This window comes from Agromyces sp. NPDC057865 (genome assembly GCF_042796995.1).
In the GTDB taxonomy this organism is placed as follows: Bacteria; Actinomycetota; Actinomycetes; order Actinomycetales; family Microbacteriaceae; genus Agromyces.
Genome location: NZ_JBHVMJ010000001.1, coordinates 891687 through 947038 on the forward strand (window position 1 = coordinate 891687; position 55352 = coordinate 947038).

Genomic DNA, 55352 nt, shown 5'->3' on the forward strand with positions numbered 1-55352 from the left:
GACGCCCCGATCTCGGCGGCCGGCCGCTTGTGCCCCTTCACCTCGAACGAGTGGTTCGCGTCCTCGATCCACTCGAGCGTCGCGGCCGGTCCGATGCGGGCGACGACCTCGTCGAGCTGCTCGTTGGGGATGGCGAACGGGTCGTTGCGCCCCTGCAGGAACAGCATCGGCGCCGTGATGCCGGGCAGGTGCTCGTCGCGCGCCTTCTCGGGACGGCCGGGCGGGTGCAACGGATAGCCGAGGTAGATGAGCCCGGCGGCCGGCATGCCGTCGGCGACGGCCATCGACGCCATGCGCCCGCCGAACGACTTTCCCGACGCCCAGATCGGCTCGTTCGCGCCCCCGGCGCTCCCGGCTCCGCCGGCCCGCTCCGCAGCGGCGGCGAGGGCCGCGCGCCACGTCGCGATCGCGACGGGCGGCCGGTCGGGGAACCGCCGCTTCGCCTCGCGGTACGGGAAGTTGAAGCGGAGCGTCGCGTAGCCCAGGTCGTGCATCGCCCGGGTGAAGCCCGACATGAACGGATGCTCCATGCCCGCGCCGGCGCCGTGCGCCACGACGATCGTGGCCGCGGCATCCGCCGGGCGCGAGTAGACCCCCGACACGGGCGTGCCGTCGACGTCGATCGTGAGGGCGGTCTCTGGCGAGGTCGACGCGGTCATGCCCCCATGCTGCCGCATCGCACGGGCGTCAGGGCATGCCCTTCCCGGCGCGACGGGCCGCCCGCCGCCGCTCGATCGCGGCATACCAGCGGAACATCTGCGGCATGAGCCAGTACGCCGCGATCGGGACGACGATGAGCGTCACGACGAAGGCCCGCAAGACGGGATGCCACTCGGCGATCACCGGGGCGAGCACGGTGCCCACGATGGCGACGAGCGGGAAGATCGTGAGCCACACGATGAGGGCGCTGACGTGGATGTTCGGCGGCTTCGGCCGCGGGGGCGTCGGCGCCGGATCCACCGGCGTCTCGGAGTTCGGCACGGACGACCCGTGCTCGGGAGGTGTCACGGTCATGTGTTCGGCTCCGCGACGAGGGCGAGGCCTTTGGGATGCGGTCGAGCCGCCGGAGGCGACCAACCGCCTCCATTGTCCCTCCGACGTCACTGCTCCGCTAGGACTCGGCGGGTCCGCTCAGACTCCGCGGCTCCGCTAGGAGCTGAAGACCTCGAAGATGCCGCCCACCCCGTCGAGCACCGCACCCGTGCCGTCGACGAGGTCGCCGACGGCGGCCGTGAGCTGCACGGCGCCGCCCGCGGCATCCAGGGCCACCGCGACGTCGCTGAGCACGTCGACCGCGCCGAGGACGTCGAGATCGGAGGTCGCGAGCTCGTCGTGCTGGAGCTTGAGCTGCCGGATCCACTCGCGCTCGAGCCCGAACAGCACGGCGTAGGGGAGCAGGCGCTCGTGCAGGTGGTACCGCGAGAGCGCCGGATCCTCGCCGTCGGTCGCGACGAGGTCGGCCCCCGTCGGCGACTGCAGCACCCGCAACCGGTCGGCCTCGGCGAGCTCGAGGTACTGCCGCAGGCCGTCGAGGTGCTCGCGCCGCGGGCGCGCGGGCGGCAGGAACCGGCGCCAGGACGGGGGTGTGACCACGATCGTGGCGATCGTGGCCGCGAGCGCGACGACCGTCAGGCCGAGTGACGCCCCGTCGCCGTCGATGAGCGCGAAGACGATCAGCAGCGCCTCGACGAGCATGCCGAGGTACGCGAGGCTGCGCAGGGTGACCCCCGGCCAGGTCGTGCGGCGCGGGGCGATGAGCCCTTCCCGGGCGAGCGCGTGCTCGGCGTGCTGCACGAGGATGCGGAGCCGCCCGGCGAGCGCACGCCGGTCGGCGGAGAATCGCCGCACCCGTCCGGGCGTGTGGTCGGCGCCGAACAGGGCCTCGAGCAGCGTGAGCTCGTCGGCCGTGAACACGACGTTCGGCAGGACCTCCACGCCGACCGGCTCGCGCTTCGAACCGGCGAGCAGCCGCACCTTGCGCTTCACCGCGAGGTCGATGAGCATCGCGGATGCCGCGCGCCGATCGGCGTCCACGAGCAGCGCGTCGTGCAGCACCGTCGACCCGCGCTGCGGCGCGTACTGCACGATGAGCCCCTTCACCCGCTGCGCGGCGATCCCACGGGCGACGAAGCCGAGCCCGAGGATGAGGAACGCAGGAGCGATCGCAAGAGCGATGACGGCGGGGAGCACGCGCCCAGTCTAGGGATGCGGTCGCAACCGGTGTCATGGCGTTGACATCGGCGGCATCCGTTCGGCCCGCGCGCGGCCGGCGCCCGCGCTACCAGCCCTCGGCGAGCACCCGGTCGAGCGTGTCGACGAAGAAGTCGGCCGAAGTCCGGTCGATGCACAGCGGCGGCTTCGTCTTCAGCACGTTCTGGTGGTCGCCCGTGGGCTGCATGACGATGCCGAGCTCGAGCAGCCGGTCGCAGATCGCGCGGGTCTCCTCGGCGGCGGGTTCGAGCGTCACGCGGTCGCGCACGAACTCGACGCCGAGGTACAGGCCGAGGCCGTGCACGGCGCCGATGAGCGGATGCCGCGTGGCGAGCTGCTGGAGCCGGCCCTTCAGGTGCGCGCCGACCTCGGCCGCGTTGCGCTGCAGCCCCTCGTCGCGGAACGCGTCGAGCACCGCGAGGCCGGCTACGCTCGAGGCCGGGCTGCCGCCCGTCGACGAGAAGAAGTAGCCCTGCGTGCGGAAGCGCGCGGCGATCTCGCGCGTCGTGATGACGGCGCCGAGCGGGTAGCCGTTGCCGGCGGCCTTCGCCACGGCGACGATGTCGGGCACGACGCCCTGCTGCTCGAAGCCCCAGAACCACTCGCCGAGGCGCCCGTAGCCGGCCTGCACTTCGTCGGCGATCGCCAGCCCGCCGGTCTCGCGCACGGCCGCGTACACCTCTTCGAGGTAGCCGTCGGGCAGCGGGATGCCGCCGGCGTTGCCGTAGAACGTCTCCGCGATGAATGCTGCGGGCAGCCGACCGGATGCCGCGAGCTCCCGGATGCTGCGAGCCGCCTCGGGCGCGTAGCGCGCGGCATCCGTGCCCCGGTGCAGCCCGCGGAACGGGTTCGGCGCGTCGAGGACGTGCACCCAGTCGGGACGGGTCGCGAGCGCGTTCGGGTTGTCGGCGACCGAGGTGGACACGGCGTCGGAGCCGTACGTCCAGCCGTGGTAGGCCTCGAGGATCGACACGACGTCGCGTCGTCCGGTGGCGGCGAGTGCGACGCGGATGGCGAGGTCGGTCGCCTCGGAGCCCGAGTTCACGAGGAAGACGGTGTCGAGCGGATCGGGCAGCAGGGCCGCGAGCCGCTCGGAGAACTCGACGACGGCGCCGTAGTTGAAGCGCGAGTTCGTGTTCAGCGTGCGCAGCTGCCTCGCTACCGCTGCCGCGAGCTTCGGGTGCCCGTGGCCCAGTGGCGTCACGTTGTTGACCATGTCGAGGTACACGCGTCCATCGGTGCCGACGAGGTGCTCGCGCCACCCGCGTTCGATGCGCGGCGGCGCCTCGTAGTAGTGCCCCTGCACCTCGGCGAACGCGCGGTCGCGGCGTTCGATGAGCGCCGCGGCGTCCCTTTCCGCGTTCGCATCCGGTGGTTGAGGAGCGCCCGGCGGAGCCGGACGCGTATCGAGACCCTTCCCGAGACCCAACAGCTCCGCGGGATCCCCCGACACCCCGAGCCACCCCGCCGCATACTCCGGCCGCACGAGGTGCGGAACCCTGGGCCCCTCTGCCCGCTCGAGCCGGATCCGGTGACGCGTTCGCGCCAGCATGTGCCCGTCGACGATGCGCACGCCGTCGGCGGCCTCAATCACGAGCCGAACTCCCTCAGGCGCGACGAGGTGTTGCGGCTCCGCGAACCACACGTCGATCCCGGTCGGGATCGTCGCCGACGAGGTCGTCGAGTGCGTCCGGCTCGCCGTGAGGCGCGGCGTGCCGCGGTCGAGCCATGCGACGGATGCCCCGGCGTCGAGCGCCGCGAGCGCGAGCCGATCCTCGAGCTCGGTGTCGAGCCACGCGCCCGCGTCGACGTCATCGGAAGTGATCGAGACGTCGAGGAGCGCCGCCCTCCGGTCGTCGAGTAGCGCCGCCGGAGGCGACGCGTATCGAGACGCCTCGTGTTCCGGTCTCGATACGGGTCCGGCTCCGCCGGGCCCTACTCGACCACCGGACATGCCCAGCGCGTCGGCGATCACGGCCGTCATGACCTCCGTCGGCAACGAGACGGCCTCCTCGAAGATGCGCCATTCGCGGTCGATGCCGCTGGCGGCATATGCGTTCTCGCCGCCGTCGAGCTGCACCTGGTGCTCGCCGCTCACGACGAGCACGGCGCCGCGCAGCACGACGATCGGCCAGATCGCGGCGACCTCCTCGGTCGAGAGCGGCCGCAGCTCATGGAACGCCCGGATCGCGGGTAGCACGGCCACGGGCTCGGCACCCGCGTGGTGCAGCAACGACGAGATGGTGATCGCCAGTTCGGCGACCGCCCAGCTGCGGGTCACGTCGCCGAAGTCGATGATCCCGTCGGGCAGGCGGATCCCGCGCTCGGTCGTGCACACGACGTTGTCGTCGGTGAGGTCGAGGTGCACGGCCTGGAGCGGAAGGGCGGATGCCACGACGACGAGGTCGGCCCAGGCGGCGGCCGCGGCATCCGTCACCTGTCGTCGCTTCGTGGGGTCGGGGTGGTGCGGCGACAACAGGTCGACGACGCGGTCGGCGTGCCGCGGATCCCACTGGAGCACGCGGTCGAGCCCGTCGTGGTCGAAGTCCGCGAGGGCGAGGCTCGTGCGGGCGGCGAGCTCGCCCATGCGCGCGACGGTCGTCGGCGAGAGGTACGCGCCGCCCGTGAGCGTGCCGCCGTCGAGGTGCTCGATGATTCGGATGCTGAGCGGGCCCTCGCTCGTCTCGGCGACGGCCGAGCGAGATGAGCCCACGGCATCCGTCGTGGTGGTCGCGATGCGCACGGCGGGTGCGCTCACGGCGATGCAGTCGGCGGCCGCCTCTTGCGCGGCGAGCTCGGTCGCCGTGAACGCCGGGTTCGTGATCTTCACGACGCCGACCGGCTCGCCGTCGACGCGCGCGAGGAAGTTCTGGTCCTGCTGGCTGCCGAGCGGCGAGAGCTCGGCATCGATCCCCCAGCGCTCGCGCACGATCGACGCGACCTCGTCGGCGGGGAGGTTCGGAGCCGGCAGCTCGCCCGCCCCGAAGAAGTCGAACCCTCGCACGCCCGCGCTCTCCTGCGACATCCGCGCCCCTTTCCGCTCTCGACGATAGCCAGCCCGGCCGCTCGCCATCGATCGCCGCCATGGCGAGCGGACGGCCCGTCGATCGACGCCCCGGCCCGCGGCCGACAGGCGTGGCGGGGTGGTCGATGCTCGATGGCCCTCCCGCTACAGCATGACGGCCGTGCGCTCGAGCGTCGCAAGCCGATCCCGCCCGAAGAGCCGCAGCCCGGTCGCATCGGTGAACTCGACTGGAGCATCGAGCAGGCGCTGCAGCTCCACCGTCGCATCGAGGTGGCGCCACGCCGCGCCCACGAGGTCGCTCGTGACGAGCAGCTCGACGACCTGCGATGCGCGACCTTCGGCGAGTTCGCCGATCAACCGAACGTCGCTCGCGCCGGATCGCTCCACCACGGCGACGATCTCCCGCCGCATGACGAGAACGCGCTCACGCAGGTCGAGCGCCAGGAGGTCTCCGCCGACCTCGGCGAGCCGTCGCCCATCCTCCAACGCCCCCGAGGCGGCCGAGGATCGTCGGCTCGATGCCTCCACGCCGCGGGCGAGCGTCTGCGCGTGCAGGTCGGCGAACACGAGGACGGCATCGCGCAGCACTCGCTTCCTCGTTCGCCCGAGCGCGTGTGCCAGGTCGCCGACGAGCCTCCCGATCTCGTCGTCGACACGGACCGTGCGGTCGCTCATCCGCTCCTCCGTCTCATCCGCTCCGAACGTACGTCCGGTGTATTGGGAGACCGGCCGGCTCCGAGGAGAGGCCTGGGACTCTCGGCCGAGGGCGACCTGTGGAGGAGAGGTGGGAGACGGTGGGGCTCGGTCGGAGACCAGGCGATCCACCCGGGTCGGCCGTGCGTCGCATCGGAGCGACCGTTTCCGTGCGGAGCGCCGCGTGGCGTTGTGGCGTTGTGGCGTTGTGGCGGGGCATTCCGGAAGACGAACTGATTCGACGCGGCCCAGCCGTCAGCGACGGTCGGGTCACTCCTCGGCGCCGAGCTCCTCGCGGATGCGGCGGAGGTCCTCCATGAGGGAGCCGACGAGGATCCAGTGGGCGGTCTTCGGCGCCGCGATGACGAGGGCCGAGGTGAGGGCCGGGGTCTCGGAGGTCAGCGGCTCGGGCTCGGGCTCGGCGACGCGAGCGGCGAGGCGGACGTCGTGGGCGACGCGGCGCAGCTGCTCGGCGATGGCGCGCACGGTCGGCTCATCGTGGAGGCTGGCGTCGTAGTGGTCGGCGAAGGCGCGGGTCATGCCGATGAGCTGCGTGACGATCGGGCTGAGCTGCTCGAGCAGTTCGCGCAGCTGGGCGAGCTCCTCGCGGTGGGCGGAGCGCCGCGGGTTGAGGGTGAGCGACTCCTGACCGTCGTCGATCGCGGCGTCCGCGGCATCCCGCATCGGGCGCAGCAGCCGCGCCTCGATCATGAGCGACTCGAGCTCGGCCGGGGTGCGACGAGTCTCGAGGGCGTGGGCGAGTCGGTCGACGGATGCCGCGAGCTCGCCGCCGAGGCGGGCGAGGGCGTCGCGCGCCGGCGCGACCGTGACCGGCGGCACGATGAGCGCGTTGATGATGATGCCGATCGCCGCGCCGATCAGCGTCTCGAGCACGCGATCGAGCGCGTACTCGGGCGAGGAGGCGCCCAGGGCGAGCACGAGCATCGCGCTGATCGCGACCTGGTTCGAGGTGCCCGGGGTCATCTTCAGCGCCCAGGCGACGAGCATCGCGATGACGATGGCGACGAGGATGACCCACGTGTTCTGCCCGAAGACGAGCGCGATGCCCGTGGCGATGATCACGCCGAGGATGACGCCGATCGAGCGTTCGACCGCCTTGCCGAGCGACTGGTTCACGCTCGGCTGCACGACGAGGAGGGCCGCGATCGCCGCGAACACCGGGAGCGGTCCCGGGATGAGCCAGCCGGCGACGAGCCAGGCGGCGATCGTGGCGACCGCCGACTTCAGGACCTGCAGGATCGGGACGCGCTTGGTTGCCCGGAACGTCGCCGTGATGCCCATGCCCTCAGGCTAGCCCGGTGGTCGAGGAGCGCCCGGCGGACGGCCGCCGGTGGTCGAGGAGCGCCCGGCGGAGTCGGACGGCCGCCGGTGGTCGAGTAGCGCCCGGCGGATCCGGACGCGTATCGAGACCCTCGTGCCGCGTCTCGATACGCGTCGCGCTCCGCGCGGCGCTACTCGACGACCGGTTCGTCGGCCTCCGCCCGGCGCTACTCGACGACCGGTTCGTCGCGCTCCGCGCGGCGCTACTCGACGACCGGTCAGGCGAGACCAGCGAGCGCGTCGGCGATCGAGTCCTCGCCCGACACCACCTCGAACTGCGTGCGCGAGGCCGCGCCGGTCTCGAGCAGCGATGCGATGATCGCCGCGACGTCGGCGCGGGGGATCCGTCCGCCGCCGGGCACGACGTCGGAGGCGTGGATGCGCCCGACGCCGGGATCGTTCGTGAGGGAGCCCGGCCGGACGATGGTCCAGTCGAGGTCGCGCGAGCGGATCGAGGCATCCGCTTCGCTCTTCGCCCGCAGGTAGAGCTGGAAGATGTCCTGCGAGTCGGGGTCGAACCGGTCGGTGGCGATGGCCGAGATCACGATGAGCCGCGGGACACCGGCTGCTTCGGCGGCGTCGGCGAGCAGGATCGCGGCGTCGCGGTCGACGGTGAACTTGCGTTCGGCGGTCGAGCCGGGTCCAGCGCCGGCGGCGAACACCGCGGCATCCGCGTTCTTCAGCACCTGGCCGACCTCGTCGACGGATGCGTCCTCGAGGTCGAGCACGACGGCGGCCGCGCCGGTGGCGTCGACGTCGTCGCGGTGGTCGGGATTGCGGATGATGGCGATCGGTTCGTGCCCGGCTTCGACGAGCAGGCGTTCGAGGATGAGGGCGATCTTGCCGTGGCCTCCGGCGATGACGACGCGCATCCCCCGAGTATCCCACCGGTGGTCGAGGGGCGCCCGACGAAGTCGGACCCCGGTGGTCGAGTAGCGCCCGACGAAGTCGGACGCGTATCGAGACCCGTGTCCGACCTCGATACGCGTCGTCGCTTCGCGCCGGCGCTACTCGATCACCGGGTTCGGCGTCGGAGGCCCCCGATAGCGTTGGCGCATGACGTCGCTCGCAGCCGATATCGCCCGCCTCGGCGTGGAGTTCTGGGAGTGGCGGGACGCCACGTCCTTCCGCACGTCCGACGACATCCCACGCGTCGACCGGCCCGACGGCTGGCTGCCGCGGTTCGATCCGGCGGCGATCGACGAGTTCCGCCTCGAGCTCGAGGGCTTCGCCGCGCGCTGGCGGGCGATCGACGACGAGGGCGTCGGCGCGCTGCAGATCTCCGACCAGGTCGACCACCGGTTGCTCGGCGCCGCGCTCGCGCGCGTGCGCTGGGAGCTCGACGTGCTGCGCAACCAGGAGCGCGACGCCGTGTTCCTCTCCTCCCAGGTGCTCGGCCCGTGGTTCGACCTGCTGCTCGCGCCGCCGCCGTTCGACGCGCGGCGGCAGTCCGACCTCGTGCGCGTGCTCGAGGCGATCCCAGCGGGCGTCGACCAGGCGATCGCGAACCTCGAGCGCGCCGGCGTCGCGACGCTCGCCCGTGTCGCGGCTGCCGAGCTCGACGACATCGGCGCCCGGCTCGCTCGCTCGGTCGAGGCGGTCCGCCCGCTGACGGATGCCGCGACCGCCGCCGCGCTCGCCGCAGCCCAGCCCGCCGCGAGCGACGCGCTCGAGCGCTACCGCGAATGGCTCGTGGCCTCCGCCGGCCGGCTCGGACCCGACGTGATCGTCGGACGCGACGCGTTCACGTGGTACCTGCGGCACGTGGCGCTCGTGACCGCCGAGCCCGAGGAGCTCGTGCGCGCGGCCATGCAGGACTACCGGCGCAGCCTCGTGGCGGAGCTCGTGACGCGCACGCGCTTCCGCGGGTTGCCCGAGGCCGAGCTCCCCGCGTCCGCGGAGGCCCAATCGGCCGACCAGGCCGACCTCGAGCTGGAGGTCCGCGCCTTCACCGAGGCGGCGGGCCTGCTCAGCCAGCCCGAGTCGCTGCGCCGATACCTCTACGCGCCGACGCCCGACTACCTCGAGCCGCTCGCGTTCCTCGGAGTCAATGACGACCTCACGAGCATCCGCCGGGTCGACGAGCACGCGACCTCGTTCGTGCCCGAGCCGTCGCCCGACCTGCCGTACTTCGCCGCCGCGAGCGCGCGCGACCCGCGGCTCGGCATCATCCACGAGGGCGCCCACAGCCAGCAGCTCGCGCTCTCGTGGGTGCAGCCGAACCCGATGCGGCGTCACTTCATCGACTCGGTCGCCAACGAGGGCATCGCGCACTACAACGAGGAGCTGATGCTCACGGCGGGCCTCTTCGCCGACGCGCCGCACTCGCAGGCGATCGTGCACAACTTCGTCCGGCTGCGCGCGCTGCGCGTCGTCGTCGACGTGAACCTCGCGACGGGCGCGTTCAGCCTCCCCGAGGCCATCGACTTCTTCGTGCGCGAGGTGCCCATGGACGTCGGCACCGCGACCGAGGAGACCTCGTACTACGTGGCGACGCCCGGCCTCGCGATGGCGTACCACGTCGGCAAGCAGGAGGTGCTGCGACTCGTGACGGATGCCGCGGTCGCGGCCGTCGCCGACGGGCGCGAGCTCTCCGTGCGCGACGTGCACGACTTCGTGTGGCGCAACGGCAACGTGCCGCTGTCGCTGCAGCGCTGGGAGCTGCTCGGCGATCGCAGCGACGTCGACCTCCTCGACGCCGCGGGTCGCTGGGATGAGACGATCTAGTCCCGCACCAGCCCCTGCCGCACCAGGCTCTCGGCCGAGGCGAGGATCGATTCCTTGTTCGAGCGCGGATGCCAGTCGAGCATCCGCTCGGCCTTCGCGTGCGAGGTGTACGGCCGGCGGCCGAGCTGCGGCAGGATCGCGCGCAGGTCGGGGTTGAAGCGGGCGGCCACCCGCACGACCCAACTCGGCACCGTGCGCGTCGGCACGTGTCGTGCCGCGTCCCCGAGGTTCTCATGCAACATGGCCGCGAGTTCCCGGAACGGCACCGGATCGCCCGCGACCGCGAGGAACCGCTCGCCCGCGGCATCGGGGTGCGTCATGGCGGCGAGGTGCAGCGCGGCGACGTCGCGCACGTCGACGGCGTTCGTCGCGGCATCCGGGATGCCGCGCACCTCGCCGTTGAGGAAGGTGAGCATGAGCTGCAGCGACGCCGAGAGGTCGCGGCCGAGCGTCGGACCGAAGACGGCGACCGGGTTGACGACGGCGAGCTCGAGGTCGGGCGCCTCGCGGTCGATGAAGTCCCAGGCGGCGCGCTCGGCCACGGCCTTCGATCGCACGTACGGCGTGAGGCGCTCGTCGCTCGGGTCGGTCCAGTCGTCCTCGGTGTACGGCCGGTCGGGACGCGGCGCGCCGTAGCCGACGGCGGCGAACGACGAGGTGAGGACGACGCGTCGCACCCGCGCGTCGCGGGCCGCCCGCAACGCGCGCACGGCGCCGTCGCGGGCCGGCACGATGAGCTCGTCGGGATCCTTCGGCTGTGTCGGCGGGAACGGCGAAGCGACGTGGAGCACGTACGTCGCACCCGCCGCCGCCTCGAGCCAGCCGTCGTCGCGCTGCAGGTCGAGCTCGACGAACTCGACGCCCGCGGCATCCGCGCCGCCTTCGGCCACCATGGCGCGCACCTCGTCGGCCCGCGCGAGCGACCGCAGGCTGGTGCGGACGCGGTACCCCGCTTCGAGGAGCTGCACGATGCAATGCACGCCGATGAAGCCGGAACCGCCGGTCACGAGCACGAATTCGTCGCTCATACGGACATCTTGCTCCCGTCGCGGCATCCGTGTCACAGTTCGGGAGGCCGCCCGGTCGGAGCTTCTGAACGGGGTGGCGGATGCCCCGACGGAAGGGATCATCGTGAAGATCGTCATCATCGGCGGAACCGGGCTCATCGGGTCGAAGGTCGCGCAGCGGCTCACCGCGCAGGGACACGAGGTCGTGGCGGCCTCGCCGAACACCGGGGTGAACACGCTCACGGGCGAGGGGGTCGCCGAGGCGCTCGAGGGCGCACAGGTGGTGATCGACGTGTCGAACTCGCCGTCGTTCGCGCCCGACGACGTGCTCGCGTTCTTCGTGACCTCGACGAACACGCTCCTCGCGGCCGAGCAGGCGGCGGGCGTCGCGCACCACGTCGCGCTGTCGATCGTCGGCTCGGTCGGCCTGCCCGACAGCGGCTACATGCGCGCGAAGGTCGCGCAGGAGCGGCTCATCCGCGACGGCGGCGTGCCGTACTCGATCGTGCACGCCACCCAGTTCTTCGAGTTCGGCAAGGCCATCGCCGACGGCGCGACCGAGGGCGACACGGTGCGCATCGCGCCCGTGAAGTTCCGGCCGATCGCGTCCGACGACGTGGCCGACGCCGTGGCCGCGGTCGCGACGGGCGAGCCCGTGAACGGCGACGTCGAGATCGCCGGGCCCGAGGAGTTCCGCTTCGACGAGTTCATCGCCGGTGCACTCGCGGCGCGCGGCGACGAGCGCACCGTGGTCGCCGACCCCGAGGCCGAGTACTTCGGCACGAAGCTCGACGACGGTTCCCTGGTGCCGGCGGATGCCTCGACGGCGCGCCTCGGCTCGACCACGTTCGAGCAGTGGGCGGCGGCGCAGGCCTCGGCTCCCACTCGCTGACGTCGAGCGGGCGCCGGCGCACCTCGCGAGCGTCGCCGGCGCCCGGATGCCGCGGCTAGACTCCGCGCATGCCAGAGCAGGCCGACCCGACCCTCGTGACCGACGCCGACCTCGAGTGGCTGCGCCGGTGCACCGCCCTCGCGGGCGACGCGCGCACGCGCACCGACCACCCCTTCGGGTCGGTCGTGGTCGCCGCCGACGGCCGTGCGGTGGAGGCCATGAACACCGTGGTCACGACGGGCGACCCGACCGGTCACGCCGAGACGAACGCGGTGCGCGCGGCGTCGCAGGTGCTCACGTCCGAGGAGCTCGCCACGGCGACGCTCTACACGAGCACCGAGCCCTGCGCGATGTGCGCCGGCGCGATCTACTGGAGCGGCATCGCCCGCGTCGTCTACGCCCTCTCGGAGTCGGGGCTGCGCGACCTCGTCGCCGCGCAGGAGGGCGTGCCGACCCTGGAGCTGCCGTGCCGCGAGGTCTTCGCGCGGGGTGGTCGCCCGATCGCGGTGGCCGGTCCGGCCGAGCTGCCCGAGGCGACCGACGTGCACGTGGGGTTCTGGGTCTGAGCGATCGCGTACGCTCTCGTCGTGGTCGATTTCCGAGACGAGGCGGCGCCGGTCGCGCCCGTGGCGCCCGACGCGCCGCCCGCCGCGCCCGACGCGAACGTCGCGCCCCCGGCATCCGCCGCCCGTGAGCGCACCGGGGGTCGCGTCGCGCGCGCGATCTTCGTCGGCGTCTACCTCGCCTCGTTCTTCGTCGGCGCGGTGGTGTTCGCGGTCACCGGCGGGATCGACCCGGTCGTCGCCACCTGGGCCAACCTCACGATCGTGGTCGTCTTCGCGGCCGTCGGCAGCTGGGTGTACCGCGACACCTGGGTCCGCAGCTTCCGGCTGACGCGGGAACGCCCGTGGGTGACGTTCGCATTGTTCGTGGCGGGCCTCGTGTCGATCTTCGTGCTGCCGACCATCGTCAGCCTCGTGGTGCTCCTGCTCGGCGGAAGCCCGACCGGGGTGAACCAGGCGCAGCTCGTGGCCGCCCTCGGCGGCGCGGACACCTGGTGGGTCATCGCGCTCGCCGCGGTCGTGTTCGGGCCGATCGTGGAGGAGCTCGTGTTCCGGGAGGCCCTCGCCTGGCGCCCGCGGCACCGCCTCCCGGCGTGGCTGCTCATCGTCGGCTCGAGCCTGCTCTTCGGCCTCTGGCATCTGAAGGACGTCGCCGACCTCGTCTCGGTGCTCGTCTACGCGAGCATGGGGCTCGTGCTCGCCGGCACGATGTGGCTGACGCGCGGCAGCCTCCTCGTCGCCGTGCTCGTGCACTCGCTGCGCAACCTCGCGAGCGTCGTGCTGCTGCTCGCGCTCGCCGCCTGACGCGACCGCGAGCGCGCTCAGCGCCGCGGGATCGTCGACCCGCGGATCACCAGCCGCACCGGCAGGTGGTCGACGACGGCGTCGGGGGCCTCGCCGTCGATCGCCTCGAAGATGCGCATGGCGGCGGCCCGGCCGAGCTGCTGCAGGTTCGCGTCGATGCTCGTCAGCTCGGGGCGCGAGTTCGTGGCGAGCACCTCCCAGTTGTCGTAGCCGATGACCGCGATGTCCTCGGGCACCCGCTTGCCGAGGTCGCGCAGCGTGTCGAGCGCGCCGCGGGCGATCTGGTCGGACGCGCAGAAGATCCCGTCGATGTCGGGATGCTGCGAGAGCAGCAGCGCCGACGCGTCGCGACCCCAGTGCTCCGACCACTCGGAGAACAGCACGTCGCCCACGAGCTCGAGCCCGGCGTCGGCGAGGGCCGCCCGGACGCCCACGGCGCGGTCCTGCGCCGCCGCGTAGGTCGGGTCGCCGCTGATGTGGGCGATGCGCCGCCGCCCGGTCGCGATGAGGTGCTCGACGGCGAGGCGGCCGCCGGCGACGTTGTCGGGCGTGACGGAGACGTCCGTCGGGTCGTCCGACGGCGCGTAGGCGTAGACGACGGGGACCGGGATGTCGTGCCCGAGCGAGGGGCGCGGGTCGGTCTGCCGCCCCACGACGATGATGCCGTCGACGCGGCGGTTGAGCAGCGCCCGGAGGTGGTGCTGCTCGCGGATCGCGTCGCCGCGGGCGTCGCAGAGGAACACGTTCACCTGCCCGGCGCCGAACGCGTCCTCTGCGCCCATGAGGATCGGGATCACGAAGCGGCCCTCGAGGTCGCTCGTGAGGAGGCCGACGGTGCCGGTGCGGCCGGCGATGAGGCTGCGCGCGAGCTCGTTCGGCGTGAACGACAGTTCCTCGGCGGCGGCGATGACGCGCTTGCGCGTGGCGGGCGCCACCTGGTCGCGCCCGTTGATGGCCTTCGAGGCGGTGGCGAGCGACACCCCCGCGAGGCGCGCGACGTCGCTCAGCGTGGCCGCCCGGCCGCCGGGGGAGTCTGTTCGAGCCATCCGTGTCGCCCTTCCGACTGAAACGCTACCGGAAGTCGTGCTTGACGCCGGTGACATCGCCAGAGTAGCGTGCCGAAAGGCATTTCGGTGAGTTTCGGAACCGAAGCCGAGCAATCACATTCCGGGCTTCCCCCGAGCCCGCTCGATGATGAGCTAGGAGATCTCAGATGACACGCATCACTCGCCGGATGACGCGGGCCACGGCCCTGCTCGCCGCCGGCGCCCTCACGGTGGGACTCGCCGCCTGCGCGCAGGGCGCCGAGCCGGCCAGCACCCCCCTTGCGGACGCGGGCGCCGAAGGCGTCGACGACGGCTCGACCCTCACCCTCTGGACCCGCGCACCCCTCGAGAAGCAGGCCAACCTCCTCGTCGACGCCTACAACGCGTCGCACGAGAACCAGGTCGAGCTCACGGTCGTGCCGAACGACGACTACGTGGCCAAGGTGGGCGCCGCCGCCGGTTCGGGCGGCCTGCCCGACCTGTTCGCGGCCGACATCGTCTACGTGCCGAACTGGGTGAAGCAGGGCCTGTTCCAGGACATCACGGCCAACATCGACGGCTTCGACTTCAAGGACAGCATCAACCAGGGCCATCTCTCGGCCGGCACGCTCGACGGTGAGGAGTACGTGCTCCCGTTCGTGCTCGACCTCTCGATGATGTTCTGGAACAAGGAGCTCGCGACCGAGGCCGGCCTCGACGCCGAGGCAGGCCCCGCGAACCTCGAGGAGTACGCCGAGTGGGCCAAGGCCATCCAGGCCCTGAACAAGCCCGACACGTACGGCACAGCCACGGGCCTCAACTGCGGCGGATGCCTCGTCTTCACGTGGTTCCCGAGCGTCTGGGCCGACGGCGAGGAGGTGCTCTCCGACGACGGCACCGAGTCGCTGCTGAACAGCGACACCGCGAAGGACGTCTACTCGACGTGGAAGGACCTGTGGGACTCGGGCGCCGTGCTCCCGTCGTCGCAGGACGAGGCGGGCCCGACCTGGACCGCCGGCTTCACCGAGGGCAAGGTCGGCCTCCAGTTCTACCCGGCCACGCTGCTCTCCTCGACGCCGTTCGACGTGGGCGTCGCGGGCATCCCCGGCCCGAAGGGCGGCGGCTCGACGTTCGTCGGCGGTGACGGCATCGGCATCTCGAAGGACTCGAAGAAGGCCGCGCAGGCGTGGAACTTCCTCAACTGGCTGATGTCGGAGGACGCGCAGGTGCAGGTGCTCGCGAAGGACAACGACGTGGTGTCCCGTTCCGACCTCGCCGACAACGAGTACTCGCAGAAGGACCCGCGCCTGATCACGATCAACGAGGTGGCCGGCCACGGCGACACCCCGGTCGCGATCAACTTCCAGCAGGCGTTCAACGCGCCGTCGAGCCCGTGGCTCACGCTTGTTCGGAACGCGGTGCTGGGCGACGGGGACTCCGTCGACGCCGACAACGACGAGATCACGGCGGTGCTCTCGCAGTAGTCGCACCACGACCGGCCGGCGCGCGGACGTCCATGCCGCGCGCCGGCCGACCGGCCCCATCGAAAGGCTCCACCATGACCGCCACCCTCCCCGCCGACGCGGCCGAAGCTGCCGCGGCATCCGCCCGGCGTCGCCACCCCGGCCGGCGCGGCGCGATCACCGGCTGGCTCTACGCCCTGCCGACCGCGCTCTTCGTGCTCTTCCTCTTCGCCCTGCCGCTGCTGCTCGTGCTGCAGATGTCGGGCTCCGACTGGCCGCTGCTCGGCGGCAACCAGGGCTGGAACTTCCCCGAGAACTACCAGGACGCGGTGTCGAACCGGTTCTTCTGGGACTCGGTGCTCTTCACCCTGAAGTACACGATCCTCACCACGATCATCCTGCTCGCGCTGAGTCTCGGCCTCGCCCTGCTGGTGCAGGAGTCGACGCGCTGGAAGGGCCTACTGCGCACGTCGTTCCTCGTGCCGAGCGCCCTCGGCCTGGCATCCGCGTCGCTGCTCTTCTACGTGCTCTACTCGCCGATCGCCGGACCGTTCGCCGGGCTGATGAAGGCGTGGGGCTTCACGTTCCTCGGCACGCCCGACGGCGCGCTGTGGTCGACCATCTTCCTCATCGTCTGGCGCTACGCGGGCTTCTACATGCTGCTCATGCTCGTGGGCCTGCAGGGCATCCCCGACGACGTGTACGAGGCGGCGCGCATCGACGGCGCCTCGCGCTGGCAGACGTTCCGCAGCGTGACCCTCCCGCTCCTGCGGCCGACGCTCGCGCTCACGACCGTGCTGTGCGTCACCGGCTCGCTGCTCGCGTTCGAGCAGTTCTACATCCTCACGAAGGGCGGCCCCGACAACTCGACCATCACGATCGTGCAACTCATCTACGGCGTCGCGTTCCAGGGCCAGAACGACCTCGGCGTCGCCGGCGCCCTCTCGGTGATCGTGCTGCTCGCGCTCATCGTGATCAACATCGCGCAGATCCGCGCGTTCAACCGGAAGGCCGAGGACTGATGAGCACGACCACCACGCGCCGGCCCTCCGACGAGTCGGATCCGCGCTCCGACAGCACGATCGCGATCGTCGCGCCTGAGTACCGCGGTTCCCGCGACGGCAGGGGCCGCTTCGGCGGCGGCGCCGGCAAGCGGCCCGCGCCGACCTCGTTCGCCGGCATCGCCATGCGCACGCCGTACTGGGTCGTGACCGGGGCGCTCGCGCTCCTCTTCCTCTACCCGCTCATCTGGACGGCGATCTCGTCGGTCTCGCCGCTGCCCGGCACGAACCAGGTCGACGGGTGGGGCTTCGGCAACTACGCGACGCTCGCGAACTACCAGGCGGGCATCTGGGTCTACCTGTTCAACTCGACCTTCGTCTCGCTGCTGACGGTGCTGCTGACCCTCGTGATCTCGCTGCTCGGCGGCTACGCGTTCGCGCGGTTCCGGTTCCCGGGCAAGGACCTCCTGTTCCTGTCCACGCTCGCGATCCTGATGGTGCCGTACACGACGCTGCTCATCCCGCTCTACGTGCTGTTGAACGCGGTGGGGCTGTCGAACTCGCTCGTCGGCGTCGCGCTCGTGCTCACGATGTTCCAGTTGCCGTTCTCGATGTTCATGATGCGCATCTCGTTCGAGTCGGTGCCGCGTGAGCTCGACGAGGCCGCGATGGTCGACGGATGCTCGAGCTGGCGCGTCCTGTGGCAGGTGCTCGTGCCGGCGGTGAAGCCGGGCCTCATCACCGTGGGGCTGTTCGCCTTCCTCGCCGCCTGGAACGACTTCATGGCCCCGTTGATCCTCATCAGCGACACCAACCGGATGACCCTGCCCCTCGCGATCTCGAACCTGCGCGGTCAGGTGCAGGGCGTCGTCGACTACGGGGCCACGGAGGCGGGCGTCGTCGTGCTCGCCCTGCCGTGCATCCTCCTCTTCCTGATCCTCCAACGTCACTACGTGCGCGGCTTCATGTCGGGCGCCTTCAAGGGATGAACATGACCCGCACCGCAACCATCACCACCGCCCACCTCGTGCCCGTCGCACCGAGCTGGGGAGCCCTGCGCCCGCTCGGCCTCGACGAGGTGACCATCACGGGCGGGTTCTGGCACCACCGCCAGGAGGTGAACGGCACCAACACGCTCGCGCACATCGAGGGATGGCTCGAGCGCGAGGGCTGGCTCCCGAACTTCGACCTCGCGGCATCCGGCCGGCTGCCCGAGGGGCGCCGCGGACGCGAGTTCTCGGACTCCGAGGTCTACAAGTACCTCGAGGCCGTGTCGTGGGAGATCGGCCGCCGTGGCGGCGATGAGGACCTCGAGGCGCGCCTGCACCGCATCGTCGCCCGGGTCGCCGCGGCGCAGGACGCGGACGGCTACCTCAACACGCAGTTCGGCCGGCCCGGGCAGGGTCCGCGCTGGTCCGACCTCGAGTGGGGGCACGAGCTGTACTGCCTCGGGCACCTGTTCCAGGCGGCGGTCGCCCGGGTGCGCACGCGTCCCGCCGCGGACGACGGGCTCATCGACGTCGCCCGGCGTGCCGCCGACCTCGTCTGCGAGGTGTTCGGCGAGGGCGGCGACGAGCGCATCTGCGGTCACGCCGAGGTCGAGGTCGGGCTGGCCGAACTCGGCCGGGCGCTCGGCGAGCCGCGCTACGTCGAGCAGGCCCGACTGTTCGTCGAGCGTCACGGCCGCGGCACGCTGCGCGACATCGAGTGGGGCCGTTCGTACTACCAGGACGACCTCGCCGTTCGCGAGGCCGACGTGCTGCGCGGCCACGCCGTGCGGGCGAACTACCTCGCCTCGGGCGCCACGGATGTCGCGGTCGAGACCGGCGACGACGAGCTGCTGCGCGCGCTCGACCGGCAGTGGGACGCGACCGTCGCCCGCCGCACGTACGTGACGGGCGGGCAGGGCTCGCACCACCAGGACGAGGCGTTCGGCGACGACTGGGAGCTGCCCGCCGACCGGGCCTACTCCGAGACGTGCGCGGGCGTGGCATCCGTGATGTTCAGCTGGCGGCTGCTGCTCGCCCAGGGCGACCCGCGGCATGCCGACCAGATCGAGCGCACGCTCTTCAACGTGATCGAGACGTCGCCGTCGGCGCAGGGCACCGCGTTCTACTACGCGAACACGTTGCACCAGCGGCAGCCGGGCTCCGAGGCGGAGGCCGACGTCGTCTCGCCGCGCGCCCACTCGTCGCTGCGCGCGCCGTGGTTCGACGTCTCATGCTGCCCGCCGAACACGGCGCGCACCTTCGCGAGTCTCGCGGCCTACGTCGCGACGGCGGATGCCTCGGGCATCCAGCTGCACCAGTACGCGCCCGCGTCGATCCGCACCACGCTCGCCGACGGGCAGGAGGTCGCCATCGAGGTGTCGACCGAGTACCCGGCGTCCGGGGTCGTGCGCGTGCGGGTGCTGACGGATGCCACGGCGCCGTGGACGCTGTCGCTGCGCGTTCCGGCGTGGGCTTCGGGGGCCTCGCTCGCGGTCGTGCCGGCGGACGGTTCGGCCGCCGCGCCGGCGCCCGCGCCCGTCGCCGCCGCGCCCGGCGTCGCCCGTGTCGAGCGGGCGTTCGCGGCCGGCGACGAGGTCGTGCTCGAGCTGCCGGTCGCGCCGCGGTTCACGCGTCCCGACTCCCGGGTCGATGCGGTGCGCGGATGCCTCGTGGTGGAGCGCGGGCCCGAGGTGTTCGCGCTCGAGTCGGTCGACCTCGCGGGCACGGCGCTCGCGGCATCCGACTTCGCCGACCTGCGCGTGGATGCCGCGGCCGAACCGCGGGATGCCGCCGATGGCGCGGTGATCGTGACGGTCGCCGACGAGCGCACCGGCGCGCGGGCCGAGGTGCCGCTCGTGCGGTACCACGAGTGGGCCGAGCGCGGCCCGTCGCGCATGCGCGTCTGGGTGCCGGAACTGGTGTCCGCGGGTTGAGGAGCGGAGAAGCCGCGTCTCGAACCCCGCCCGCTGCGTCCGCGGGTTGAGGAGCGGCGGAGCCGCGTCTCGAAACCTGCCTGAGGAACGTTCCCGCTCCGCTCATGTCGAATCCGCCTCACATGAGGCGGATTCGACACGCGGCTGACGGCAAGCACTGTTGAGCCGGCACGGCGCCGGACATGGGTGACGTCCGGGACGGTGGCCGCACCACCGCCCCGGACGTCGGTCCGTCGCGCCTGAGGCGCGTCAGTCGATCAGCCGCGGCCGTTCGCCGATGCCGCCGGCATCGTGATGTTCAGCTGCAGGCTGTCGGTGAGCCGGATGTCCCGCGACGAGGAGCCGACCGCGAGGTCGTAGCGGCCCTTCGGGGAGACCCACTTGTCCGCGTCCACGTCCCAGATGGAGAACGGGTGGCTGCTCGCCGCCGAGTCGACCACGAGCTCGACGCGCGTGCTCTCGCCCGCGGCCAGCTGGATGCGGTCGAACGCGACCAGGCGCTTCCCGGGCTCGTTCGCGGCATCCGGCAGCGTGAGGTACACCTGCGGCACCTCGGCGCCGTCGCGCTCGCCCGTGTTCGTGACCGTGAACGACACCGTGGCGGTCGCGCGCTCGTTGGTGCGGCGGTCGCGGTCGACCTTCACCTTGAGGTCCGAGTACTCGAACGACGTGTAGGAGAGGCCGTGGCCGAACTCGAACAGCGGGTCGATGCCCTGCTCGTCGTACCACTTGTAGCCGACCTGCAGGCCCTCGGTGTAGTTCACCTGGCGGATCTCATTGGTGCCCGCGGGGCGGGTCGTCGTGCCGTCGGAGAAGATGCCCGGGTAGCGGGCGGGGTCGGAGCCCGTTGGCGTGTCGGCGAGCTTCTCGGGCAGCGTCATCGGGAGCTTGCCCGACGGGTTCACGTCGCCCCAGAGCAGGCTCGCGAGCGCCGGGCCCATCTGCTCACCCGGGTACCACGCGTGGAAGACGGCCTTCACGTCGTCGATCCACGGCATCTCGACCGCACTGCCCGCCTGGATCACGACGATCGTGTTCGGGTTCGCGGCCGCGACGGCCGAGATGAGCGCGTCGCCGTTGCCGTCGAGCGCGAGGCTCGTCGGGTCGGCGAACTCGCCCATGCGCTTGTAGCCGAAGACGACCGCGACGTCCGCCTGGGCGGCGGCGGCCGCGGCGGCCGCGACATCCGTGCCCGCGTTGAACGTCACCGCAGCGCCGTCTTGGCCGGCACGCGTGGTGATCGCCGCCTGCGGCGACACGAGCGCCTCGCAGATCGAGGTGTTCGAGTTGCGGTTGAACATGCTGCAGACCGACGTCGCGCTGATGCCGTTGGTGGGCGTGGCCGATGCCGTCGGACCGAACAGCGCGACCGTGTCGCCCGCCGCGGGAGCGAGCGGCAGTGCGCCGTCGTTCTTCAGCAGCACCGTGCCCTCCTCGGCGAGCTCGCGGGCGATGGCCTTGTGCTCGGGGGTCGAGGAGTTCGGGTTGACCGCCGTGGGCAGCGGGTGGTCGAACAGACCGCCGCGGATGTACGAACGCACGACGCGGAACGCCGCCGTCTCGATGTCGGCCTGCGTGATCTCCTTCGCGGCGAGTGAGGCGTCGAGGCGGGCGGGCGTGTACCAGATCGGCCGGTTGAGCTCCTGGTCCATGCCCGCCTTGAGCGAGCCGGCGGTCGTGTGCACCGAGCCGAAGTCGCTCATCACGTAGCCGTCGAACCCGATCTTCCGCTTCAGCGTGTCGCCGATGACGTACGGGTTCTCGCACGCGTAGACGCCGTTGATCTGGTTGTACGAGCACATCGTGCTCTCGGGACCGGCCTCATCGGCGATCTCGTAGGGGAGGGCGTAGACCTGGTGGAACGTACGCTCGTCGATGTTCGACGAGCTGGTCTGCCGGTCGAGCTCCTGCTCGTTCGCGACGTAGTGCTTCGGCGTCGCCAGCACCGCGACCTGGTCGTCGTCGAACTGGTAGCCGCGGATCGCGGCCGCGCCGAGCGCGCCCGACAGCAGCGGGTCCTCGCCGAGGTACTCGGAGTTGCGGCCCGAGAGCGGCGTGCGGCCGCTCGCGATGCCCGGGCCGAGGATCACGTTCTTGCGGTTCTGGAACGACTCGACCGCCTGCGCGACGCTCTTCGCCTCGACGAGGTCGGGGTCGAACGTCGCCGCCATCGCGATCGGAGCCGGGAATGCGGTGGTGCCGGCCGTGCGCCGCACGGCGTCGGCGCCGTCGGTGTACACCACCGTCGGCGTGCAGGGAACCTGCACGGGGTAGACGACGCCCGAGAACGTCGTCTGCAGCGGGCTGTTCGCCGGCTGCTCGACCAGCCAGCGGTACTTCTGATTCTGCGTGCTCGCGGCGAGCAGCGCGTGCGCCCGCTGGTCGGCCGTCTTCGACGTGTCCATCCACGGATACGCCGAACAGTCCTCGGCCGTCGCGGGTGCGGCGGCGGTGGCGACGACGCCGCCGGCGGCGATCGTCACCCCGATCGCCACGGCCGCGAGCCGCCGCCACCGGCTGCGCGCCGGTCGTGCGGTGATCGAATCCATCGATCTCTCCCTCTTCCTTGAAGGTGTCCCCTGACGGGCGTGCCCCGCCAAGCCCTGCCTGCACAGCGTGGAGACCGATCTATGTAGACCGATCTACACTCTGAACCGTTTCACAGCCTAGCCATGGGGCCGTGACGGATGGAAGGGGTAGCGCGGATTTCGTGACGGATGTCGCGTGGCGGCTCCGGACTTTCGTCCGGCTCATGTCGAATCCGCCTCACATGAGGCGGAGCGGACACGACGCATGCGGATGCCCCGAAACCGGGGTCTTCCGCCGCAGCGCCCGGGCGTGCCATCCTGACCGGGTCACGGACGACATCGGGCTGGGCCCGCCCGCGGGCCTTCGGGAGGCCGCCATGCGCACGTCGAACCACACCGCCTCGTACCCCGCGCGCGAGCGCCGAGGCATCCGTCGACTCGGAACCGTCGTCGGCGCGCTCGTCGTGGCCGCGGCGACCGCCACCCTCACGGGCTGCATCTCGTTCCTCCCGCCGGGTACGCACGGGGGCGCCTCGACGCCGCCCGCCGACGAGACGGCGGCCGGCGGTCCGCTCGTCGGCGATCCCGACCTGCTGCCCGGCGAGCGCGCATGCACGCTGACGGAGGGGAACGCCCCGTGGTATCCCGGCATGGCCGCGTTCGAGGTGCACGACTCCGATCGCACGCACCTGTACGGCTGTGCGAGCTTCCTCGGAGACACCGGCGGCGACGACAACCAGGTCTTCGCGTACCAGTCCGACGAGATCTACATCACGCCCTACAACATCGTCGATCGTGGCCCCGACGAGCTCTACGTGTACGGCGGGGGCTACGGCGACAACCCGGATGCGTCGGGCTCGTTCGTCTCGCGTGTCGAGCCGAGCACCTTCAACGAGGTGTGGCGGCGCGTGCTCATCAACACGCACGTCACCGGGGAGTGGAACTACCCCGGCGTGCTGAACTCACTCGCGACCGACGACCTCATCGTGATCTACGGCTACCGCATCGCGAAGCTCGACCCCGACACCGGCGAGGTGCTCGCCTCGACGACGCTCCCGACGGGCGACTCCGATCCCGGTGACACGGCGTACAACGGCTACGACGCGTTCCCCGACGGCACGCTCATCGCCAAGACCGTGAACCGACAGCCCGGATGCACCGAGCAGGGCTTCTCGGCGTTCCTCGACTGCCCCGACCCGTCCTCGGCGCCGGCGTCGGTGCTCGTCGCGATCGATCCCAATACGCTCGAGATCCTCGACCAGGTGACGCTCCCCGAGATGATGGGCGGGCGCGTCACGACCACCGTGTTCCAGGGCGAGGACGTGATCTACCTGCCCGGCGCGACGAAGCTCTACCGGTACACCTGGTCGAACGGCGAGCTGGCACCGGATGCCGGGTGGGGCCCGGTCGACTACCTGCTCGACGGGCAGACCGCGGCATCCGCCATGGCCGTCATCGGCGACCAGGTCGTGGGCATGACCAACGGTGGCGCGCCGACCTCGACGCCTATGAGCGTCTTCGCGGTGAGCCAGGCGGATTCGAGCCAGGTGGCGAACCTGCAGCCGTTCGCGGACTCGGGCGCAAAGAACAGCTTCATCCCGTCGATGGTGTCCGTCGACCCCGAGAACGAGCGCGTCTACGTCATGGACGCGGGCGCCGCGATGCTCGGCGGTGTCGACGTCGGCGATTCGGAGCTGACGCTCGCGTGGTCGGCCGATCAGCGCACGCTGAGCTTCACGACGCTCATCGGGCCCGCCGACGACCGGGTCCTCATCGGCACGCACATCCCCGTGAAGACGTTCCAGGGCCTGCAGGACTACACCACCGAGGAGGTCGTCTGGCGCGACGCGGACTCGGGCGACGAGCTCGCGCGCTCGAGCGTGCTGCCGAAGATGACGACCGGCATCCTCGTGACGCCGGGCTTCGGCGGGCTGCAGTACTTCCTCACCGCGGACGGTCACATCATCGGGCTGCAGGTGGTGCCGGCGCCTCCGACGGCATCCCCGACGCCCACCCCGTAATTCGCCGAAGAGCACGAGGTCGTACCGCGTGCCGTCAACGCTCGTCTCGTAGTTCACCTCGGTCCCGTCGGGCGGCCCGGCGATGGCGAGCGACCCGGATTCGTGACGGATGTCGCGCGCTGGGGGTCGTTTCCCGCGTGCGGCCCGTCAGAATGGTTGGAGTGCCGCTCGGCACGTCTCACTCGACGACGAACCGCGGGTACTCCCATGCAGCGATCCGTGTCGGCCCAGATCACCGTGACCGTCGCCGACGCCGCCCGTCTCGCGTTCATGGTCGCTGTCGCGGGCGGGGCCGACGACGAGCGGCTCGAGCTCGCGTCGAACGGTGCGCCGATCGATCCGGTCGAGGTGACGGATGCCGCGGGCAGCCGCATCCACGTCGTCGACACGGAGCCCGGCACCGTGTCGCTCTCGTACGCCGCGACCGTCGACGGACGTCACCCGTCGGTTGCGCCTGCCTCGGAGCTCGAACTGCTCGAGTACCTGCGACCGAGCCGCTACTCCGAGGCCGACCGGCTCGGCCCGACCGCTGCTGCAGAGTTCGCGGGCCTCGGCGGAGCGGCGCTGCTCGACGCTGTCTCGTCCTGGGTCGGCACCCGGCTGGCCTACGTGCCCGGATCGAGCCAGCCGACGGACGGCGCGGTGCAGACCCTGCTCGCCCGCAAGGGCGTGTGCCGTGACTACGCCCACCTCGTCGTCGCGCTGCTCCGTGGGCTCGATGTGCCGGCGCGGCTCGCCGCGGTGTACGCGCCCGGTCTCGATCCGATGGACTTCCACGCCGTCGCCGAGGCGCACGTCGATGGCGCCTGGCACGTCGTCGACGCGACGGCGCTGGCACCGCGGTCGACGCTGCTGCGCATCGCGACGGGTCGGGATGCCGCCGACACGGCCTTCCTCAGCTCCTACGGCGGCAGCGTGTCGCTCGAGCGGCTCGAGGTGACCGCCGTCGTCGACGACCTGCCGCGCGACGACGTGACCGAGCTGGTCGAGCTGCGCTGAGGCTCGCGATCAGCGGGCGCGTCCGGCGTCAGCTCGGCGCGTCCTCGTCCCTGTTCGCGGCCGCCTCTGGATCCTCTTCGGGCTCGAACGTGGTCGGTTCGCCGGCGCCGACGCCCACGCTGCCGGGCTCGTCCGGAATCGTGCCCTCCGACCCGAGGCCGTGGTCGCGCGTGACGTCGTCGCGGTCCGGCTGGTCGGGATCGCGTTCGGCGTCCCGATCCTCGTGCCCGCCCGTGGTGTCGCTCATGATGGCTCCTCGTCGTTCGGCTTGCGCCCACCTTCGCATTGGGTCGCGGCATCCGGACCCGGCTTGACATCGTGTGCCTGCCTGGGCTCGACGTGGTCGTCGCGATGCGGTCGGACGGCGTGGTCGATGACGTGACAGGCGTCAGCCCTCGGTGGGCCCCGGCGTCGAGCTCACGATGCCCTGCTCGGAGTTGAGCGCCACGCGCCCGCCGTACTGGCCGAAGAGCACGAGGTCGTACCGCGTGCCGTCGATGCTCGTCTCGTAGTTCACCTCGGTGCCGTCGGGCAGTCCGGCGATGACGAGCCCGTCGGGCGTCATCAGGCGGTCGCCGTCGGTCGTGACCGCGAGCGTGGTGGGGTACATGCCGGTCGTCTGCTGCGCGACGCCCATCATCTGCTCGGCCGAGCGGGCGGATGCCTCGAGCTGCCGCAGCTCGTCGTCGACGGGTCGCACGACGGCCGGTGGTGCCGCCGGCGGCTCGTCGAAGCGCTCGGCGAGCACCGACATGAACAGGTACGGGATGAACGAGATCGCGAGGAGTGCGAGCGCGACGACCGACAGGATGATGCCGATGAACGCGTTCGTCGCGCGCTGGCCGGCGCGCACCGCGCGCACCCGCACGACGATGCCGAGCACCAGGGCGAGCACGGCGAGCGCGGCGAGGCCGCCCGTCGCGATCGGATCGCGGAATGGCGTGACCATCGTGAGCAGCGCAGCGCAGATGCCGACGACGAGCGAGACCGTTCCGAGCGTGTCGAGCCACCCGGTGACGGCGGGCGGGCGCTGGGGCACGACGGTGACCGGCATGGAGTCGACGTCGCCCGTCGGCGTCGCGGGAACGCGCGCCGCCCGGGACGCCGGCGCCGGAGGTGCGGGCGGGGTGCTGCTCGGAGGTGCTGCCGACATCGTGGGGCCTTCCACTCGACCGACGGGTGCGCGGCGGTGCTGTGGGACCATCATCCGACCGGGCGGGATGCGCGAACCTCTCGATCCGGTCACGACGGTATCGATCCGGTCACGACGATCACGAACGGGTCACGTGCCGGTCTCGAACGGGTCACGAAAGCCGTCGGGCCGACTGAAATGCATGAGATTCCGGTGGATGCCCCGCTGGGAAGCCGCATCCAACGGAATCTCATGCATTCGCGAGATGCGGCGCGGCGCGCGCGAATCGCCGAGGCGAGCAGTGGCGGCATCCTTGCGCACCGTGGGAGTCTGGCCGGATGCAGCGGTGGAACCATCGGGTCGCCGTGCTCGTGCTCGACGGCGCGAAGCCGCTCGACGTCGGCATTCCGGCGCAGATCTTCTCGACCCGGCAGAGCATGCCCTACGAGGTGCGCGTGTGCGGCGCGCGTCCCGGCATGGTGACCGGCGGCGACGGGCTCTCGTACCACGTGGCCGACGGGCTGGAGGCGTTCGAGTGGGCCGAGACGATCTTCATCCCGGGCTACCGGCGTCCCGACCGGGAGGATCCACCGGCCGAGGTCGTCGACGCCCTGCGCGCGGCGCACGCCCGCGGCGCCCGGCTCGCGGCGATCTCCACGGGCGCGTTCGCGCTCGCCGCGACGGGCCTGCTCGACGGGCGGCGCGCCACGACGCACTGGCACTACACGCACGCGCTGCAGGCGCGGCATCCGTCGATCAGGGTCGACGAGAACGTGCTGTTCGTCGACGAGGGGAGCGTGCTCACGTCGGCGGGCGCGGCATCCGGGATCGACCTGTGCCTGCACCTCGTGCGACGCGACCACGGCGTCGGACTGTCGAACCACGTCGCCCGTCGGCTCGTCGCCGCGCCGTACCGCAGCGGCGGGCAGGCGCAGTACGTGCCGCGTGCGCTGCCCGAGCCGCTCGGCGAGCTGTTCGCGGCCACGCGGCAGTGGGCGGTGGAGCGCCTCGAGCGGCCGCTCACCCTCGGCGACCTCGCGCGCAACGCGAACGTGTCGCCGCGCACGTTCTCACGCCGCTTCGTCGAGGACACCGGCTACACGCCGATGCAGTGGATCCTGCGCGCGCGCATCGACCTCGCGCGCGAGCTCCTCGAGCGCACCGACCTCGGCGTCGAGCAGATCGCGGACCGGGTCGGCCTCGGCACGGGCGCGAATCTGCGGCTGCACTTCCACCGCATCCTCGGCACGTCGCCGAGCGAGTACCGGCACACCTTCGCGGAGCCGGCTGCGTAGCGTCCCGGTGCTCGAGGAGGCCGCGAAGCAGCAACCCGGTGGTCGAGTAGGCCGCGAAGCAGCCCCCGGTGGTCGAGTAGGCCGCGAAGCAGCCCCCGGCGGTCGAGTAGGCCGCGAAGCAGCCGTATCGAGACCCGGCGGATGCCCCGAACCCGGGCTCCGGCCCTCAGGCCAGCGCGGCCTGCCGCTCCGACAGCACCGCCGCATGCTCGGTGCGCGCGAGGAAGTCGCGGATCGTGTCGCGGCTCCGGCTCAGGCACGCGATGCGCTCTTCGATCCCGGTGAGCTCGTGCGCGAGCATGTCGGCGACGGTGCGCGGGCAGCTCGGGCGCTCGTCGGCCGCCGCGTCCTCGAGCTCGAGCACCTCCTTCACGAGGCGCGTCGTGAGTCCCGCCTGCACCAGGCCGGCGACCCGGATGACGCGGTCGACGTGCTCCTCGTCGTAGTCGCGATATCCGTTGGGCCGCCGGTCGGGGGCGAGCAGCTCCTGCTGTTCGTAGTACCGCACCAGCCGCGGAGAGACCCCCGCGCGGCTCGCGAGCTCGCCGATCTTCATGGGCTCGCCTCCTCATTCGATGCGATCTGCGAGACAGACCTTGACATTGACATCAATGTCAAAGTTTAGCGTCGAAGCATGGACCGCACCAGTACCCGGATCACCCCCGCCGTCGCCGCACTCCCCGCCCGCCCGGCGCGGCAGCCCCGCCTGCCGTGGCCGTCGCTGCTCGTGCTCGGCGGCACGGCGTTCGTGATGGTCACGGCTGAGATGCTGCCGACCGCCGTGCTCCCCGAGATGAGCGCGGGGCTCGGCGTGACCGAGGCGCAGACCGGCTTCCTCGTCTCGCTGTGGGCCGCGGTCGTGGTCGTCGGCAGCCTGCCGCTCGTGCGCCTCACGCGACGGCTCGACCGGCGCGGCGTCGTCGTGTGGAGCCTCGTGGGGCTCGCGGCATCCGTCGCGGTGACGGCGCTCGCGCCGACATACCCGATCGCCGTCGGCGGACGACTCGCGGGCGCCCTCGCCGTCGGCCTGCTCTGGGCGACGACGAACGCATACACCGCCGACCTCGTCGCCGACCGCGACCTGGCCCGCGCGGTCGCCGTGGTGCTCGGCGGGGCGACGCTCGGCACCGTCCTGGGCACGCCGATCGGGAGCCTCGTCGCGCAGGGCGTCGGTTGGCGGGCGGCATTCGTCGGGCTCGCCGTGGCGGCGGTCGTGGCGGCAGTGCTCGTGCGCACAGTCATCCGGCGTCCGGCCACCGTGGCACCGGGATCGATCCCGATCACGCCGACGGATGCCGCGTCCGAGCTCGCGCCGATCGCGGTCACGCCGACGGATGCCCCGGCGGCGGATTCCCCGACCACCCCGGCATCGCGCGGGGCATCCGGAACCCTGCGCCCGATGCTCGCGATCGTGGGACTCGTCGCGCTGCTGCTCGTCGGGCACTACGGCGCCTACACGTTCATCACGCGACTCGTCGAGGCGCCCGCGCGGGCGATGCCCGGTGGCGTCGGCGGCATGCTACTCGCGTTCGGCGTCGCGTCCTGGCTCGGGATCGTGCTCGCAGGACGGTCCGGCGCGCGCACGGCGCGGGTGCTCGTCGCCGGCGCGGTCGTCACGGCGGTCGCCGTCGCGGCACTCGAGTTCGTCGGCGTGCACCCGATCGTCGGTATCGCGGTGGTCGCAGTCTGGGGCGTGGCATCCGGGGCGCTGCCGGCGCTGGCGCAGACGATGATCCTGCGTCTCGGCGGCACCGAGCGACGCGCGCTCGCGGGCGCGCTCATCCCGGTCGTGTTCAACCTCGGTATCGCGATCGGCGCCGCACTGGCCGCACTCGTGGTGGACGCGTCGGGCGTGGCGGCGCTGCCGCCGCTGGGAGCCGTGGTCGTCGCCGTCGCCGCAGTCGGGCTGTTCGTCGTGCTGCGCCGATCGCGCGAGGAATCGGCGTGAGCTACACGTCGACGCCCGGCACGATCCCGACGCCGGGGTTCGAGATGCCGGCGATCCAGTTCGGCGCCATCGGCAGCAGCACGCCGTAGTAGATCGCCATGATGAGCGCGAACATCGCGTACGCCATGACCACCATCGTGAGGATGCCGAGGACCGTCCCGAGCACGGCCGCCCATGACACCGGGTGGTCGATCGCGCGGAACCGGCTCCGCGCCATGAGCCCGAACCAGATCGCGAAGCCGCCGAAGAACGCGACCACGGCGACGCGTCCGATCTCGGCCGCGAGCGGCACGAGGAACGCCACGGCGAGGGATGCCGCGCCGAGCCCGAGCGCGGCCCATGCGAAGAAGCGCGCCCAGCCGACGCCGGCGGTGTGCTCGTAGGGGATCATCCGAACGATTCTGCCCGGTCCGGGCGTCGCGGCGCGAGGATGGACCCATGCCCACCCGGCTCCTGCTCATCTCCGACACGCACGTCCCGGCGCGGGCCAAGCGCCTGCCCGACCAGGTGTGGCGCGCCGTTGACGAGGCCGACCTGGTCGTGCACGCCGGCGACTGGGTGGACGTCGCGACGCTCAACGCCCTCGAGGCCCGAGCCGCCCGTTTGGTCGGGGTCTTCGGGAACAACGACGGCCCGGCGCTGCAATCCCGGCTGCCCGAGGTCGCACGGTTCGAGCTCGAGGGCCTGCGGTTCGGCGTCGTGCACGAGACCGGCCCGACGAGCGGGCGCGAGCTCCGAGCGGATGCCGCGTACGCCGGTCCGGGCGACGGGCGCCCCGAGCTCGACGTGCTCGTCTTCGGGCACAGCCACATCCCGTGGGACACGGTCACGCCTCGCGGCATCCGCCTGCTCAACCCCGGATCGCCGACCGATCGGCGGCGCCAGCCCGTCTGCACGATGATGACTGCGGTCGCGGATGCGGGGGAGCTGCGCGAGGTCGAGCTCGTGGCCGTCGAGCGCTGAGTCGCGGCATCCATCGCCCTCGAATGCGACGAATGCGAGCGTGGCGCGATCCTTGCGCATGCTGTCGCTCCGGCCACTGCCGCGGATGCCGCGCATCGACGATCCTCGTGGGGTACCACTGGGAACGAAAGGAACCCCACGCATGACCCGCATCGCCGTGAACGGCTTCGGACGCATCGGACGCAACACCCTCCGCGCCCTACTCGAGCGCGACTCCGACCTCGAGGTCGTCGCCGTCAACGACCTCACCGACCCGAAGGCGCTCGCCCAGCTGCTGCGCTTCGACAGCTCCCTCGGCCGCCTCGGCCGTCCGGTCGAGGTCGACGGCGACGTGCTCGTCGTCGACGGCCGCCGCATCAAGGTGCTCGCCGAGCGCGACCCCGCGAACCTGCCGTGGAAGGAACTGGACGTCGACGTCGTGCTCGAGTCGACCGGCCGCTTCACCTCCGCCGAGGCCGCCAAGGCGCACCTCGACGCCGGCGCCCGCAAGGTGCTCGTGAGCGCGCCCTCCGACGGCGCCGACGTGACGCTCGCCTACGGCGTGAACACCGACGCGTACGATGCGGCATTCCACACCATCGTGTCGAACGCGTCGTGCACCACGAACGCGCTCGCGCCGCTCGCCAAGGTGCTCGACGACCTGGCCGGCATCGAGCACGGCTTCATGACCACGGTGCACGCCTACACCCAGGAGCAGAACCTCCAGGACGGCCCGCACCGCGACCCGCGTCGCGCCCGCGCCGCCGGCGTGAACATCGTGCCGACCACGACCGGCGCCGCGAAGGCGATCGGCCTCGTGCTGCCGGGCCTCGACGGCAAGCTGTCGGGCGACTCGATCCGCGTGCCCGTGCCCGTAGGCTCGATCGTCGAGCTCAACACGACCGTCTCTCGCGAGGTCACCCGCGACGAGGTGCTCGCCGCGTACCGGGCTGCTGCCGCTGGGCCGCTCGCCGGTGTCCTCGAGTACTCGGAGGACCCGCTGGTGTCGTCGGACATCACCGGCAACCCGGCGTCGTCGATCTTCGACGCGGCGCTCACGCGCGTGGACGGCAAGCACGTCAAGGTCGTCGCCTGGTATGACAACGAGTGGGGCTTCTCGAACCGCGTGATCGACACGCTGGAGCTGCTCGCGCAGGGCTGAGCCTGCCCTCTCGACCGTTCGATCGCCTCGTCCCAGGTGGGTTCCTCCTCCTGGAACGGGGCGATTCGTTCACTCGTCGACAAATCGACTTGTAGACAAATCGACGAATCGACTTGTAGACAAATCGACGAGCTGACTTGTAGACGAATCGACGAGCTGACTTGTAGACGAATCGACGAGCTGACTTGTAGACGAATCGACGAATCGACCGGTTCTGCGGCAGGATCCCGACTCCCAGCGTCGAGACACTGCGAACCGCAGTTGGCCGGATGTCGCGCAAGCTCGGCAGGCGACCGGTCGCACGATGTCGGTGGTTCGAAGCAGAATTGGCTGGTGACTCGTCGTGGGCTGATCCTCTTCGCCGCGCTCGGCGTCGCCTGGGGCATCCCCTACCTGTTCATCAAGGTGGCGGTGAGCGAGCTCGACCCCGCCATGGTGGTGCTCGGGCGATCGGCGCTGGCCGCGCTCCTGCTGATGCCGCTCGCGTTCTTCCGTCGCGAGGTCTGGCAGGTCGTGCGGCGGTGGAAGCCGATGGCGGCCTACACGCTCGTCGAGATCATCCTGCCGTGGTACTTCCTCAGCTCGGCCGAGCAGAAGCTCCCGAGCTCGACCGCGGGTCTGCTGCTCGCCACGGTGCCACTCGCCGGCGTGGCCATCGCGTTCATCATGGGCCGGCCCGAGAAGCTCACGAGACTCAACTGGCTCGGCATCGGCTTCGGCATGCTCGGCGTCGCCGCGCTCGTCGGCCTCGACATCGCCGGGTCCGACCTCATCGCGGTCGCCGAGATGGCCGTCGTCGTGGTCGGCTACGCCCTCGGCCCGGCGATCCTCGCGCGCTGGATGTCCGACCTCCCCGGCGTGGGCGTGGTCGCCGTGTCGCTCGCCGCGACGGCGGTCGTGTACGTGCCGTTCGTGCTCTTCACCGGCGCGTGGCCCACGACCTGGCCGTCGACCTCCGTCATCCTGTCGATCGTCGTGCTCGCGGTGATCTGCAGCGCCCTCGCGTTCCTGCTCATGGTCGCGCTCATCGGGGAGATCGGCCCGGTCAAGGCCACCGCCATCACCTACGTGAACCCGGCCGTCGCGATCCTCGCGGGCGTGCTCATCCTCGGCGAGCGCATCACGGTGTGGACGATCGTCGGCTTCGTGCTCGTGCTGCTCGGCTCCTACCTCGTGACGCGCAAGCGCCGTGAACTCGTCGCGGCCGAAGGGCCCGAGGAGGCCTGCGCGGAACAGGAGGCGGCCGAGGAGGCGCTGGATGAGCGTGGCTCTGCGCCCGGCTCCGACGCAGAGGCACGTCGCCCCTAGCCTCGACCATTGCCAGCACGGCACGACCACGCCAGCATGGGGCGCATGGATGTCGAGCCGATCACGCCGCAGCAGTTCCACGACGCCGACGGCGTCGACGACTGGCGGGTGCTCTACTGGGGCGCGCACGCGTTCTTCCGCGCCACGTCGTATGCGCAGGCCGCAAGGTTCGTGGCCGCGGTCGCCGAGCTTGCAGCACCCACGCGGCACGACCCCGACGTCGACCTGCGCCGCGAGGGCGTCGCGGTGAAGCTCATCACCCGCGGCATCCGGAACCTGAGCAACCGCGACATCGAGCTCGCGAGGCGCATCTCCGAGGTGGCGCGCGACCTGGGACTCGACGCCGACCCGTCGGCGCTGCAGATCGTGCAGGCGGCCGTCGCCTCGCCGCCGTCGGCCGACGTCATGCCGTTCTGGACCGCCGTGCTCGGCTACGTGCGGCCGAACGGGTCCCACCTCGTCGACCCGCTGCGGCGCAACCCGTCGTTCTTCCTCCAGCCCGAGGAGCGCGTCGCGCCCGGCCGCGGGCGCATGCACATCGACGTGAGCGTGCCGCACGACCAGGTGCACGCCCGCATCGACGCAGCCATCGCGGCCGGCGGGCGGATGGCCGACGACTCCTTCGCACCCGAGTGGTGGACGCTCGCCGACGCCGAGAACCACGGCGTCGACATCACGACGTGGTGGGGCCGCGACGCCACCCGCCTGGAGGAGCAGCGGGAGGACTGACGCGGGCCGGGCACGGCCCGGACGGTCGGCGTCCTACCAGGTGCCGCCGACGGGATGCTCGTCGTCGGTGAACATGCCGCCGAGCGGGCCGCGCGGCGCCGGGATGACAGGCGCGACGCCGTCGCGCTCGGTCGCGACGCGGACGGCGTCGTCATGCGGCTCGAACCCGATGGCCCGGCCGGCCTCCAGCGAGAAGCGAGCGGGCGCGTTCGCGGAGACGCCCCACACGAGGTGGTGGCGTCCGTCGTCGACGCGCAGCGCCGCCTCGATGAGTCGCACGGCGTCGTCGACCGAGAACCACTGCGCCAGGCTGAGGCCGAGCGTGCCGCCCTGCCCGGGGTCGGGCGCGAAGTGGCAGATGCGCGCCGTCACGATGCTCATGCCGAACCGGTCGGCGTAGAGGCTGCCGAGCGCCTCGAGGGCCGCCTTGCTGACCCCGTAGTACGTGTCGGGCCGTGGCAGCAGCGGTTCGTCCTGCGCGGCATCCGCGACCTCGGCGAACCCGACGGCGTGCACGCTGCTCGCCAGGAACACCCGGCGCACACCCGCCGCGCGAGCCGCCTCGAGCACCTTCTGCGTTCCGTCGATGTTCACGCGCAGCAGGTCGGCCCACGGACGCTCCGACGAGAGCGCGGCGAGGTGCACGACCGCATCGGCGCCGGCGACGACTCGGCCGAGCGCCTCCGCGTCCTCGATCGAGGCGCGGTGCCACTCGATCGCGCCGAGTCCGAGGTCGTCGGATGCCGCGGCATCCTCGGGCATGTCGAGGTCGACGAGGCGCAGCACCCGGCCCGGTCGGCGCAAGAGCGGCACCACGCGTCGGCCGATGCGCCCCGACGCGCCCGTGACGACGACGACCTCGCTCGCGGCATCCGTTGCACCCATGCGCACGATCATGCCAAACGGTGCACCGGTCGATTGGGAAAGGACGTTCAGCCGGCGCCCGTTGCAGGCACCCCGGCCGCGAGCTCCTCGAACACCGCGCGCACGTCGTCGCGTACCGCGAGCGGCGCCGCCTGGCCCATCCAGAGCGACTGCAGGTCGCCGAGGCCCCGGCGGCCGGCCTCGGCGCGGAACCTCCCGGTGAGCCAGTTCTGCACGGGAAACGGCGCGATGGCGTCGGATGCCTCGATCTCGCGGATGACGCGGTTCAGCTTCCCGCGCGCCAGTCGTCCGCTCATGGCGCGGGTGAGCACGGTCTCGTGCGCGGCCGTGTCGCCGATGGCCGCGCGATGGGCGTCGTTCGCGGCCGACTGACGCGTGCGCAGGAACGCCGTGCCCACCTGCACGCCCGACGCGCCGAGCGCCATCGCCGCGGCGACGCCTCGGCGATCGGCGATGCCGCCCGCCGCGATGACCGGCACCGACACGGCGTCGACCACCTGCGGGACGAGCGCGATCGACCCGATGAGCGACTGCTCGGGCTCGCGCAGGAACGACACCCGGTGTCCGCCCGCCTCGAGCCCGGTCGCGACGATCGCGTCGACGCCGCTCACGTCGAGGGCGACGGCCTCATCGACCGACGTCGCGGTGCCGACCAGGCGGATGCCGCGCGCCCGCGCGCTCTCGACCACGTCGGCGGGCGGCACGCCGAACACGAAGCTCGCGACGGCCGGCCGAGCCTCGAGCACGGCCGCCCACTGCTCCTCGAACGACGGGAGGTACGACGCCGGTGGCTCGGTCGGCACGGGAAGCCCGACCTCGTCGAAGAACGGGCGGAGCGCGGCGACGGTGCGGTCGTACTCCTCGCGGTCCAGCGGGGCGTCGGTCGGAGCATCCGTCAGCGGAAGCCACACGTTGAGGTTGAACGGGCGGTCGGTCGCTGCGCGCAATGCTGCCGCCGTCTCGGCGATGCGGCCGGCGTCGTAGCCGTAGAGCCCGAACGAACCGAGTCCGCCGAGCTCGCTCACCGCCGCGGTGAGCTCGACCGACGACAGGCCGCCGAAGGGGCCGAGCACGATCGGATGCTCGACGCCGAGCAGTTCGGTCAGCCGCGTCGCGCCGTTCGCCATGTCAGTCCTCCACCGTCCCGGGCCGCACGCCCCACTCGTCGGCGCGCCGGGCGCCGCAGTTCCAGCACGTGCCGCCCTCGATGAGGGCGCCGCACTCGGTGCACGTCGCGGCGAGCCAGCACACGGCGCCGTCGAGATGCTCGCTCGAGGGAGCGCTCGTCAGATTCGAGTCGTCAGGGGTCGTCATCGTGGCACCTCGGTCCGACCCTACGCCCTGGCGCGCGTGCGACTCCGAGCTCCCGCGCAACCGCTATGCGTGCACCGAGGCCGCCTCCGCGTGCCCGACACGCGTTACCTCCCCGAACAGCGCGTCCACGACGAACGCGGCATCCCGGTCCATGCCGATGAGGGCGGCCGAGGCCACCGAGTACTGGAACTCCATGCCGACGAACGCGAGCCCGGGGCATCCGGTGACGACACCGCGGGTCGTCTCGGGCTCGCCGTCGGGACCGACGATGCCGTCGATGCGAAGCCACGACAGGTCGGGCCGCGAGCCCGTGCACCACACGATTGTCGTGGCGTCGACGATCGTGCCGTCGTCGAGCACCGGATGCCCCGCCTCGACGCCGCGCACGCGTCCGACCTGCACGACGCCGGCGCGCTCGAGGTCGCGCAGCGAGTTCCGGATGAGCATCACGCCGTGCCCCCGCTCGCTGGCCAGCATGCGCCGGCCTCGCTCGGTGTCGATCGTGATGCGCCGGAGCCGACGGAGGAAGATGCCGCTCATCGCGTTGCCGATCGGAGTGTCGATGTCGACCGGCACGTGGCCGGGGTGGCGGCCCGCCAGCGTCACGGCGCGCCCCGCTCGGGCGGCGTCGAGTGCGACATCCGTGCCCGAGTTCGCGGCACCCACGACGAGCACCGGCCCGTCCGCGAACTGCTCGGGGCCCCGGTAGTCGAGCGAGTGCAGCTGGCGGATCGACGGATCGAGGCCGGCCGCGAACGCCGGCGTGACCGGGATGCGGTGCGCGCCCGACGCGACGATCACGCGCTCGGCGAGCACCTCGTCGCCGACGGCGAGCTCGAGCCGGAAGCGCCCGTCGGGCTCCCGGTTCAGGGAGGCGACGCGCGCGGAGGTGCGCACGGGCAGGTCGAACCGTCGGGCGTAGCCCTCGAGGTAGTCGCCGAACTGCGCGCCGGTCGGGTACTCGAACCGGCCGACGTCGAGGAGCAGGCCGGGCAGGCTCGCGAAGCGTCGCGGCGTGAACAGCCGCAGTGAACGGTAGCGCTCGCGCCACGCGTCGCCCACCCGGGCGTGCTCGTCGAAGAGCTCCAAGCGGATGCCCCGGTCGGCGAGCCGCTTGCCCACGATGAGCCCGGCGGCGCCCGCGCCGATCACGGCGGTGTCGAGAACGGTGATGGACATGGCGGCCTCCTCTGGCTTCGTACGCTGCTGCGTCTCTGACGCGAAGGTACGGATGCCGCGAGGCGGCGGCGTCGGCAGAAATGACCAATTCCGGGCACGGGGGTGCCGTGCGTGCGGGCCGCCGCCGGCGCCCGGATGCCTCAGGCGGTCGCGGCGAGCCCGTGCTCGAACGCGAATGCCGTGGCGCCTGCGCGGTTGGCGACGCCGAGCTTCGCGAGGATGTTGCTCACGTGCCGGGCGACGGTGCGCTCGCTGAGGAACAGCTGATCGGCGATCTCGCGGTTCGACCGCCCGCTCGCGATCAGGCGGATCACCTCGACCTCGCGGCGGGTGAGGCCGCCCGCGGCGTCCGATCGCGCGCCCGGCACCGCGATCCGCTCGAGCCGGGCGAGGTCGGGCGCCGCGCCGAGGTCGGTGAGGACCGTGCGGGCGGCGTCGAACTCGAGCTGGGCGGCCTCCTCATCGCCGAGGGCGCGGCTCGCGCGGCCGAGGAGCACGCGCGTGATCGCGGCGTCGTACGGGGCGTCGAGCCGTCGCCATGCGGCCCACGATCGGCGCAGCAGGGGCAGCGCGGCATCCGGGGCATCGGTCGCGAGGTGCACGCGGGCCTCGGCACGGTCGGCCTGGGCCTGCAGGTAGGGGGTTTCGAAGGTGTCCGCGAGGTCGCGCAGAGCCGCAGCCGCACGTTCGGCGACGACGCGGTCGCCGCCGTCGAGCTCGAGCTCGACCTGCGCGGCGAGGAGTTCGGTGCGCGTCCGCGGTGCAGGGCCGCCCTCGAGGGCCCGCGCGACCCCGCTCCGTGCCGCCGCAGCGCGGCCCGCGTCGCGCCGGAGCAGGGCGAGCCCGGGCTGCACCTCGCGGCCGAGCGCGCCGGCCTGCCGGTAGGCGTCCTCGGCCTCGGTGGCGCGGCCCGCCAGCCGGTGCAGCTCGCCGAGACCGTAGACGGCGTTCTCGAGCGTCTGCTCGCGACGCTCGCTCAGCGTGACCTCCGACAGGGTGACGGCCGCCTCCGTCCACTCGCCCACGAGCTGCAGCACGGTCGCGCGATGCACCGAGCACTCGCCACGGAACGGCTCGAGTCCGCGCTGCGCGTCGCACCAGTCGCTGAGGTCGCGCGTCCACACACGCGCTCGCTCCACGTCCCAGCGATCGAGGCAGCTCGCGATGACCGCGCAGTACGCCGGGCCCGCCACCCGGTCACTGACGCCCTCGGTCGAGATCGTCAGCATCACGCGGTCGAGGCAGGCGAAGCCCGCACGCGGGTCGCCGCTCGCGACGAGCGACCGACCGAGCGCCATGGTGGCGAGCACCTCGAGATCGAGGTCCCCGGCCGAGTGCGCGAGCCGGATCGCCCGGCCGCTGAGCTCGACCGACTCCTCGACGCCGCCGAACTCGAAGGTGGCGACGGCACGGCAGAGCAGTGCGGCGGCGCCCGACCGTGCCGTCGGGGTGTCCCCGGCGAGGTCGATCAGCCGCGCCATCCAGGCGCCGGCCCGCACGTAGTCGGCATGCTGGCCGAGCGTGTAGCAGAGCCAGAACGCGCAGCGGATCGCGGCATCCGTGTCGCCGGCGGCGAGATAGGCCTCGTGCGCGTCGCTCCAGGCCTGCACGGAGTCGGCCTCGCGTCCGAGGAACCACGCCGCGAGGCCCAGCTCGTCGAGCTCCTCGGCGCCGAGCGCCTCCCGCCCGGCGGAGAGCTCGTCGTAGCGGGCCACCCAGTCGACCGCCCGCGCCGCTCCAGCGGTGGGCATGCTGCCAGTATCGGCCCGACCCGGTGGCGCGACAACAATTCCACGCCCGATGTCGATCTGTGCACGAGGTCGTTCGACGTCCAGAATGAGACGGATCGTCCGCCTCGAAACGGCCCAGGAGAAGGATCCGCCATGCGCACCCTCATCGTCACCGAGTTCATCACCCTCGACGGCGTCGTCGACTCCCCCGGAGGCGGCGACCACCCGCGTGCGGGCTGGACCTTCAAGGAGGTCCCGTTCGTCGAGGAGGCCTACGAGATCAAGGGAACCGAGCAGGAGGAGGCCGGCGCCCTGCTCATCGGCCGCCAGAGCTACGACGAGTTCGCGCCGATCTGGCCGAAGATGGACGAGTTCGCCGAGTACAACGCGATGCCGAAGTACGTCGTGTCGACCACGCTCACCGACCCCGAGTGGAACAACACCTCCGTGCTGCGCTCCCTCGACCAGGTGGCCGCGCTCAAGGAGGGCGACGGCGAGGGCACGATCCTCGTGCACGGTAGCCCGACGCTCGCGCAGGCGCTCGCCGAGGCCGGTCTCGTCGACCGCTACCACCTCCTGCAGTTCCCCGTCACGCTCGGCGAGGGCAAGCGCCTCTTCAACGGGCGCGAGCAGGGCACACTAAAACTCGTCGAGTTCGAGGCGTACCCGAACGGCGTCGTCAAGTACGTCTACGACGTCGAGCGCTGACTCGCAGCAGCGCAGCGGTGCAGCAGCGCACGGCGAGCGGATGCCGCGGGGCGACCTCGCGGCCTCCGCTCGGTCGCGCCCGCCGCAGTCCCGCTGCCGGCCGAAAACCAACCGACGTTGGCTATCTCCAGCCATCTGAGCTATCCTCGCCTGCACCGGGGGACGTCGTCATGATCGCCATGACGGAAATCGAGGAGAACATGATCTACGAAGACCGGGACCGCCTCCTGCGTGCCCTCCGGACCAACGCCGAGGACGTCACGCGGCAGCTCGAGACCGACGAGGCCGCTCGCGGCTGCGCCGAGGCCCTGCTCGCCGGCGACCTCGACCTGGCGCGGCTGCACGCCGGCCGCTACGCCGCCCTGACGCGGGAGCCCGCGATCGCGTAACGCGTGATCGGATGCCGCGGGGCGCGACCCCGCGGCATCCGCTCGCTCGCCCTCGGTGCCGAAGTGCCGAAGTGCCGAAGTGCCGTCACCGACGCGGCGCCGCCACCGACTCCCGCTCGATGAGGTGCTGGTCGAGCACGCGCGTCACGGGCGGTGCGCCGTCGCCGCCGATGCGTCGGATGAGCAGCCGCGCGGCCTCCGCGCCGATCTCGTGGATCGGCTGCGCCATGACCGTGATGGCGGGCGTCGTCGCGCCCGTCCAGTCCGCATCGTCGAAGGCGACGAGCGACAGCTCGCCGGGGATGCTGCGGCCGAGCGCTCTGGCGACCCGGAAGACCCCGAGCGCGATGAGGCTGTCGGAGGCGACGATGGCCGTGATGCCGGCGTCCTCGTCCTCGAGGAGGCGTCGCGCGAGCTGCTCGACCCCCTCGCGTCGCGCGTTCAGGTGGACGAACGCCGCAGGATCGGCGACCCCGGCCTCGGAGAGCACCGAGACGAACCCCTCGACGCGCTCGGCCACCGAGGTCGAGCCCAGCACGTCGCCGGCGCGGTAGCCGTCGGGGTGCGCGATCGTCGAGATGAACGCGATGCGCCGATGACCCGCGGCGGTGAGCAGCGACGTGAGCCGGCGGGCGCCGCTGCGATTGGCGGCGATCACGGTGTCGACCTCGAGCTCGGGGGCGGCGCGGTCGAAGAGCACGAGCGGGCGGCCGGAGTCGAGCACGGTGCGGAGGTTCGCGGTCTCGACGGATGACGCGGGTGCCACGAGCAGTCCGTCGACGCGCTTGGCGAGTTGCACGCCGATTGCCTTGGCCTCGGTGTCGCCGTCCTCGTCGGAGTTCGAGAGGATCAGGTCGAAGCCGGCGGCGTTCGCGACATCCGCCGCACCGCGAGTGGCCTGCGCGAAGAACGGGTTCTCGATGTCGCCGACCACGATGCCGAGCGTGTTCGAGCGCCCGGTGCTCATCGTCTTCGCCAGGGCGTTCGGGCGGTAGCCGAGCTCTTCAGCGGCGGCGAGCACCCGATCGCGTACACCTTCGCTGACCGCGCCGTAGTCGCCGAGCGCCCGCGCCGCCGTCGCCTTCGACACCTTCGCCGCCGCCGCGACGTCGCTGACCGTGACCTCACGGCGTCCGTTCGACTCGCTCACGTCACCTCCGAGAAAAGTTCAGGACATTGGGTTGACGCGATTCCGATCCTCGCGTACTGTCCCAGAAAACGAACTGAGACCGGTCTCAACATACCGGATTGAGACCGGTCTCAACAAGACATCACCGAAGCAGCCGGGCACGGAGCACCAGAACCGGGCTTGCGCAACGGGATTCCCGGAATCGAACCACCCGCACGACCATTCACAGCAACGAGAGGACCATCGTGAACATCCGCACCACCCTCCGCCGCACGGCCATCGCGGCCGTCGCCGCGGCGTCGGCCATCGCCCTCGCCGCCTGCTCGTCCGCCGGCGCCGCGACGAACGACTCGGCCGCCGAGGACAACCCCTATCACCTGATCACGCCCGGCCAGATCCGGGTCGCGAGCCTCGGCGACGCGAAGCCCTACACGTTCACCGACGAGAACGGCGAGTTCACCGGCTTCGACGTCGAGCTGTTCACGGATGTGGCCGAGCGCATCGGCATCGACGACGTCGTGTTCACCGGCCAGGACTTCTCGGGCCTGCTCGCCGCCGTCGCCAACGGCCAGTTCGACGTCGGCGTCGCGGCCATCGGCATCACCGACGAGCGCAAGGAGACGGTCGACTTCTCCGAGGGCTACCTCGCGGGCTACCTCACGGTCATGTCGAGCCCCACCGCGAACATCTCCGACGAGGGCGACCTCGCCGGCAAGCGCCTCGGCGTGGTGCAGGGCACCCTGCAGGAGGCGTACGCGGTGAAGAACTTCACCGAGACGGAGCTCGTGCGATTCCCCGACAACAACGCGGCGATCTCCGCCGTGAACTCGGGCAGCATCGACGCGCACTTCCTCGACTACGAGGCGGCGAAGGAGTACTCGGCGCAGTACGGCCTCGAGAACGCGATCGACATCCCGTCGTTCGACGCTCCGGCCGGCTTCGCGATCGCGAAGGGCAACGACGAGTTCAAGGCCGCGCTCGACAAGGCGCTCGCCGCCGCGATGGAGGACGGCACCTGGAAGGAGCTCTACGAGAAGTGGTTCCCGGGCTCGCCGATGCCCGACCAGTACCTCCCGAAGGCCGAGCAGACCGAGGCCCCGGCGCAGTAGCCGGACCGGCGGTGCGGGTCGGCCCGGTCCCCAAGAGACCTCGCGCGGCCCGCACCGCCCCCACCGTTCCCGCGAACGAAAGCGATTCGAACCATGGACTGGCTCGACAACATCATCAGGACCTTCTTCGACTTCGAGGCCATGTGGCAGGTGTTCCCGCAGCTGCTCGGCATCGGACTGGTCAACACGCTGGTCATCTCGATCTGGGCGACCGTCATCGGCATCGTCCTCGGCATGGTCATCGCGATCATGGGCATCTCGCCCTCGCGGTGGCTGCGCATCCCGGCGCGCGTCTACACCGACATCTTCCGCGGCCTGCCGGCGATCCTCACGATCCTCCTCATCGGGCAGGGCTTCGCCCGATTCAGCCAGCAGCTGTTCGGTCCGTCGCCGTACCCGCTCGGCATCCTGGCCCTGAGCCTCATCGCGAGCGCCTACATCGGCGAGATCTTCCGCGCCGGCATCCAGAGCGTCGACCGCGGCCAGCTCGAGGCGTGCCGCGCGCTCGGCATGAGCTACGGCAAGGCCATGCGGCTCGTCGTCGTGCCGCAGGGCGTGCGCCGCGTGCTGCCCGCGCTGGTCAACCAGTTCATCGCCATCGTGAAGGACTCCAGCCTCGTCTACTTCCTCGGCCTGCTCGTGTCCGAGCGTGAGCTCTTCCGCGTCGGGCAGGATGCCGCCGTGCTCACGGGCAACCTGTCGCCGCTCGTCATGGCCGGCCTCTTCTACCTCGTCATCACGGTCCCCCTCACGCACCTCGTGAACTACTTCGACAACCGCTTCCGCACCGGACGCCGCAAGGCCACCCCGCCGAAGAGCGGCCTCGACGAGGTCGAGGAGCAGCGGGCGACGCCGGTCGCGCTCACCTACGGAGAGAACTCATGACCTACACCTCGCCCGTGCCCGTCACCGACGGCCACTTCTACGAGGGCTCGAGCCTCGAGCTCGTCGACCTGACCATGGCCTACGGCGACATCGAGGTGCTGCAGGACGTGAGCCTCACCGTTGCGCCCGGCACCACGACCTGCATCATCGGGCCCTCGGGCTCGGGCAAGTCGACGCTCCTGCGCGGTGTCAACCGACTGCACGAGCCCAAGTCGGGCGACGTACGGCTCGCCGGCGACAGCGTGCTGAAGCAGAAGCCCGACACCGTGCGCAAGCGCATCGGCCTCGTGTTCCAGCACTTCAACCTGTTCCCCGACCACACCGCGGAGCAGAACGTCGCGCTCGCGCTGCGGAACGTGAAGGGCCTCTCGAAGGCCGAGTCGCTGCGCATCGCCCGCGAGCGGCTCGCCGAGGTGGGCCTCGCCGAGCGCGCCGACCACCGCCCGCGCGACCTCTCGGGCGGGCAGCAGCAGCGCGTCGCGATCGCCCGGGCACTCGCCATGGAGCCCGAGGTCATGCTGTTCGACGAGGCCACGAGTGCGCTCGATCCCGAGCTCGTCAAGGGCGTGCTCAACCTCATGGCCGGCCTCGCGCAGCGCGGCATGACCATGCTCGTCGTCACGCACGAGATGGGCTTCGCCCGCAAGGTCGCCGACCAGGTCGTCTTCATGGACGAGGGCCGCGTCGTCGAGTCCGGCCCGCCCGCGAACCTGTTCGACCGCCCGCAGAGCGAACGCCTGCAGCGCTTCCTCTCGGAGGTGCTGTGATGGCGGATGCCGCGCGCCCGCCGATCCGGACCGCGGTCATCGGATTCGGCACCTCGGGTCGCATCTTCCACGCGCCGTTCCTCGCGGCGAACCCCGACTACTCGCTCGACGCCATCGTGACGCGGGACCCGTCGCGCAGCGCGGCGGCGGCCACGCGGCATCCGGGTGCCCGCATCATGGCGACGCCCGACGAGCTGTTGGCGGATGCCGCGGAGTTCGACCTCGTCGTCATCGGCTCGCCGAGCGGCACGCACGCCGCCCTCGCCGACGAGGCGCTCGAGGCGGGTCTCGACGTCGTAGTGGACAAGCCGTTCGCGACGACGGCCCACGAGGCTCGCGGCCTGATCGCCGAGGCCGAGCTGCTCGGCCGGCGCCTCACGGTGTTCCAGAACCGGCGGTGGGACGGCGACTTCCGCACGCTGCAGGACCTCGTCGCGGAGGGTGAGCTCGGCGAGGTGCGCCGGTTCGAGTCGCGCTTCGAGTGGTGGCAGCCCGAGCCCGCCGCGTCGTGGAAGACCGAGGCGTCGGCGGCGGAGGCCGGCGGCATCCTCTACGACCTCGGCACGCACCTCATCGACCAGGCCGTGCAGTTGTTCGGGCCGGTGTCCGACCTCCACGCCGAGATCGCCCGCCGTCGGCCTGCGGCCGCAGCCGACGACGACGTGTTCCTCGCGCTGCAGCACGACTCGGGCGTCACCTCGCACCTCTGGATGAGCGCCGTCGCCCCACTGTCCGGGCCGCGCTTCCACGTGCTCGGCTCGCGCGCCGGCTACACCACGTGGGGGCTCGACGTGCAGGAGCCGTCGCTCCTCGCGGGCGCGCTGCCCGGCGACCCCGGGTTCGGCGAGACGCCCGAGGCCCGCTGGGGCGTGCTCGGCGCCGACGGCGAAATCCGGCGCGTGCCAACCCAGCGCGGCGACTACGGCGAGTTCTACCGCCGGCTCGCCGTCGCGATTCACGACGGGGGACCGCTGCCCGTCGACCCCGCCGACGCCGTCGCGGTGCTCGAGCTCATCGAGCGGGCGCACGCCGCGGCATCCGTCAGCGCCTGACGCCCCGGCCCGCAGAGCCGCCCTCGGGTGGCTCCGACCGCCGACCCGACCCTCGAGACCGACGTTCGACACCGACTTCGACCACAGGAAGCGAACCACCAGCATGACCATCACCCAGCCCACCCACGTCGCCGTCATCGGCGGCGGCATCCTCGGCGCCTCGACTGCCGCCCACCTCGCCCGCGGCGGCGCCCGGGTGACGCTGCTCACCGCCGGCGCGCTCGCCGACGGGGCATCCGGTCGCTCGATCGCCTGGCTCAACTCGTCGGGCGACCGCTCGGCCGAGTACCACTACCTGCGCCTTCTCGCGCTCGACCGCTACCGCACGTGGAGCGCGCAGCACCCCGAGAGCCGCGCGTACCTGCGCTTCGACGGCGCGCTGAAGTGGGCGGCACCGGGCGAGAGCTTCGCCAAGACCTTCGCGTTCGAGCGGGCCGGCGGCTACGACGCGATCTGGGTCGACCGGGCCGATGTCGCCCGCGTCGCCCCCGACGTGGATTCTTCCGCAGTCGCCGAGGAGGGCGCGATCTTCAATCCCGGCGAGGGCTGGGTGAGCCTGCCCGACCTCATCGCCGCGCTCGTCGAGGAGGTCGTCGCCGCGGGCGCGCAGGTCGTCGAGCAGGCCGGCGACGTGCGCGTCGACGTGCAGGACGGTGCCGCGACCGGCGTGATCCTCGGCGACGGCACGCGCGTGGCCGCCGACCGGGTCGTGCTCGCGACGGGTCCGGCGGTGCCGGCCGACCTCGCCTCGCTCGGCGTCGCGGTTCCGGATGCCACGCCCGCCGCCTTCGTGCTGTTCACCGACCCCGTGGACATCGAGGTCACGACCGTGCTGAACACGCCCCGCGTCGCCGTCCGTCCGACGCCCGACGGGCGGCTCGTGCTCGACGCGGACTGGGCGGAGCAGTCGGTGCTCGTCGGCGACGACGGGGCGATCACCGTGCCCGAGGAGTCCGTGCAAGGCCTGCTCGACGAGGCGTCGAAGGTGCTCGCGGGCAATCCGCAGCTGACCGCGCATCACGTCGGCGCTGGGCTGAAGCCCATCCCGGGCGATGGCGAGCCGGTCGTCGGCGCGGTGCCTGCGATCGACGGCCTCTTCGCGGTGTTCACGCACTCGGGCGCGACGCTCGGGCTCGTGCTCGGCGAGCTGCTGGCCGAGGAGATCCTGACCGGCACCCCGTCGCCCGTGCTGACGGCCTTCGGCGTCGACCGCTTCGACGCCGAGGTCGTTCCCGACGCCGTGGGCACCGGCGCGTGGGCGCCCGTGGCGCAGCAGTAGGCGGGTGAGCGGATGCCGCGGGGCTTGGGGGGACGCGGCATCCGCTCGCTCGTGGGCTATGGGATGTTGGTGAAGACGGCATCCTCGTAGGCGAAGCTCGGGGCGACCTGCATCGTGAGCGACGCCGGGTCGGCGACCGACCAGGCGGTGCGCCAGGTGACCGACTCGCCCGGCAGGATCACCGTGGTCGGCGGCACGCCGACGTCCTCGCCGTCGCCCGTGATGTCGAAGATCTGGCTGGCCTCCTGGCCACCCGACGACAGCTGCGCGAACGGCAGCGGCTCGAGGTTCTCGGTCGAGTTGTTCGTGATCGTCATTGTGAAGACGATGTTGTTCGGGAGCGTCGCGCCTGCCGCGAACTCCGTCGGCGTGTAGGGCTCGGGCGCCGAGACCGTCAGCTCCACGTTGTCCTCCCACACCATGGTGTCGCCGAAGGCGAGGTTGCCGACCGGTGCGGTCTCGGGCTCCTCGGCCGGCTCCTCCTGGTCGAGCGGCGTCTCGGCCGCCTCGGATGCCTCGGCGATCGCGTCGTCGAACTCCTCGACCGCCTGGTTGACCGCCCCCGACACCACGACGACGAAGATGACCACGCCGACGATCGTGCCGACGACCGACAGCGCGAGCGCGGTGATCGCCGGCCACTTCGCGCCCTTCAGGAAGAATGCGACGATCGAGAGGATGAACGCGATCGGCAACAGCACCCAGCCGACGATGAAGACGCCCGGGATGCACGCGAAGATGAAGCCGACCGCCGCGACCACGAGCGCGACGATCGCGAGCACGTGCGGTTTCGTCGAGGGTGCAGCGCCGGGCTGCTCCGCGACCGCGACCGGCGCGCCGGTGGCGGCGTAGTACGGCTGGGCCTGCCCGGCGGCGGGCCCGTACGGCTGCGTCGGCGCGGCGGGCGCCGCCGGGATCGGCGGCACGCCGCCCGCGTCAGGCGGAGCGAGGGCGACCGGCGGCACGACCTCGGTGGGCGACTCGCGCCACGTGGTGTCCTCGGGGAGCACGGCGGTGTCGCCGGCGGATGCCGCGTCGGCGGGCGCGGTGGTCGCCTCACCCGGCGCCGCGGCCGCCGGGCCGGGCGCCGTGTGCTCCGTCCACGCGTTCCCGTCCCAGTAGCGGAGGTCGCCGGATCCGTCGGGGTACCAGCCTGCGGGTATCCGTGCGTCAGTCATGCCTTCGATGCTGGCAGAGGGCCTTCGGCGCGTGGGGGACGGGCCCGCCCCAGATCGGGGTACATGTGCCCTCTGCAGAGTCGGTCGCAATGTTCACGAGTAAACAAATCGACCTTCACGAGTAAACAAATCGACAAATCGACAAATCGACAAATCGACTGGTCGACGAATTCCGTCCTGCGCCGGAGGGAACCTCCCCCCCTGCCGCACCGACACGCCCCGCCGTTGCCGGGAGGGCCCGCCCCGGGATAGGTTCGGCCCGCCGGGGAGGAACGACATGGGGACTTCGAACGACAGCGTCGGCGCGGCATCCGTCGACCTCGACCAGGTGCGCGCGCTGCTCGTGAGCTATCACGACAACGCCTCGATCTCGCGGGCGAAGGTGCTGCCGGCGCGGGCGCTCGCCGGAGCGGCGTCGCACGGCATCACGATCTCGAACAGCGTCGGGTTCCTGTTCTCCGTCGACGACCACCTCAACGAGACGGCGGCGCTCGATCCGATCGTCGGCGACCTCCGCGGCATCCCCGACCTGTCGGCCGCGGCGATGCTCGACCCGGCGACCGGGCTCGCGTGGGCGCCCGCCGACCTGCACACGCTCGAGGGCACGGTGCATCCGACCTGCACGCGCTCCGCGCTTCGCCGGGTGGCAGCGGATGCCACGGCCGCCGGCCTCGACTTCCTGATCGGGTTCGAGCTCGAGTTCACGCTGTTCCGCGGCACCCCGGCCGAGCCCGAGCTCGCCGCGCAGGGGCCGGGGTACTCGACACGCGCGACCCTCGACGTCGAGGCGTGGATGCTCGACGTGCTCGACGCGCTCGACACCGCCGGCGTGCCGGTCGCGCAGTTCCACCCCGAGTTCGGACCCGCCCAGTACGAGCTCGCGCTCGCGCCGCGCGACCCGCTGCGCGCGGTCGACGACCTCGCGCTCGCGCGCATCGTGATCCTCCGCACGGCCGCCGCGCACGACCTCCTCGTGTCGTTCTCGCCCGTGCCGCTCGTCGGCGGCGCGACGAACGGATGCCACGTGCACCTGTCGGCGACCCGCGACGGGCAGGCGCTGCTCGTCGACCCGGCAACCCGGCTCGGCGTCACGTGGGAGGGCGGGCACCTCATCGCCGGCATCCTCGACCGGCTCGAGGAGGGCGTCGCGCTCCTCGGCGGCAGCGTCCTCTCGTTCGTGCGCCTGAGCCCGCGCAGCTGGGCCGGCGCCGACATCTGCTGGGGACCGGCGAACCGCGAGGCGGCGATCCGCTACGTCACCGGGCAGACTGTCGACGTGCTCGCGCATGCCAGCCAGGCGAACCTCGAGGTGAAGCCGATGGATGCCGCGGCGAACCCGTACCTCGCGGTTGCGGCGGTCCTCGCGGCGGCCGTCGACGGCGTGCGCCGCAGCGCGCGGCTGCCCGAGCCGGTCGAGATCGACCCCGGACGGCTCACCGACGAGCAGCGTGCGGCGCGCGGCATCCGTCGCCTGCCCGCCGACCTCGCGGCGGCGCTCGACCTGCTCGACGGGAGCGCGTTCTACCGCGAGGTGTTCGGCGACGTCCTGCTCGACGCGTACGTCGCGGTGCGGCGGCACGAGGCCGACGCGTACGGCGGACGCCCGCCCCAGAACGTGGCCGACGCCGTGCGCTGGCGGTACTGAGGTGGCCGCTGCCGCGGGTCGTCCGGCCGAGCTCGACGCGCCCGTCGTCGTGGACTTCCCGCTGCGCGGCGAGGGATGGATGGCGGTGACGACGCCCGCCTACCGCGTGCCGAGCCACGGCACGGACATGCTCGGGCAGCGCTACGCGTACGACTTCGTGAAGGTCGACGACCGGCCCGGCGTGCACGTGCATCCCGGTGGGCCATGGCGCACCGAGACGGTCGGCGGTCGCACGCGCGAGTGCTATGCGTGGGGCCAGCCGATCCACGCGCCGTTCGACGGCGAGGTCGTGGCCGCGGTCGACGGCATGGCCGAGCGCGAGTGGATCGTGCCGACGGGCGAGATCTTCCGCATGCTCAAGAACGCCGTGACGTTCACGCCCGATAAGCTGCCGTCGATCATGGGGAACCACGTGATCCTGCGCGCGACCCTGCCTGCGTCCGGTGGGCGCGAGGTCTACGCGGGTTTCGCCCACATCGCGCCCGGCACGGTCGCGGTCGAACCGGGACAGCGCGTCGCGGCCGGCGACCTGCTCGGGCGCGTCGGCCACACCGGCAACTCGACGTCGCCGCACCTGCACTTCCAACTCATGGACTCGCCCGACCTCCTGTCGGCGAACGGCATCCCGTGCGCGTTCCGCGCCTACGAGGTGCAGCACGACGGGGTCTGGGACCCGGTCGCCGACGGGGTGCCGGGGCGGCGCGAGCGGATCCGGTCGGTCGCTACGGCACGTTCGTGAACGTCGCGTTCGCGTAGGCGAAGCTCGGCGACGCCTCCATCGTGAGCGAGGCCGGATCGGCGACCGACCACGCGACGCGCCACGAGAGCGAGCCGCCCGGCGGCACGATCGCGGTGGGCGGGATGCCGACGTCGTCGCCGTTGCCCTCGAGGTCCTCGCCGACGTCGAAGATCTGGCTGGCCTCCTGATCGCCCGACGTCAGCGTCGGGAACGGCACGGGCTGCAGGTTCTCGGTCGAGTTGTTCGTGATCGTCATCGTGAAGACGACGTTGCTCGCGAGCGTCGAGCCGACCGCGAACGCGCTCGGCGTGTAGGCCTCGGGCGCCGAGACCGTGAGGGCGACGCCGTCGTCCCAGGTCATGGTGTCGCCGAACGCGAGGTTCCCGACGGGCGCGGCCGGTTGCTCGGGCTCGCCGAACGGGGAATCGTCGCCGGGCTGCGGGATGTCGGAAGCGTCGGGGATCGCGTCGTCGATCGTGTCCCACACGTCGCCGAACGAGCCGATGAGCGCGTTGACGAACACCACGATGCCGACGACCGTCGCGACGATCGAGATGACGAGCCCCGTGACGGCCGGCCACTTCGCGCCGCGCGCGAAAAGCCCGACGAGCGACAGCACGAACGCGACGGGCAGCAGGATCCACGCGATGCCCATCACGTCGGGGATGCATGCGAACACGAACCCCGCGGTCGCGACGACGAGCGCGATGATGCCGACCACGTTCGGCCCCGGGTTCGACGGCTCGGTGAACGGATGCTGCGGCGCCATGACCATCGTCGGCTGCGGGCCGTACAGCGGGCCGTTCTGCCCGACGTACTGCGCGCCGTAGTCCTCGGTCGGCGCGGTGGGGCTCGCCGTGAACGCGCTCAGGTCGGGGTCGTCGTATCGCGCGGTCGGGTCGTTCCACCCGCTCGGCACGGTCGCCGTGTCGCCGTACCCGGATGCCGCCGGCACGCCCTCCCCGTACGCGGATGCGTCGCCCGTCGCTGCGCCCCCTCCCCAGACATACGGGATCGTCGGCCCGTCGAACGGGACGGTCGGGTCGTCGTTCCCGATGGGCGTCGTCGCCGTGGCATCCGCCGGCGCGGTGTACTGCGTCCAGGCCTCACCGTCCCAGTACCGCCGCCCACCCGAGCCGTCTTCGTACCACCCGGCCGGGGCCTTCGTCGGGTCGCTCATGCCTCGATCGTGGCAGACGCGGCGCCCGCCGGTTCGGAACGTTGGCAGATCGGTATCTGGGCAGCTGGATGCCGAGGACCGCCGGTGCCCGCCGCAGTCCTATCAGCCGGCGTCGTCGGAGTCGACGGCGGCGACGAGGGAGTCGACCGCGGTCAGCAGGTTGTGGAGCGCCTGGCGCTCGACGGAGTCCTCGGGCAGCTTCTGGATGTCGTAGCTCGCGAGACTCGCGGCCTCACGCGCCTTCGAGATCGCCGCCTGCGCTTCGAAATCGGCCACGGTGGTTCCCCCTTCGTGTCCCGGCGGCCGGGCGCCGCCGACCCGTCCACGGTACTCCTGCAGGATGCCGCGGCATCCGGTGAAGTTGGGGCATGCCGGGCCGCGCGGCTGCGGCGATGGTGGTTACGCCCTACCATCAAACGTGCGCGGGTGCCCCGCCCGCCGCATCCGAACATCCAAGCCCGCAGTCCCCACCAGTTCCGCCGACCCGACGGACCAGCCGCCCCCTGGAGCACGGTTGACCGCCCCCGCCGAAGACGAGCACGTGTCCGGATTCGGCGCGCCCTCGGCGGAGCTCGAGCGTCCGGGGGAGCGTTCGCGCCGAGCCGGTGCGCACGCGCGGCGGCCCGAGGTTGCTCCGGTCGAGGCGCCGCGGCACCCGCTGCCCGATCGTCGCCGTTACTTCCTGAGCTCGTTCGAGCCGAGCGGCGACTACGACGCGGTCATCGTCGCGGTGACCGACGGCTCGCGCCGCCGGTACTTCACGACCCGCGACGGCGACAACCTCACCGAGGTGGACGAGGTCTCGTTCGAGCGCCGCCGCGAGAGCGGCACGCGCTCGCTGCTCGAGCTCGACGAACGCGAACTCGGCGAGCTCGAGGCCGAGCTGCGCTTCGTGCGTCCGGTGCGCGGGCGGGATCCGATCGCCGAAGTGGACGGGGTCGACGCCGACGCCCACGCCGATGCCGATGGCGACGAGTCGGAAACCGTCGTCGAGTCGGCGGCGGAGGTCGAGTGGACGGCGGTCAGGGTCGAGTGGACGGCGGCCGAAGAGGCCGAGTCGGAACTCGAGCCCGCCCCCGAGCGCGAGCCCGAAGCGACGACCGAACCGGAGCCGACCGACGAGCCTTGGGATGCCGCGAACGGCGAGCCCGCAGTCGACTCGACGCCGGACGAGGCATCCGAGGGCACCGGCGACCACGCTGTCGATGCCGACATGTTCGAACCGCTTCCTGCTACGGAACCCCAGGCATCCGATGCACCCGAGCCCGCCGAACCGACCGACCGCACCGACGAAGGGGAGACCGACGACGTGGACCCGATGACCGAGGAGTTCGAGACGATGATGATGGAGTCGACGACGGCGACGGTCGAGCGGCCGTTCGCGGCGGCATCCGACGCCACCGGCATCGCGGAGCCCGCGCCCGCGCCCGCGCCCGCACCTGAGGCGGCCCTGTCACTGACGGCGGCCGAGGCGATCGCGCAGGTCTCGCTCGCGAAGGGGATCGCGTTCGTCGCGCACCGCGGCCAGCTCGACCGCAGCGGACTGCCGTACATCGACCACCCCGGACGCATCGCCGAGCGTTTCGACCCGGTGGCCGAGCCCGTCGAGTCCGCGGCTGCGTGGCTGCACGACGTGCTCGAGGACACCCCCGTCACCGAGCAGGAACTGCTCGAGGCCGGTGTGCTGCCCGAGATCGTGGTCGTCGCCCAGCTGCTGACGCGCCGACCCGAGGTGTCGCCCGACGAGTACTACGCGCGCATCCGTCGCGACCCGATCGCCCTGCGGGTGAAGCTCGCCGACATCGACGACAACACGTCGGCGTGGCGCCTGCGCCGGCTCGACTACGACATGCAGGTGCGCCTCGCGGAGAAGTACCGGTACGCGCGGCACGCGCTCGGCGCCGAGTAGCGCCCGCCGCCGCACCTCGCGTTCCGCCCGCGGTGCGGATTCGATGCGCGCACGTGCCGTGTACTGGGGCTGACCGCAATCGCAACGTGGGCATACATTCCGAAGCGAACCGGTGATGACGCCGGGCATCGGGGTCGGCGATGATGCCCCTGGGAACCCCACGCGAATGGGTGCGCCCCGAACGGCGCCGAGCACCATCGACTTCCTCGTCCGAGGAAGGTGAAGATCATGATCACTGAGCGGGCGGTCGCGCGGGCATCTGTCCCCGGGCCGCTGGCGGTAGGTCTCGCCGGGCTGTTCGCCGCGGCGATGGTGCTGTCGGTTGCGCCGACGGCCCGGGCGGAGGAGACCGTCGAACAGCAGATCGAGAAGTCGATCCTCCTGGTCGGCACAACGTACAGCGGGTACGTCCTCGTGCCCTACGACGATGGCAATGAGTGGGAGCCCGTCGAGGCGACGAGCCTCTGCACCGGGTGGTTCGCCAGCCCCGACGGTCACATCGTGACTGCCGGACACTGCGTCGACCCGGATGAGGGCCGATCCGCGCTCCTGGAGCAGTTGCTCGCGGAGCTCGGCCAGCCCGAGCTGTTCGAAGACGCGTATGCGAACTGGACGGTCGAGGGCGAAGCCGACGGCTCCGAGGTCGAACGCACGGTCCAGGTCATCCAACCGGGCGATGTCGAGGGGGCCGCGATCACGGGCGACCCGCTCACTGCGCAGGTCGTCGACTTCCAGTCCTTCGACGACGGCGACGTTGCGCTGCTCCGCGTGGCCGGGATGTCGGACACGCCGGCGCTCGCCATCGCCGAGGAGAATCCCGTCGTCGGCCAGGAGCTCACGGCGATCGGGTTCCCGGGGTCGGTCAGCAGCGTGGTCGACGGTGCGCGGATCCGAGCCTCGTTCAAGTCCGGCACCGCGTCGAGCCAGCAGGTCAGCACGGCGGGTGTCGCCGGCACCGAGGTGAACGCCGACATCAGCCCGGGCATGTCGGGCGGGCCGACCGTGGATCCGCAGGGCAGCGTCTACGGGGTGAACAGCTACCTGATCATCGGCGAGCAGCAGAACTTCAACTTCATCACCGATACTGACAACCTGCAGTCCTTCCTGACGAGCAACAACGTGCCGTTCACCGTCGCGGAGACCGTGGCCACCGGCGGTGAGGCCGCCGAACCCGAGAAGACGGATGACACGGCGGCGACGGGCGCCGGCCCGTTCGGCCTCCTCTGGCCGGTCATGGGCGGCCTGCTCGGGCTGGTGGTGCTCGCCGGAGCGGTCGTGCTCCTGGTCGTGCTGCTTCGACGTCGTCAGCCGCAGGCGGCGGGAGTCGCCGCGGCGCCGGTGCCGCCCGGGCCGCCGGTCGGCGGGCCGCCCGTCGCGGGTCCCGGACCGGTTCATCCCGGTGGCGGCGTGGCGCCAATGGCGCCGCCCGCCGCTCCGCCGGCCGCCCCGCCGATGGCACCGCCTGCTGCTGCGCAGCCAGCCGCCCCGTCGGCCGGGGCGCCCGCCGCGTTCGCCGGGCAGCCGACGGCTGCAGCCCCACCGCCTCCTGCGGCCGCGCCGGCTCCGCCACCCGCGGCTCCGGCTGCCGCGCCGCCGCCTCCCACGGCCGCGCCAAGCCCGCCGACCGCCGAACCGCAGACCCCGACCGCCCCGGCGACCGTCGTCTGCACCAACTGCGGAACGGTGAACACGGCAGGAGCCCACTTCTGTTCGAACTGCGGCACGCGCCTCCCCGAGGCGTGAGTCCCTGCGGGACGGCCGGGCTCCGGCCGTCCCGTCCTCCGACCCGACGGCGGTGCGCCGCCCCTACTGCTCCGACGCGTGCCCGTCGATCAGGTCCTGCGCGTAGTCGGGCACGATGTTCGACCAGTCCCGCGGCGGCCGCTCGTACCCGCCAGGCGCCGGACGCGGCGGGATCACGAGCGGCTCGGGCTCGACGCGCTCGTAGGGGATCTTCGAGATCAGGTGGTGCATCATGTTGATGCGCGAGCGCCGCTTGTCGTCGCTGCGCACCTCGTACCAGGGGGCCTCGGCGATGTCGGTGTGGATGAACATGTTGTCCTTGGCGCGGGAGTAGTCCTCCCACTTCGTGATCGACAGCACGTCGTTCGGGCTGAGCTTCCAGCGGCGCATCGGGTCGTCGAGCCGTGACCGGAACCGCTCCTCCTGCACGATGTCGGACACGCTGAACCAGTACTTCAGCAGGATGATGCCGTCCTCCACGAGCAGACGCTCGAAGATCGGCGTCTGGTGCAGGAACCGGTGGTACTCCTCGTTCGTGCAGTACCCCATGACTCGTTCGACGCCGGCCCGGTTGTACCAGGAGCGGTCCATGAGCACGATCTCGCCACCCGCCGGCAGGTGCGGCACGTACCGCTGGAAGTACCAGCGGGTCTTGTCGCGTGCGCTCGGCGTCGGCAGCGCCACGATCCGGGTGACACGGGGGTTCATGTACTCCGACACGCGCTTGATCGTGGAGCCCTTGCCCGCGGCATCCCGCCCCTCGAAGATCACCACGACGCGCGCACCCGACTGC

The 55352-nt window shown here is 71.8% G+C and carries 52 protein-coding genes (2 of these 52 cut by a window edge); 27 read left to right on the plus strand and 25 right to left on the minus strand.

Translation table 11 applies throughout. The features are described 5' to 3' along the window. From ACFVN5_RS04170 to ACFVN5_RS04200, 7 genes are all read right to left on the minus strand, one after another. Positions 1 to 659 carry the 5' portion of an alpha/beta family hydrolase gene (locus ACFVN5_RS04170; protein ID WP_376953406.1) on the minus strand. Its footprint begins 49 nt before the window's first position, so only the first 659 of its 708 coding nucleotides appear in the window; its start codon is at positions 657 to 659; the stop codon falls past the left edge of the window. A gap of 28 nt (positions 660 to 687) precedes the next feature. Continuing rightward, on the minus strand, positions 688 to 1014 hold the full coding sequence (locus tag ACFVN5_RS04175; RefSeq protein WP_376953407.1) for a hypothetical protein: 327 nt from the start codon (positions 1012 to 1014) through the stop codon (positions 688 to 690). A 135-nt stretch (positions 1015 to 1149) separates the two neighbouring features. Beyond that, complete coding sequence (locus tag ACFVN5_RS04180; RefSeq protein ID WP_376953408.1) at positions 1150 to 2190, minus strand: DUF2207 family protein; 1041 nt, start codon at positions 2188 to 2190, stop codon at positions 1150 to 1152. 88 nt (positions 2191 to 2278) lie between these two features. Then, positions 2279 to 5236 (minus strand): aminotransferase, encoded by a 2958-nt coding sequence (locus ACFVN5_RS04185; RefSeq protein ID WP_376953410.1) that lies wholly within the window; start codon positions 5234 to 5236, stop codon positions 2279 to 2281. 144 nt (positions 5237 to 5380) lie between these two features. Then, positions 5381 to 5911: a hypothetical protein gene (locus tag ACFVN5_RS04190; protein WP_376953411.1), complete on the minus strand. Its 531-nt coding sequence runs from the start codon at positions 5909 to 5911 to the stop codon at positions 5381 to 5383. Between the two features lie 288 nt (positions 5912 to 6199). Further along, on the minus strand, positions 6200 to 7231 hold the full coding sequence (locus ACFVN5_RS04195) for an aromatic acid exporter family protein (RefSeq protein ID WP_376953413.1): 1032 nt from the start codon (positions 7229 to 7231) through the stop codon (positions 6200 to 6202). A gap of 257 nt (positions 7232 to 7488) precedes the next feature. Beyond that, a complete protein-coding gene (locus tag ACFVN5_RS04200) occupies positions 7489 to 8142 on the minus strand; it encodes an NAD(P)H-binding protein (protein ID WP_376953415.1) in 654 nt (217 codons plus the stop codon). A 184-nt stretch (positions 8143 to 8326) separates the two neighbouring features. Here ACFVN5_RS04200 and ACFVN5_RS04205 point away from each other — a divergent pair, with 184 nt between their 5' ends. Then, positions 8327 to 9997: a DUF885 family protein gene (locus ACFVN5_RS04205; RefSeq protein ID WP_376953416.1), complete on the plus strand. Its 1671-nt coding sequence runs from the start codon at positions 8327 to 8329 to the stop codon at positions 9995 to 9997. Here ACFVN5_RS04205 and ACFVN5_RS04210 read toward each other — a convergent pair. After that, positions 9994 to 11025, minus strand: a complete 1032-nt coding sequence (locus tag ACFVN5_RS04210; protein WP_376953417.1) for an NAD-dependent epimerase/dehydratase family protein — start codon at positions 11023 to 11025, stop codon at positions 9994 to 9996. The genes ACFVN5_RS04205 and ACFVN5_RS04210 overlap by 4 nt on opposite strands. Positions 11026 to 11128: 103 nt before the next feature. Here ACFVN5_RS04210 and ACFVN5_RS04215 point away from each other — a divergent pair, with 103 nt between their 5' ends. From ACFVN5_RS04215 to ACFVN5_RS04225, 3 genes are all read left to right on the plus strand, one after another. Continuing rightward, on the plus strand, positions 11129 to 11896 hold the full coding sequence (locus ACFVN5_RS04215) for an SDR family oxidoreductase (RefSeq protein ID WP_376953418.1): 768 nt from the start codon (positions 11129 to 11131) through the stop codon (positions 11894 to 11896). 68 nt (positions 11897 to 11964) lie between these two features. Beyond that, positions 11965 to 12462, plus strand: coding sequence for a nucleoside deaminase (locus ACFVN5_RS04220; protein WP_376953420.1), 498 nt, complete (start codon positions 11965 to 11967; stop codon positions 12460 to 12462). Between the two features lie 21 nt (positions 12463 to 12483). Continuing rightward, entirely contained in the window at positions 12484 to 13263 is a 780-nt protein-coding gene (locus ACFVN5_RS04225) for a CPBP family intramembrane glutamic endopeptidase (protein WP_376953421.1), read from the plus strand. Between the two features lie 17 nt (positions 13264 to 13280). Here ACFVN5_RS04225 and ACFVN5_RS04230 read toward each other — a convergent pair whose 3' ends face one another. Next, on the minus strand, positions 13281 to 14309 hold the full coding sequence (locus ACFVN5_RS04230) for a LacI family DNA-binding transcriptional regulator (protein ID WP_376953422.1): 1029 nt from the start codon (positions 14307 to 14309) through the stop codon (positions 13281 to 13283). 167 nt (positions 14310 to 14476) lie between these two features. Here ACFVN5_RS04230 and ACFVN5_RS04235 point away from each other — a divergent pair, with 167 nt between their 5' ends. The 4 genes from ACFVN5_RS04235 (at position 14477) to ACFVN5_RS04250 (ending at position 19675) form a co-directional block, all read left to right on the plus strand. Next, positions 14477 to 15772, plus strand: coding sequence for an ABC transporter substrate-binding protein (locus tag ACFVN5_RS04235; RefSeq protein ID WP_376953423.1), 1296 nt, complete (start codon positions 14477 to 14479; stop codon positions 15770 to 15772). A 74-nt stretch (positions 15773 to 15846) separates the two neighbouring features. Further along, positions 15847 to 16773, plus strand: coding sequence for a carbohydrate ABC transporter permease (locus ACFVN5_RS04240; RefSeq protein ID WP_376953424.1), 927 nt, complete (start codon positions 15847 to 15849; stop codon positions 16771 to 16773). 164 nt (positions 16774 to 16937) lie between these two features. Further along, complete coding sequence (locus ACFVN5_RS04245; protein ID WP_376954311.1) at positions 16938 to 17741, plus strand: carbohydrate ABC transporter permease; 804 nt, start codon at positions 16938 to 16940, stop codon at positions 17739 to 17741. Then, positions 17738 to 19675 (plus strand): glycoside hydrolase family 127 protein, encoded by a 1938-nt coding sequence (locus ACFVN5_RS04250; protein WP_376953427.1) that lies wholly within the window; start codon positions 17738 to 17740, stop codon positions 19673 to 19675. Before ACFVN5_RS04245 ends, ACFVN5_RS04250 begins: the two co-directional genes overlap by 4 nt. Before the next feature lie 257 nt (positions 19676 to 19932). On the opposite strand, the gene ACFVN5_RS04255 is transcribed toward ACFVN5_RS04250, so the two are convergent. Continuing rightward, the gene (locus tag ACFVN5_RS04255) at positions 19933 to 22224 is read right to left on the minus strand and encodes a beta-glucosidase (protein ID WP_376953428.1); all 2292 of its coding nucleotides are present in this window, start codon (positions 22222 to 22224) and stop codon (positions 19933 to 19935) included. Positions 22225 to 22580: 356 nt separating this feature from the next. Here ACFVN5_RS04255 and ACFVN5_RS04260 point away from each other — a divergent pair, with 356 nt between their 5' ends. Together ACFVN5_RS04260 and ACFVN5_RS04265 are read left to right on the plus strand one after the other, a co-directional pair. Then, positions 22581 to 24224 carry a hypothetical protein gene (locus ACFVN5_RS04260; RefSeq protein WP_376953430.1) on the plus strand — a complete coding sequence of 548 codons (1644 nt, stop codon included), beginning with the start codon at positions 22581 to 22583 and terminating at the stop codon, positions 24222 to 24224. A 207-nt stretch (positions 24225 to 24431) separates the two neighbouring features. Then, entirely contained in the window at positions 24432 to 25223 is a 792-nt protein-coding gene (locus tag ACFVN5_RS04265) for a transglutaminase family protein (protein WP_376953431.1), read from the plus strand. A 28-nt stretch (positions 25224 to 25251) separates the two neighbouring features. On the opposite strand, the gene ACFVN5_RS04270 is transcribed toward ACFVN5_RS04265, so the two are convergent. The 3 genes from ACFVN5_RS04270 to ACFVN5_RS04280 form a co-directional block, all read right to left on the minus strand. After that, on the minus strand, positions 25252 to 25470 hold the full coding sequence (locus tag ACFVN5_RS04270) for a hypothetical protein (protein WP_376953434.1): 219 nt from the start codon (positions 25468 to 25470) through the stop codon (positions 25252 to 25254). A 141-nt stretch (positions 25471 to 25611) separates the two neighbouring features. After that, positions 25612 to 26376, minus strand: a complete 765-nt coding sequence (locus ACFVN5_RS04275; RefSeq protein ID WP_376953436.1) for a hypothetical protein — start codon at positions 26374 to 26376, stop codon at positions 25612 to 25614. Positions 26377 to 26505: 129 nt separating this feature from the next. After that, positions 26506 to 26676, minus strand: coding sequence for a hypothetical protein (locus tag ACFVN5_RS04280; RefSeq protein WP_376953437.1), 171 nt, complete (start codon positions 26674 to 26676; stop codon positions 26506 to 26508). 17 nt (positions 26677 to 26693) lie between these two features. Between ACFVN5_RS04280 and ACFVN5_RS04285 the strand changes: the two genes are divergently transcribed. After that, positions 26694 to 27650: a GlxA family transcriptional regulator gene (locus ACFVN5_RS04285; protein WP_376953438.1), complete on the plus strand. Its 957-nt coding sequence runs from the start codon at positions 26694 to 26696 to the stop codon at positions 27648 to 27650. A 166-nt stretch (positions 27651 to 27816) separates the two neighbouring features. Here ACFVN5_RS04285 and ACFVN5_RS04290 read toward each other — a convergent pair whose 3' ends face one another. Then, complete coding sequence (locus tag ACFVN5_RS04290; protein ID WP_376953440.1) at positions 27817 to 28206, minus strand: MerR family transcriptional regulator; 390 nt, start codon at positions 28204 to 28206, stop codon at positions 27817 to 27819. A gap of 78 nt (positions 28207 to 28284) precedes the next feature. On the opposite strand from ACFVN5_RS04290, the gene ACFVN5_RS04295 reads away from it, so the two are divergent. Continuing rightward, a complete protein-coding gene (locus ACFVN5_RS04295) occupies positions 28285 to 29598 on the plus strand; it encodes an MFS transporter (RefSeq protein ID WP_376953442.1) in 1314 nt (437 codons plus the stop codon). A gap of 1 nt (position 29599) precedes the next feature. On the opposite strand, the gene ACFVN5_RS04300 is transcribed toward ACFVN5_RS04295, so the two are convergent. Next, positions 29600 to 29989, minus strand: coding sequence for a hypothetical protein (locus tag ACFVN5_RS04300; protein ID WP_376953443.1), 390 nt, complete (start codon positions 29987 to 29989; stop codon positions 29600 to 29602). A 47-nt stretch (positions 29990 to 30036) separates the two neighbouring features. Between ACFVN5_RS04300 and ACFVN5_RS04305 the strand changes: the two genes are divergently transcribed. The 4 genes from ACFVN5_RS04305 to ACFVN5_RS04320 all read left to right on the plus strand — a co-directional run bounded on the left by ACFVN5_RS04305 (position 30037) and on the right by ACFVN5_RS04320 (position 33739). Next, a complete protein-coding gene (locus ACFVN5_RS04305; RefSeq protein ID WP_376953444.1) occupies positions 30037 to 30561 on the plus strand; it encodes a metallophosphoesterase family protein in 525 nt (174 codons plus the stop codon). Positions 30562 to 30703: 142 nt separating this feature from the next. Beyond that, complete coding sequence (gene gap, locus ACFVN5_RS04310; RefSeq protein ID WP_376953447.1) at positions 30704 to 31702, plus strand: type I glyceraldehyde-3-phosphate dehydrogenase; 999 nt, start codon at positions 30704 to 30706, stop codon at positions 31700 to 31702. A 333-nt stretch (positions 31703 to 32035) separates the two neighbouring features. After that, positions 32036 to 33010 carry a DMT family transporter gene (locus ACFVN5_RS04315; RefSeq protein ID WP_376953448.1) on the plus strand — a complete coding sequence of 325 codons (975 nt, stop codon included), beginning with the start codon at positions 32036 to 32038 and terminating at the stop codon, positions 33008 to 33010. A gap of 45 nt (positions 33011 to 33055) precedes the next feature. Further along, positions 33056 to 33739 carry a VOC family protein gene (locus ACFVN5_RS04320; protein ID WP_376953450.1) on the plus strand — a complete coding sequence of 228 codons (684 nt, stop codon included), beginning with the start codon at positions 33056 to 33058 and terminating at the stop codon, positions 33737 to 33739. A 33-nt stretch (positions 33740 to 33772) separates the two neighbouring features. Here ACFVN5_RS04320 and ACFVN5_RS04325 read toward each other — a convergent pair whose 3' ends face one another. From ACFVN5_RS04325 to ACFVN5_RS04345, 5 genes are all read right to left on the minus strand, one after another. Beyond that, complete coding sequence (locus ACFVN5_RS04325; RefSeq protein WP_376953452.1) at positions 33773 to 34624, minus strand: NAD-dependent epimerase/dehydratase family protein; 852 nt, start codon at positions 34622 to 34624, stop codon at positions 33773 to 33775. A 47-nt stretch (positions 34625 to 34671) separates the two neighbouring features. Beyond that, a complete protein-coding gene (locus ACFVN5_RS04330; protein ID WP_376953453.1) occupies positions 34672 to 35751 on the minus strand; it encodes an NAD(P)H-dependent flavin oxidoreductase in 1080 nt (359 codons plus the stop codon). Position 35752: 1 nt separating this feature from the next. Further along, a complete protein-coding gene (locus ACFVN5_RS04335; RefSeq protein ID WP_376953454.1) occupies positions 35753 to 35938 on the minus strand; it encodes a hypothetical protein in 186 nt (61 codons plus the stop codon). A gap of 63 nt (positions 35939 to 36001) precedes the next feature. Further along, positions 36002 to 37117 carry a flavin-containing monooxygenase gene (locus ACFVN5_RS04340; RefSeq protein WP_376953456.1) on the minus strand — a complete coding sequence of 372 codons (1116 nt, stop codon included), beginning with the start codon at positions 37115 to 37117 and terminating at the stop codon, positions 36002 to 36004. A 140-nt stretch (positions 37118 to 37257) separates the two neighbouring features. Next, the gene (locus ACFVN5_RS04345; protein WP_376953457.1) at positions 37258 to 38868 is read right to left on the minus strand and encodes a LuxR C-terminal-related transcriptional regulator; all 1611 of its coding nucleotides are present in this window, start codon (positions 38866 to 38868) and stop codon (positions 37258 to 37260) included. Between the two features lie 132 nt (positions 38869 to 39000). Between ACFVN5_RS04345 and ACFVN5_RS04350 the strand changes: the two genes are divergently transcribed. Continuing rightward, entirely contained in the window at positions 39001 to 39555 is a 555-nt protein-coding gene (locus ACFVN5_RS04350) for a dihydrofolate reductase family protein (protein WP_376953459.1), read from the plus strand. Positions 39556 to 39734: 179 nt separating this feature from the next. Then, the gene (locus ACFVN5_RS04355) at positions 39735 to 39944 is read left to right on the plus strand and encodes a hypothetical protein (RefSeq protein ID WP_376953461.1); all 210 of its coding nucleotides are present in this window, start codon (positions 39735 to 39737) and stop codon (positions 39942 to 39944) included. An 85-nt stretch (positions 39945 to 40029) separates the two neighbouring features. Here the strand turns inward: ACFVN5_RS04355 and ACFVN5_RS04360 are convergent, their stop codons facing one another. Next, positions 40030 to 41094 carry a LacI family DNA-binding transcriptional regulator gene (locus ACFVN5_RS04360; protein WP_376953462.1) on the minus strand — a complete coding sequence of 355 codons (1065 nt, stop codon included), beginning with the start codon at positions 41092 to 41094 and terminating at the stop codon, positions 40030 to 40032. Between the two features lie 224 nt (positions 41095 to 41318). On the opposite strand from ACFVN5_RS04360, the gene ACFVN5_RS04365 reads away from it, so the two are divergent. The 5 genes from ACFVN5_RS04365 to ACFVN5_RS04385 all read left to right on the plus strand — a co-directional run bounded on the left by ACFVN5_RS04365 (position 41319) and on the right by ACFVN5_RS04385 (position 46165). After that, complete coding sequence (locus ACFVN5_RS04365) at positions 41319 to 42182, plus strand: ABC transporter substrate-binding protein (protein WP_376953464.1); 864 nt, start codon at positions 41319 to 41321, stop codon at positions 42180 to 42182. Positions 42183 to 42275: 93 nt separating this feature from the next. Continuing rightward, a complete protein-coding gene (locus tag ACFVN5_RS04370) occupies positions 42276 to 43067 on the plus strand; it encodes an amino acid ABC transporter permease (RefSeq protein WP_376953466.1) in 792 nt (263 codons plus the stop codon). Beyond that, positions 43064 to 43834 carry an amino acid ABC transporter ATP-binding protein gene (locus ACFVN5_RS04375; RefSeq protein WP_376953467.1) on the plus strand — a complete coding sequence of 257 codons (771 nt, stop codon included), beginning with the start codon at positions 43064 to 43066 and terminating at the stop codon, positions 43832 to 43834. Before ACFVN5_RS04370 ends, ACFVN5_RS04375 begins: the two co-directional genes overlap by 4 nt. Further along, on the plus strand, positions 43834 to 44886 hold the full coding sequence (locus ACFVN5_RS04380) for a Gfo/Idh/MocA family oxidoreductase (RefSeq protein WP_376953469.1): 1053 nt from the start codon (positions 43834 to 43836) through the stop codon (positions 44884 to 44886). The genes ACFVN5_RS04375 and ACFVN5_RS04380 overlap by 1 nt, the downstream gene beginning before the upstream one ends. Positions 44887 to 44989: 103 nt before the next feature. Next, the gene (locus ACFVN5_RS04385; protein WP_376953471.1) at positions 44990 to 46165 is read left to right on the plus strand and encodes an NAD(P)/FAD-dependent oxidoreductase; all 1176 of its coding nucleotides are present in this window, start codon (positions 44990 to 44992) and stop codon (positions 46163 to 46165) included. Positions 46166 to 46221: 56 nt separating this feature from the next. Here ACFVN5_RS04385 and ACFVN5_RS04390 read toward each other — a convergent pair whose 3' ends face one another. Then, positions 46222 to 47343 carry a DUF2510 domain-containing protein gene (locus tag ACFVN5_RS04390; RefSeq protein ID WP_376953473.1) on the minus strand — a complete coding sequence of 374 codons (1122 nt, stop codon included), beginning with the start codon at positions 47341 to 47343 and terminating at the stop codon, positions 46222 to 46224. A gap of 277 nt (positions 47344 to 47620) precedes the next feature. On the opposite strand from ACFVN5_RS04390, the gene ACFVN5_RS04395 reads away from it, so the two are divergent. Both ACFVN5_RS04395 and ACFVN5_RS04400 read left to right on the plus strand, forming a co-directional pair. Next, a complete protein-coding gene (locus ACFVN5_RS04395) occupies positions 47621 to 48988 on the plus strand; it encodes a hypothetical protein (RefSeq protein WP_376953475.1) in 1368 nt (455 codons plus the stop codon). Position 48989: 1 nt separating this feature from the next. After that, positions 48990 to 49727: a M23 family metallopeptidase gene (locus ACFVN5_RS04400; protein ID WP_376953476.1), complete on the plus strand. Its 738-nt coding sequence runs from the start codon at positions 48990 to 48992 to the stop codon at positions 49725 to 49727. Here ACFVN5_RS04400 and ACFVN5_RS04405 read toward each other — a convergent pair. Continuing rightward, a complete protein-coding gene (locus ACFVN5_RS04405) occupies positions 49711 to 50907 on the minus strand; it encodes a DUF2510 domain-containing protein (RefSeq protein WP_376953479.1) in 1197 nt (398 codons plus the stop codon). The two genes, ACFVN5_RS04400 and ACFVN5_RS04405, sit on opposite strands and share 17 nt — an antisense overlap. 102 nt (positions 50908 to 51009) lie before the next feature. Beyond that, the gene (locus ACFVN5_RS04410; protein WP_376953480.1) at positions 51010 to 51183 is read right to left on the minus strand and encodes a hypothetical protein; all 174 of its coding nucleotides are present in this window, start codon (positions 51181 to 51183) and stop codon (positions 51010 to 51012) included. Between the two features lie 238 nt (positions 51184 to 51421). Here ACFVN5_RS04410 and ACFVN5_RS04415 point away from each other — a divergent pair, with 238 nt between their 5' ends. Both ACFVN5_RS04415 and ACFVN5_RS04420 read left to right on the plus strand, forming a co-directional pair. Next, entirely contained in the window at positions 51422 to 52816 is a 1395-nt protein-coding gene (locus tag ACFVN5_RS04415; protein ID WP_376953482.1) for a hypothetical protein, read from the plus strand. A gap of 228 nt (positions 52817 to 53044) precedes the next feature. Further along, entirely contained in the window at positions 53045 to 54559 is a 1515-nt protein-coding gene (locus tag ACFVN5_RS04420; RefSeq protein ID WP_376953485.1) for a trypsin-like peptidase domain-containing protein, read from the plus strand. A 63-nt stretch (positions 54560 to 54622) separates the two neighbouring features. On the opposite strand, the gene ppk2 is transcribed toward ACFVN5_RS04420, so the two are convergent. Beyond that, positions 54623 to 55352, minus strand: partial view of a polyphosphate kinase 2 gene (gene ppk2 / locus ACFVN5_RS04425; protein ID WP_376953486.1) — the 3' portion only. Its footprint extends 86 nt past the window's final position; 730 of the gene's 816 nt are visible here — the last part of the coding sequence; its start codon lies off the right edge, out of view — the gene reads right to left on this strand; it ends in the stop codon at positions 54623 to 54625.

Bases quoted from the DNA above. Each gene is read 5' to 3' on its own strand.
- ACFVN5_RS04350 (WP_376953459.1), top strand. From the start codon at position 39,001: ATGCGCACCCTCATCGTCACCGAGTTCATCACCCTCGACGGCGTCGTC.
- ACFVN5_RS04390 (WP_376953473.1), bottom strand. From the start codon at position 47,343: ATGACTGACGCACGGATACCCGCAGGCTGGTACCCCGACGGATCCGGC.
- ACFVN5_RS04295 (WP_376953442.1), top strand. From the start codon at position 28,285: ATGGACCGCACCAGTACCCGGATCACCCCCGCCGTCGCCGCACTCCCC.
- ACFVN5_RS04270 (WP_376953434.1), bottom strand. From the start codon at position 25,470: ATGAGCGACACCACGGGCGGGCACGAGGATCGGGACGCCGAACGCGAT.
- ACFVN5_RS04325 (WP_376953452.1), bottom strand. From the start codon at position 34,624: ATGGGTGCAACGGATGCCGCGAGCGAGGTCGTCGTCGTCACGGGCGCG.
- ACFVN5_RS04245 (WP_376954311.1), top strand. From the start codon at position 16,938: ATGCGCACGCCGTACTGGGTCGTGACCGGGGCGCTCGCGCTCCTCTTC.
- ACFVN5_RS04375 (WP_376953467.1), top strand. From the start codon at position 43,064: ATGACCTACACCTCGCCCGTGCCCGTCACCGACGGCCACTTCTACGAG.
- gap (WP_376953447.1), top strand. From the start codon at position 30,704: ATGACCCGCATCGCCGTGAACGGCTTCGGACGCATCGGACGCAACACC.
- ACFVN5_RS04385 (WP_376953471.1), top strand. From the start codon at position 44,990: ATGACCATCACCCAGCCCACCCACGTCGCCGTCATCGGCGGCGGCATC.
- ACFVN5_RS04230 (WP_376953422.1), bottom strand. From the start codon at position 14,309: ATGGCTCGAACAGACTCCCCCGGCGGCCGGGCGGCCACGCTGAGCGAC.
- ACFVN5_RS04275 (WP_376953436.1), bottom strand. From the start codon at position 26,376: ATGTCGGCAGCACCTCCGAGCAGCACCCCGCCCGCACCTCCGGCGCCG.
- ACFVN5_RS04210 (WP_376953417.1), bottom strand. From the start codon at position 11,025: ATGAGCGACGAATTCGTGCTCGTGACCGGCGGTTCCGGCTTCATCGGC.
- ACFVN5_RS04250 (WP_376953427.1), top strand. From the start codon at position 17,738: ATGAACATGACCCGCACCGCAACCATCACCACCGCCCACCTCGTGCCC.
- ACFVN5_RS04335 (WP_376953454.1), bottom strand. From the start codon at position 35,938: ATGACGACCCCTGACGACTCGAATCTGACGAGCGCTCCCTCGAGCGAG.
- ACFVN5_RS04330 (WP_376953453.1), bottom strand. From the start codon at position 35,751: ATGGCGAACGGCGCGACGCGGCTGACCGAACTGCTCGGCGTCGAGCAT.
- ACFVN5_RS04200 (WP_376953415.1), bottom strand. From the start codon at position 8,142: ATGCGCGTCGTCATCGCCGGAGGCCACGGCAAGATCGCCCTCATCCTC.
- ACFVN5_RS04395 (WP_376953475.1), top strand. From the start codon at position 47,621: ATGGGGACTTCGAACGACAGCGTCGGCGCGGCATCCGTCGACCTCGAC.
- ACFVN5_RS04305 (WP_376953444.1), top strand. From the start codon at position 30,037: ATGCCCACCCGGCTCCTGCTCATCTCCGACACGCACGTCCCGGCGCGG.
- ACFVN5_RS04255 (WP_376953428.1), bottom strand. From the start codon at position 22,224: ATGGATTCGATCACCGCACGACCGGCGCGCAGCCGGTGGCGGCGGCTC.
- ACFVN5_RS04370 (WP_376953466.1), top strand. From the start codon at position 42,276: ATGGACTGGCTCGACAACATCATCAGGACCTTCTTCGACTTCGAGGCC.
- ACFVN5_RS04195 (WP_376953413.1), bottom strand. From the start codon at position 7,231: ATGGGCATCACGGCGACGTTCCGGGCAACCAAGCGCGTCCCGATCCTG.
- ACFVN5_RS04260 (WP_376953430.1), top strand. From the start codon at position 22,581: ATGCGCACGTCGAACCACACCGCCTCGTACCCCGCGCGCGAGCGCCGA.
- ACFVN5_RS04235 (WP_376953423.1), top strand. From the start codon at position 14,477: ATGACACGCATCACTCGCCGGATGACGCGGGCCACGGCCCTGCTCGCC.
- ACFVN5_RS04220 (WP_376953420.1), top strand. From the start codon at position 11,965: ATGCCAGAGCAGGCCGACCCGACCCTCGTGACCGACGCCGACCTCGAG.
- ACFVN5_RS04320 (WP_376953450.1), top strand. From the start codon at position 33,056: ATGGATGTCGAGCCGATCACGCCGCAGCAGTTCCACGACGCCGACGGC.
- ACFVN5_RS04340 (WP_376953456.1), bottom strand. From the start codon at position 37,117: ATGTCCATCACCGTTCTCGACACCGCCGTGATCGGCGCGGGCGCCGCC.
- ACFVN5_RS04345 (WP_376953457.1), bottom strand. From the start codon at position 38,868: ATGCCCACCGCTGGAGCGGCGCGGGCGGTCGACTGGGTGGCCCGCTAC.
- ACFVN5_RS04420 (WP_376953485.1), top strand. From the start codon at position 53,045: ATGATCACTGAGCGGGCGGTCGCGCGGGCATCTGTCCCCGGGCCGCTG.
- ACFVN5_RS04300 (WP_376953443.1), bottom strand. From the start codon at position 29,989: ATGATCCCCTACGAGCACACCGCCGGCGTCGGCTGGGCGCGCTTCTTC.
- ACFVN5_RS04290 (WP_376953440.1), bottom strand. From the start codon at position 28,206: ATGAAGATCGGCGAGCTCGCGAGCCGCGCGGGGGTCTCTCCGCGGCTG.
- ACFVN5_RS04405 (WP_376953479.1), bottom strand. From the start codon at position 50,907: ATGAGCGACCCGACGAAGGCCCCGGCCGGGTGGTACGAAGACGGCTCG.
- ACFVN5_RS04185 (WP_376953410.1), bottom strand. From the start codon at position 5,236: ATGTCGCAGGAGAGCGCGGGCGTGCGAGGGTTCGACTTCTTCGGGGCG.
- ACFVN5_RS04265 (WP_376953431.1), top strand. From the start codon at position 24,432: ATGCAGCGATCCGTGTCGGCCCAGATCACCGTGACCGTCGCCGACGCC.
- ACFVN5_RS04205 (WP_376953416.1), top strand. From the start codon at position 8,327: ATGACGTCGCTCGCAGCCGATATCGCCCGCCTCGGCGTGGAGTTCTGG.
- ACFVN5_RS04190 (WP_376953411.1), bottom strand. From the start codon at position 5,911: ATGAGCGACCGCACGGTCCGTGTCGACGACGAGATCGGGAGGCTCGTC.
- ACFVN5_RS04355 (WP_376953461.1), top strand. From the start codon at position 39,735: ATGACGGAAATCGAGGAGAACATGATCTACGAAGACCGGGACCGCCTC.
- ACFVN5_RS04380 (WP_376953469.1), top strand. From the start codon at position 43,834: ATGGCGGATGCCGCGCGCCCGCCGATCCGGACCGCGGTCATCGGATTC.
- ACFVN5_RS04175 (WP_376953407.1), bottom strand. From the start codon at position 1,014: ATGACCGTGACACCTCCCGAGCACGGGTCGTCCGTGCCGAACTCCGAG.
- ACFVN5_RS04240 (WP_376953424.1), top strand. From the start codon at position 15,847: ATGACCGCCACCCTCCCCGCCGACGCGGCCGAAGCTGCCGCGGCATCC.
- ACFVN5_RS04285 (WP_376953438.1), top strand. From the start codon at position 26,694: ATGCAGCGGTGGAACCATCGGGTCGCCGTGCTCGTGCTCGACGGCGCG.